Genomic DNA, 54275 nt, shown 5'->3' with positions numbered 1-54275 from the left:
TGCGCAGCTGCCCCATGGTGGCCGCGGCCGCCACGCCGTGCCCCTGCACGTCGCCGATCACCAGGGCCAGCTGCCCCTGCCCGGTCTCGATCACGTCGTACCAGTCGCCGCCCACGTCCATGCCCTGGGTGCCCGGCAGATAACGGCCCACCGTCTCCACCCCCTCCCGCACCGGCAGCCGGTGCGGGAGCAACGCGTCCTGCAGCCCCCGCGCGACCGCCGACTCGGTGTCGTACCGCTGCGCCCGCTCCAGGGCCTGCGCGATCAGCCCCGCGAGTGCCGTGAGGACGGTCCGTTCCTCCGGGCTGAAGCCGCGCGGCGAGTCGAAGCCGAGGATGCAGGAGCCCACCGGCCGGCCCGAGGCGATCAGGGGAAGGAAGGCCCGCGCGCCCGAGTGCGCGTCCATCGGGAGATCCGGATAGGCCCGCCCCAGCTGCTCCATGGACTCGAAGAAGAGCGGCCTGCCGGTCGTCAGGGTCTCCACCCCCGGCACGTGGGAGTCCAGGGCCACGCCGTCGAAGGGTTCGAGGAAACCGGGCGGGAAACCCGTCTCCCAGGCCAGATAGAGCCGCCGGTCGCTCAGCAGGTAGATCGCCAACTGCCGTCCGCCGAAGGCCGGCAGCAGCTCCTCCGTCACCACCGCCGACACCTGGCGCGCCGTCACCGCCTCGGAGAGCGCGATCGCCAGGGCCACCGGCCGGTACAGCGCCGCCGCCCGGTCGCCCGGAGCCGACAGGACGTCGTCCGTCCGGCGCCTGCCCGCCGCCGGCGGGAGGGGCGCCGGATCCTCCTCCGGGACCAGCACCATCGTCACCCCGTCCCGGCCCGGGTGGAGCGACACCGACAGCCACCGGCCCCGCTCCGGACGGGCCAGGAAACGCACCGGTTCACCGGAGAGCAGGGCGGCGCGCAACTGCTCCTCGTGGAAGGGGTGGCCGAACCAGGGCAGAGCCTCCCACAGCGGCCGTCCCGCCAGAACCCCGCGCGGCCGGCCCAGCAGGCGCTCCGTCTGCTCGTTGAGGTAGGTGACGCGGCCGAGCCGGTCGATGGCCAGGATGGCCCGCGGCAGCCGGTCCGTGGCGTCCGAGCCGACCAGCCCCGTACCGAGGTCCACGAGCGTCCCTTCGAGCCGACCGCCTGTGGCTTCCGCCCCCGGCGCGGCCCGCCGCGCACGCGCGGACACCTCGAGGAGGTGGAGTCCGCCGTCCGGCCCCCTCAGCCGGAGTCTGCGGACCGAGGGCCGTCCGTCCGTCCCCGTCGCATGCCGGGCCGCCGCCCACAGCGCGTACCCGTCCTCGGGGTCGAGGAGGGACGTCAGCACCTCGATCGAGCAGGGCGAGGAGACATCCGTTCCGAGGAGGGCGAGGAGCCCCTCGTCCAAGGTGACCGTGCCCGTGTCCAGGTCCCAGGAGAAGGAGCCGAACCGGACCGGCGGGCCCGAACCGGTGGGCAGCTGCACGCACACCGGATCCCCGGGCCACTCGACCTTCGTCCCCCGCCGGGCCAGATCGGCCAGGGCCTCACCGAGGCGGAGCGCGTCCCCGGTCATCCGGCTTCGGTCCCGCCCGTCCACCGGCTCCCCCGGGCTCGGCGGCCGCAGCGCCACGAGCACGCCGAAGCGCTCGCGGCCCGCGACCACCGGCGCGTACAGCGAGGCGAACGGGAACGGCAGGCTCGCCACCAGCTGAGGGAAGCGCCGCATGGCCTCCTCGACGTCGGCCAGGTGGACGGACTGGCCCGAGCGGTGCACCTCCGCGACGGGGAACGGCCGGTTCGCGTGCATGCGCCACCACGGCCGGAACAGCGGCCCCGGCAGTCCCGCCAGGACCGCGAGGCGCAGCAGCCCCGGGGTCCCCGAGCGCAGGTACACCCCGCCCGCGTAACCGCCGACTCCCTCCACCGCCGCGAGGACCGCCTCCGAGAGGGCCCATGTGAGCGCGCGGGAAGCAGGCCCGTTGTCGGCTCCGTTCCCGGACGGACTCCCGGTGCCGCCCGCCGGGCCGGGGCCGGACGCGCCGTGCGAGGTCACACAGCCAGGATCCCCCCGTTCCCGGACGGACGCGAAAGCACCCCGGTCCTGGTCATGGGGCGCGCCGGTGACCGGGCCCGGACCAGTCGAGGTGCCTGCGCTGCCCGGGACCGGGGGAGGCGCCTCCCGGTCCCGGATCCGTCGAGGCGCCTTCTGGTCCCGGCACCGGCGAGGTGCCTTCCTGCCCCTGTCCGGGCGAGGCCCCTCCCTGCCCCCGCCCGGGCGAGGCGCCTCCCGGTCCCGGAGCCCCGAGGTGTCTCCCCGCTCCCGATCCGGCACGCTCCCGCGCGCCCCGCCCGATGGTGTTGACCCCACGCGTCCGTGCCGTCACACTCGGTCGTCGACCGCCGCCGTCGGCGCGCGGCGCACGACCTCGCGAGCAGGGGGCACGATGACGGGGCAGGTTCTTCCGTACGACGTACACGGCGAGGGCCCCGGGAGGGCCCTCGTGCTGCACAACTGGTTCGGCGACCGCACCAGCTTCGCCCCGCTGCGGGCCCATCTGGACGGCGGCCTCGGCACGTACGCCTTCGTCGACTGCCGGGGCTACGGCGACGCCCTCGACCACGCGGGCGCGTACACCATGGAGGAGGTGGCGGCCGACGCCCTCGCCGTCGCCGACGACCTCGGCTGGGACTCCTTCTCCGTCATCGGCCACTCGATGGGCGGCAAGGCGGCCCAGCTGATGCTGCTCGACGCCCCCGACCGGATCAGCTCGATCATCGGTGTCTCTCCGGTCTCCGCCGCCGGCTTCCCGCTCGACGGGGAGACCTGGGAGCTCTTCGCCGGAGCCGCCGACGAGCCGGCCAACCGGCGCGCGATCATCGACAACACCACCGGCGGACGCTACGACGACGCGTGGCTGGGCGCGCTCGTCGACCGTTCCGTCACGCGGTCCTCCGCGACGGCCTTCCGCGCCTATCTGGACTCCTGGTCCCGCACCGACTTCCACGAGCGGGTCCGCGACAACCCCACGCCGGTCCTGCTCGTCGTCGGCGCCCACGACCCCGCGCTCGGGTCCGAGGCGATGGAGGCCACCTGGCTGCGCTGGTACCCCAACGCCCGCCTCGAAGTCCTCAAGGACGCCGGTCACTACGCCCCCGAGGAGACACCGCAGGCCCTCGCCGAGGCCATCGAGGCCTTCCTCGGCGCCTGAGGTCCTCGACCTCGGCTTCCGGTCCCGGTTTCCGGTCTCGTCCTCCGCCTCATCCGAAGGTCGACGGAGTCGACGACTTTCGAGGACAGCGGCGAGGCCCCTCGGCAACGGATCATCGTGCTCACGACCTCAGGGGGCGGTCTTCCAGGGACCGTCCACGACCGGCAGGAGCACGACCGATGGGCCTCGCACAGTCGCAGCACCGCTTCCTCGTACGGCAGAAGGTGACGCCCATGGCCAACCGCTACCTGGTGCACACCGTCGGACCGGACGGCGAGGAGGGCGAACTCGTCGCCTTCGCCCACCAGAAGAGGATGGCGCTCAAGGAGCACGTCACCTTCTACACCGACGAGTCCCAGCGCCAGGTCCTCTTCACCTTCAAGGCCCGTCAGGTCATCGACCTCGGCGCGACGTACGACGTGGTCGGTGCCTCCGGCACCCGACTGGGCGGTTTCCGGAAGGACTTCGGCGCGTCCTTGCTGCGGAGCACCTGGCACCTGAGCCGGGACGGCGAGGTGGGGGAGGCCACCGGACAGGAGCGGAACCAGACGGTGGCGCTGCTGCGGCGGGCCTGGGATTTCCTGCCCCTCGTGGACTTCGTCCCGTTCGTCGTGCCCTACCACTTCGACTTCGCCGAGGACGGGCGGCCCGTCATGTCGGTCGACAAGCTCTTCGGCATCCGGGACCGGTACGTGCTCGACATAGCCGACCCGGAGCTCGACCGACGGCTCGCCATAGCCCAGACCGTGGCCCTCGACGCCCTGCAGTCCCGCTGACCGCGCCGGGGCCCCGCCGGTCACCGGTCCGCCGAGCCGGCACCGGTCCGCTCGCCGGGTGGGCCCGCTCGCCGGGTGGCGATCGCCGTCCGCGCGGGGCCGCCGTCCGGGGTGCCCCGTCGACGGGGGTGACGCGTCTACCCTGGAGGGACGGGCAGGGGACGGGGCATTCCGTTCCTCCCCGCGCCCGAGCCGCGCACCAGCGGAAGGGCGGCGGACCATGTTCTTCAGCGATCGCACCGACGCCGGGCGGCAGCTCGCCGCCCGGCTCGACCACCTCAAGGGCCATGACGTCGTGGTCCTCGGGCTTCCGCGGGGCGGTGTGCCGGTGGCGGCTGAGGTCGCCGACGCCCTCGACGCGCCGCTCGACATCTGTCTCGTACGGAAGCTCGGTGTGCCGCACCAGCCGGAGCTCGCGATGGGGGCGATCGGGGAGGGAGGCGTGCGGGTGCTCAACGAGCGGGTGCTCCGCGAGACCCGTGTGGGCGACCACGACCTCGCCGCGGTGGAGGAGCGTGAGCACGCCGAGCTCGACCAGCGCGCCCGCCGCTACCGGGGCGGCCGGTCCTCCCTGCCCCTCGAAGGGCGGACGGTCGTCGTGGTCGACGACGGGCTGGCGACGGGGGCCACGGCGCTGGCGGCCTGCCGGGTGGTGCGGGCCCGGGGCGCCGCCCGGATCGTCCTCGCCGTCCCGGTGGCGCCACGGGGCTGGACGACCCGCGTCGGCGACGATGCCGACGAGGCCGTCAGCGTGCACACGCCGGACCTCTTCTTCGCGATCGGGCAGTTCTACCAGGACTTCTCGCAGACCCCGGACGCCGAGGTCATCGCCTGTCTGGACCGGAGCGGAGCCGGGCGGGACCCCGTCGCGCAGGGCACGGACGTGCGGATCCCGGTCTCCGGCGTCACCCTCGACGGACGGCTCGTGGTCCCCGAGGGCGCCGGCGGCATCGTCCTGTTCGCCCACGGCAGCGGCAGCAGCCGCCACAGCCCCAGGAACCGGGCGGTCGCCGGGGGGCTCAACCGGGCGGGCCTCGGGACCCTCCTCTTCGACCTGCTGACCGAGGAGGAGGCGGGGGACCGGGAGCGTGTCTTCGACACCCCGCTCCTCGCCGGGCGGCTCGCCGGGGCCACGGAGTGGCTGGCCGGGAGGCCCGAGAGCACGGGACTCCCGCTCGGGTACTTCGGCGCGAGCACGGGCGCGGCCGCCGCGCTGTGGGCGGCCGCCGACCCCGCGTCACCCGTGAGCGCCGTCGTCTCGCGGGGCGGCCGGCCGGACCTCGCGGCCGAGCACCTGGCCCGGGTGCGCGCTCCGACGCTCCTGGTGGTGGGCGGCGCGGACGCGATGGTCCTGGACCTCAACAGGCGGGCCCTGGCACTGCTGCGCTGCGAGAACCGGCTCGCCGTGGTGGGGGGCGCCGGCCACCTCTTCGAGGAGCCGGGCGCCCTGGAGGAGGTGGCGGACCTCGCCACCTCCTGGTTCGCCGAGCACTTCCGGCGTCAGGGGATCAGTACGCCGAGTTGACGTTGTCGATGGAGCCGTAGCGGTCGGCCGCGTAGTTGCAGGCGGCGGTGATGTTGGCGACCGGGTCGAACAGGTCCATGGAGGTGCCGGGCACGTGATAGGCGAGGAAGGTCGGCTCGATGACCTGGAGCAGGCCCTTGGAGGGGGTGCCGGCGACCGCGTTGGAGTCCCAGAGGTTGATGGCCCGGGGGTTCCCGGACGACTCGCGCATGACGTTGCGGTAGATCCCGTCGTAGGAGCCGGGGATGCCGTGCTGGCCCATGATGGCCAGGGACTCCCGGATCCAGCCGTCGAGGTTGTCGGCGTAGTTCGTGGCGGCCACGGGGGCGGCCTGGCCGGCGGCGGGGGCGGGGGCGACGGCCGGGACGGCCTGCGCGGCGGAGGCGCCCGTACCGGTGGCGACGGCGGGAGCGGCCGGCCGGCGCTCGGAGCGGCTCGCCCGTTCGGTCGTGGCGGACTTCTTCGCCTTCGCCTGCGGGGGAGTGGCCTTGGCGGAATCCCGACGGATCGTCAGTTCGAGACCGGGGTGAATGAGTGACGGGTCGTCACCCACGACGCTCTTATTGGCACGGTAAAGGCTCTTCCAGCCCCCCTGAATTCCCTTCTTGTGGGCGATCAGGGAAAGCGAGTCACCACTCACGACGGTGTACGTGCGCGCGGCGGCAGGGGCGGCGGGAGCCTTGGCGGCGGCCTGCGCGGCGGGAGCGGCGAGGGACTGGGCGGCGGTCTCCGGGGCACCGGACACGGGCGCGGCGTCGGCGACGGCCGGGGCGACGAGCGGCAGGGCGAGTGCGGCGCCACCCGTGCCGACCAGGGCGAGGCCGCGGGAGACGGGGCCGCGGCGGGGGCGGCGGTGCTTACCGTGAGCAGGCATGACGGTTTCCTCTCCGGCGCCTGCGGGGTGAGCTGTCGGGTTCGGACGGGAGATGTCCGGCCGCGCGCACGCGGCTTCACCCCGAGCCGTTCCGGATTCCGGACCGGCGTATTCGTGGGTCCCCCGCTCCTGCCGTCGGGTGAAAAGGGAGGTTTACCGAGCGGCGGCAGGATTGGGCGTTCCGCTCGAATGGAGGTGACCGTAGGCCAGTAATGCGACGGATAACAAGGGGAGGGGACCCCGTGTATCCGGAAATGGATCACGAAATTCGGGCAATTCAAGATCGATGCCGTCCGGGAGGCCTCGAACTTCCTTGTCCGGTACGGGCTGGGGGAGGGCGTCGCCGGGTGGTCGGACCGCGCGAGTGAGTCGTGTCACTCAAAGCGCAATGTCCGATTTAGTATGTAATTCCATTCATGGGTAAATGAGGTGGTAATTCACTCGATGGGGTGTTCGTGAAGAGGGGGGTGGGGTGGTGTGAGGTGGGCAACTCTCTTGGGGGTGTAAAAGTCGCAAAACAGACATTCCATCTTGAAAGATGGAGGGAGTCGACTCAGGAGACACCCCTATGCCGCCCTCCGCTTCCCTGCTCAGCCCCGACGCCCTCGACCGCGAGGCGGCCGCCCTCTTCGAGAGCGTCACCTGGCAGCGGATCGTCACGGACTGGAACGCCCCCCAGGAGCCGCCGTCGGCGGAGGAGGGCTGGCGGGCGCTGCTCAGCGTGCCGGTGGACCGGCTCGTGGCCGACGCCCTGGCCGCCCTGCCCCCGGCGCTCCCCGCCGAGCGCCGTCTCCCGGGGCGGCTCGGAGCCGTGCTGCCGGACCGGCTGCACACCTGGCGCCGCATCGGCCAGGCCGAGCTCCGGCCCTCGGTCCACCTCGGCTACGCGCGCCTGGTGCTGACGGAGTGGGGCTGGCAGAACGCCCCGTACAAGCTGCGTGACGTGCGGGGCGCCCGGTGCGTCTGTGGGGCTCTCCTCGCCGCCCACCGGCTCGGCTACGGCAGCGCCGACACCATGAACGAGGCGGCCGCCTGGATCATGACCGAACTGCGGTCGCGCGGCTGGCAGGGTCTGATCGGGCCGTGGAACCGGGCCCCCGGCCGCACCGGGGCCGACGCCGTGGCGCTCCTCGACGCCACGGCCCGGCGCGCCGCGCACGCCGGCCGCTGACGCCACGCCGCCCCGGTGCCGGGCGGCGACCGGGAGGCCGCCGCCCGGCACGCGGGGAGGGGGATCAGCCGCTGACGCTCGGGGCCCCGGTCTCGATGTGGCCGGTGTACCGGCGCGACCAGCTTCCGTCGATGTCGGCGAGGATCGTGAAGTCGTACCAGCCGCCGTTGTACGCCACCGCGTTGAAGAAGTCCTCGCGGCTGGAGTTCGCCGGCACCGTGTAGGTCCACGGCCCGTCCGAGCGGTAGGCGTTCGAGCGGATCGTGAAGGTGACGGGACCGGCCGAGGTGTTCGTCATCCTGAACCACAGGGCCGTCCTGCCCGTCCCCGCCTCGGGCGCGAACCGGGCCGCCACCTCGACGGCCTTGCCCGCCTTGGAGGCGTCCCCGACGAAGCGGCGCAGGAAACGGTTCGGGCCCATCATCGAGATGTCGTACTTCCCCGAGCCCGAGCCGAGGCCGATGTTGAAGTAGTCGGTGGCCGTGCCGCCGGGGTCGACGGTGTACTGCCAGGCGGCGGTGTCCCGGTACTGGTGCGGATGGATCGAGAAGTGCGCCGAGCGCTTGGCCTCCGCGCCCTGGTTGGTCATGGAGAACCAGGCGAGGATCTTGCCCGCGGCGCCGAACTCGAAGCGGTCGAGGTTGCCGTTCACCTGGTAGGGCAGGGCGCGCGCCGGCCGGGTACCGGACTCCTGGACGGGCAGCGCGTTGTTCTGCGGTGCCGGGTTCGGCAGCGGGCCGCAGGTGGCCTGCCCGATCACCTTCGCCGTGGACGGAAGGCCGGCGGGCACTCCGTACACCGGGTTGGCGAAGTCGAAGACCCCGGTCAGGTCGCCGGTGACCTTGCGTCGCCAGGCGCTGATGTGGGGGCAGGCGGCCGGGGTGCCGAGGGCCGTCGTCCAGCTCTCCATGAAGCGCAGGACCGACGTGTGGTCGAAGACCTCGGAGCTCACCCAACCGCCCCGGGTCCACGGGGACATGACGATCATCGGGACGCGGAAGCCCAGGCCGATCGGCACGCCGTCGAGGTACTCGCCCGCGGTGCCCGGAGGGGCGACCGGCGGCGGCACGTGGTCGAAGAAGCCGTCGTTCTCGTCGTAGTTGAGGAAGAGCACCGTGGAGTCGAACACCTCGGGGTTCGCGGCGAGCGCCCGGTAGACGAGGTCGACGAAGTGGGCGCCGTCGCCCGGAGGGGCGTAGGGGTGCTCGGAGAAGGCCTCGTTCGCGACCACCCACGAGACCTGCGGCAGGGTCCCCGCGACGACGTCGGCGCGGATCGCCGCGGCGATGTCGTCCGGCGTCGAGCCGGTCACCTTCGGGACCGAGCCCATGCCCCGGTCGTACAGGGGGTCCCCGGGCCGTGCGTCGGTGAACTTCTTGAAGTACGCGAGGCCGTTGTCGCCGTAGTTGTCCTGGGCGTTCTGGTAGACCTTCCAGCTCACGCCGGCGCGCTGGAGCGCCTCGGCGTACGTCTCCCAGGTGAGGCCCGACTCGTCGCCGCCGTCCTTGCTGGAGCCGTCGATCTTCCCGCTCCACAGGAACGTGCGGTTGGGGCCCGTGGCGCTCAGCGTCGAGCAGAAGTACGCGTCGCAGATCGTGTAGTGGTCGGCGAGCGCGTAGTGGAACGGGATGTCCCCGCGGTCGAGGTGACCGAGCGTCCGGGTGTTGCCCACGCCCGTGACCCAGTTGTCGAGGCGTCCCTTGTTCCAGGCGGCGTGCTGCGAGGTCCAGCTGTGCGGCAGGTCGCCGTTGCACTGGGCGAGGGTCTCGCCGTCGACACCGCCGGCCGGCGGTGTGGCGCTGAGCTTCCAGGGGTACTGGCGGCCGCCCCAGTTGGGCTGGTTGAACATGCCCCAGCCGCCGGGCAGGTTGCCGGCGGCGCGGTCGCCGAAGCCCCGTACGCCCTTCAGGGTGCCGAAGTAGTGGTCGAAACTGCGGTTCTCCTGCATGAGGACCACCACGTGCCGGACGTCGGCGAGGGTGCCGGTCGCGGTGCTCGCGGCGGCGGACGCCCGGACCGGCGGGAGCGCGGCCCCCGCCATGAGCCCCGCGCCGATCCCGACGAACCCCCTGCGGCTGATGGGAATCATGCCTCGCCCCTCCTGTCACGGTGTGCCCCAGCGGCACGTCGGAGACATGATGGGGGAGGAGAGCTTAAAGGTATACAGCCGTGCGGTAATTACTCGATGAATACCAGCGAGACCTGAGAGACCGCGTCACAGATTGGTTCTACCTCAGACCAATGGGATGGGTGTCGGGCCAATGGCCGGAGGTGGCCTCGGGTCGGGCCTCCGCCGACGCGGCGGCTCCCGGGGGCGTGGCGGGGCCGCTCGCGCACCGCGCTGCGAGCGCCCGCGCGACCTCTGTCGTCGTCGTGCCCCCATGAGGCCCGATTCTCGTCGTCGACGGGCGTGGGGCCTGGAAAGCAGATGCACCTTTCTGCTTGAATGACGTCATCTTCAAACATCTTCCACCAACATCGCGCACTCTTCTTACAAGGAGATCGGCATGACGACCACCCGCACCGCCGTGGAGATCGCCTCCCAGCCGGCGACCTGGCGCCAGGCGGCCCGCACCCTGCCCCAGCACGTCGCGGCCCTGCCCCGACGCGGCGAGCGGGTCGCGGTGATCGGCTGCGGCACCTCCTGGTTCATGGCCCTCGCCTACGCGGAGCTGCGCGAGTCCGGCGGCCACGGCGAGACCGACGCCTTCGCCGCCTCCGAATTCCCCTACGGCCGCCGTTACGACCGGGTCGTGGCCATCACCCGCTCCGGCACCACCAGCGAGGTCCTCGCCGTCCTGTCCCGGCTGCGCGGCACCGTCCCCACCGGGGCGATCACGGCCGACCCCACGACCCCGGTGATGGACCTCGCCGACGAGGTGGCCGTCCTCGACTTCGCCGACGAGGAGTCCGTCGTCCAGACCCGCTTCGCGACCACCGTGCTCGCCCTGTTCCGCGCGCACCTGGAGGCCGAGGACACCCTGCCGGAGGGACTCGCCGGCGTCGAGGACGCCGCCCGCGACGCCGAGCAGGCCCTCGCCTCCCCGCTCGACGAGAGCGTGCGCACGGCGGAGCAGTTCACCTTCCTCGGCACCGGCTGGACGTACGGACTCGCCCTGGAGGCGGCCCTGAAGATGCGCGAGGCGGCCGGCGCCTGGACGGAGGCGTACCCGGCCATGGAGTACCGCCACGGCCCGATCAGCATCACCGGCCCCGGCCGGGTGACCTGGGGCTTCGGCGCCCTGCCCGCGGGGCTCGCGGACGAGGTGCGCAAGGTCGGCGGCACCCTCGCCGGGAGCGGCCTCGACCCGCTCGCCGAGCTCGTCCGCGCCCAGCGGCTCGCCGTCGCCGTCGCCGAGGCCCATGGGCTCAACCCGGACACCCCCCGGAACCTGACCCGTTCCGTCGTCCTCACCGACGTCCATGCCTGACCGCCGCCCCGCCCCCGCCCACCGTCCGGGAGAGACGCCATGCCGCTGACGCCCACCGACGAGATCGTCCGCCGCGCCCGCACCACGGGCACCGGGGTGGGGGCGTTCAACGTCCTCCAGCTCGAACACGCCCAGGCCATCGTGGCCGGCGCCGAGGTCGCCGACCGCCCTGTCGTCCTCCAGATCAGCGAGAACACCGTTCGCTACCACGGAGCCCTGGAACCGGTCGCGCTCGCCTCCCTGGCCGTCGCCCGCGCCGCCAAGACCCCCGTCGCCGTCCATCTCGACCACGCCGAGAACCCCGACCTCGTCCGCGAGGCCGTCGCCCTCGGCCTGGGCTCGGTCATGTTCGACGCCTCCAGGCTCCCGTACGCGGAGAACGTCGCCGCGACCCGCGAGGTCGTGGAGTACTGCCACCGCCACGGCGTCTGGGTCGAGGCCGAACTCGGCGAGGTCGGCGGCAAGGGCGGCGCCCACACCCCGGGCGTACGCACGGACCCCGAGGAGGCGCGTGCCTTCGTCGCCGCCACCGGCGTCGACGCCCTCGCGGTCGCGGTCGGCAGCGTCCACCAGATGGTGACCCGGGACGCCGTCCTCGACCTCGACCTGATCGCCCGCTTGCGTGCGGCCGTCGACACCCCGCTCGTCCTGCACGGCTCCTCGGGCGTCTCGGACCCGCACCTCACCGCGGCGATCGCGGCGGGCATGACCAAGGTGAACGTCTCCACCCATCTGAACAAGGCCTTCACCGAGGCCGTCCGCGCGCACCTCGCCGAACACCCCACGACGGTCGACCCCCGCACGTACCTGGCGCCAGCCCGCGCGGCCGTCGCCCGCGAGGTCTCCCACCTCCTGGCGGTCCTCTCGCCGTGACGGCCCCTACGACGTGACCCCGCCCACCCGGACCTCCTGAAGCGCCGTCAGGAGGTCCCGCACGGCGGGCAGCGCCAGAGAGGACTCCCGTACCGCCGCGTGGATCGAGCGGACCGGCTCGGGGCCGCGGACCTTGCGGACCACCACGCTCGGACGGCGGCTGCCGAGGCCCATCAGGGGGATCAGACTGATGCCGAGACCGGCCGCGACGAAACCCTGCGCGGCCGCGTACTCCTCGCACTCCACCGCGATGTCCGGGCTGAACCCGGCGGCCGCGCACGCGTCGAGGACCGCGTCGAGGCAGGGACCCGGCCGCTCACTGCCGACCCACGGTTCGGCGGCCAGGTCCGCCAGGTCGACGGTGCCGCGGCGGCCGGCCAGCCGGTGTCCTCTGGGCAGGACCGCGCGGTACGGGTCGTCCGCCAGGGGGACGAGCCGGAGGCCGTCGCCGGACGCCTCCGGCCCGGCGCCCCGGGGCCGCACGAGGAGGGTGAGGTCCGCCTCCTCGTCGGGCGCGCCGTCGGAGATCCTCAGCTCCACCCGTACGCCCGGGTGTTCCGCGCGGAAGCGGGCCAGGGCGGGGGCGACCAGGTCGGCGCCCGCCGTGGCGAAGTAGCGGACGACGATCCGCCCCGTGCGGCCCGCCCGGAGATCGGCGAGCGCCGTCTCCGCCTCGGCGACCTGACGTCCGATGACGGCGGCGTGCTCGGTGAGCAGCCGGCCGGCGGCGGTCGGCCGCACGCCCCGGCCGAAACGTTCGAGCAGCGCGATGCCGGCCTCCTTCTCCAGGACGGCGATCTGCTGGCTCACGGCGGAGGGGGTGTAGCCGAGGTGTCCGGCGGCGGCCGTGATCGAACCGCTGGCGACCACGGCCCCGAGCACCTGCATGCGTCTCACATCGAGCATGCAGGAGAGCTTAACGGTGACTACACGATCCTTCGCTTGTCCTGTAGGCCGACGGCCGGGACCGTGGAAGGCATGACTTCGGCGATGCGCATGGGCGTCCTGGCCCTGCTCTGGGGCTCCGGCTTCCTCTGGATCAAGATCTCCCTCGACGAGGGACTCACCCCGGGATGGATCACCTTCGTGCGGTGCCTCCTCGGCGCGGCGGTCCTCCTGGCGCTCGCGTACGGTGCCGGACAGCGGCTGCCGAGAGACCGCGGCACCTGGGGGCGCCTCGTGGTCGCCGCCCTCCTCTGCAACGCGCTGCCGTTCCTCCTCTTCTCCGTCGGCGAGCAGACCGTCGACAGCGGAGTGGCCGGCGTCCTGAACGCCACCACCCCGCTGTGGTCCCTCCTCATCGGCCTCGGCCTCGGCACCGAACGCCCCCTGCACCCCGCCCGGCTCTGCGGACTCGCCCTCGGCTTCGCCGGGGTCCTGCTGATCTTCGCGCCCTGGAGCACGGGCTCCGGCCTGATGACCCGGGGAGCGCTCGCACTGCTCGGCGCCTCCATGAGCTACGCGGCGGCCTTCGCGTACATGGCCCGCCGACTCGCCGACCGGGGCACCGCGCCCCTGGCCCTCTCCGCGGCGCAGCTCCTCACGGCCACCGCCCTCAGCACACCAGCCCTGGCGACCGGCGGCCGGGCGACCGTGACCGTGACGGGACTGCTCGCGGTCCTCGTCCTCGGCGTCCTCGCCACCGGACTCACCTTCCACCTCAACTACCGCATGATCGCCGAGGAGGGACCCACCAGCGCCGCCACCGTCGGCTACCTGCTGCCGGTCGTGTCCGTCACCCTGGGCGCGCTGGTGCTCGGCGAGCCGTTGACCGCCCGGATCCTGACGGGCATGACGGTCGTCCTCGTCGGCGTGGGGCTGACCCGCACGCGGAAGGGGCCCGCCCCGGACCCTGCGACGGCCGCGGAGACCGGGCCGACGGAGGCTACACGTCCTGGACGACCGGCTCCGCGATGAAGAGGGGGATCTCCCGGTCGGTCCTGCGCTGGTAGTCGGCGTAGTCGGGGAACGCGGCGACGGCCCGATCCCACCACGCCTGCCGCTCCTCGCCGGTGACCAGGCGCGTCTTCATGTCCCACACGTGCGTGCCGTCGCGCAGTTCGACCAGGGGCGTGGCCACCAGGTTGTGGTACCAGACGGGGTGCTTGACCGCCCCGCCGTTGGAGGCGACGAGCGCGTACGCGCCCTCGTGCTCGACCCTCATGAGCGGGGTCTTGCGGAGCTTGCCGCTCCGGGCGCCGAGGTTCGTGACCAGGACGACGGGCAGGCCGCGCATCGTCGTGCCCTCGGTGCCGCCGGACGATTCGTACAGCTCGACCTGGTCGCGCACCCACTTCGTCGTGCTGGGCTCGTACTCGCCTTCGAGGGGCATGGTGTGTGTCCTTTCGGATGGCGTCCGGCGGTGCCGGTCCGGTTGCCCCGACGCTATCCGACACCTCGTGACTCCCGGCGGAGGAGCGGGCACACGGGGCATGCCCCAGAGGGGTGCCCCCGCCGTGACCGCGTGCACGAGCGACAGCGGCCCCCGTTCCGCCCCCCTCCCGACCCTTCGGCCTTCCCGCGCGCACCGGGCGCTGAGAAGATCGTCGGCACGACCGTCCGGATCCGCCCCACCTCTTCCGACACCACGTCAGAACGGAACCCTCATGACGACAGCCGGCGACCACGCCCTCCTCCGCCGCGCCATCGCCCTCGCCGTCGAGGCGAGGGAAGGCGGCGATCCCCCGTTCGGGTCGCTCCTCGCGGCCCCGGACGGCACGGTCCTGGCCGAGGAGCGCAACACCACCCTCACGGACCGGGACATCACCGCGCACCCCGAACTGAAGCTCGCCCGGTGGGCGGCCCGGGAGCTGGACCCGGCCACGGCGGCCAAGACCACCATGTACACCAGCTGCCAGCCGTGCGGCATGTGCGAGGCGGTCATCCGGCAGGCGGGCCTCCGCCGCGTCGTGTACGCCCTCTCCAACGAGCAGCTCCTCGACATCCGCCCGGCCGGCGGCCGCCCGCCCGTACCGCAGGACGGCCCCGCCCTGCTCGACGAGGTACGGGCCGTGGTCGAGGGCTACTACCGCTGACCCGGAGCCGGTCCGAGGGCGCCCCCGCGGTCCTGGAGTCCGCCCTCCAGGACCGCGGTCCCGACCGGGTCGCCGCCCTCGTCCACGCCGGCGACCGGGCCTCCGCGAACGTCATGCGCAAGCTCGGCACGGCGCCGGAGCGGGAGGCGGGCCACCCGGTCCTCGGCGTCCCGCCGCGGACCTACGCCATCGACCTCACCGGGTGCCAGGCGTGATCACCGGCGCCTCGCCGGAGGGCCGTCAGTGGCGCTCCGGCAGGTCCCGCTCCGCCGGCAGCGACGAGAAGTCGCGGGCGGCCGGCGAGGAGGCGGCCCGCGAGGACGGCGCCACCGTCGGCTTCTTTCCGCAGAAGGCCGCCTCCAGCGTTCCGCCGAGGGCCGTGTTGGCGGCACCGTGGTTCGAGGTGTTCGCCACGGCCGACAGGCTGCGCCGCCCGTCGCCGGTCGAGAAGGCGTACGTGTAGAAGCCCTGCACGGTGCCCGTGTGGCCGAACACCTGGGTGCCGCAGGACAGGTCGTAACGGCGCAGGCCGAGACCGTAGAACCGGGTGTTGGTGGCGTCCGTCGGCGTGACCGTCGTCATCTCCCTCAGCATCGCCGGGGACAGCAGCCTGCCGCGCATGAGCGCGCTGGTGAAGGTGTTCAGGTCGGCGGGGCTGGAGATGACGGCCCCGGCGGACTGCGCCCAGGACACGGTCTGTTCCGTGGAGTCCACGAGCGGGTCGCCGGCCGCGTCCGGGTGCAGGTAACCCCGCACGTGCAGGCCCTTGATGCGCGTGTCGGGGTGGACGTACGAGGTCCCGCGCAGCTTCAGCGGCTTGAAGATGCGGCGCTCGTACGCGTCGGACACCGGCCGGCCCGTGAGCTTCTCGATGAGCATGCCGACGACCACGAAGTTCGCGTTGGAGTACTTGTACGCCACGCCGGGCTCGGTGGTGCGGGGCTCGCTGAGGGAGAGGTCCACGAGCTCCTGGTAGCTGAACACCCGGTTCCGCACGGCCTCGAAGCCGGGCACGGTGTCGGCGAACATCGCGTTGGTGTAGTCGGCGAGCCCGCTGCGGTGGGTGAGGAGGTGCCGGACCGTGATGCGGTCGTCGGGGAGCAGCCCGGGCAGGTACCGGTTGACGGGCGCGTCGAGTTCCAGCCGGCCCTCCTCCACCAACTGCAGGAGCACGACCGTGGAGAACGTCTTGCTGACGCTTCCGATCCGGAAGCGCGCGTGGATGTCCATCGGCGCCCCCGACGTCCGGTCCTGGACGCCGACGGTCCGGCTCTCGACCCCGTGCGGGCCGGTGAAGCGGGCCATCGCCCCCGGCGCGCCGTTGGCCATGGCCGACTGGAGGGCGGCGGTCACGCCCTCCATGTCCGGGGCGGGAACCGCGGGCGTGGCCGCCGCGGTGGGGGAGGGGGGAGCGGCGAACGCGCTCGTGGCGGGGACGACACCCGCCGCGAGGGCGGCGACCAGGGTGATGCTCACGGCCAGACGGCGATGTGACGAAAGGGGCACGCTGATTCCTCGACTTCTTCCGGAACGTTCGACGCGGCACTGGGCGGGGGTGGGCCGCAGGGGCGGGGGCCGCGTCGCTGTCGCACGCGACCCCCGTGCCCAACGATCATGAGTGCCGTCGCGCGCGGGCGGTTCCCGACACGGGCGACGAGTTCCGGACGGCACAGTTCCGTCCCGGCCGCGGCCCGACCGGGACCACGACGCCGGTCTCCGGATCCAGGACTCCGGATCCAGGTCTCCGGCTCCAGGGTTCCGGTTCCCGGGCGCCGCGATCCGGCGGTCGGGGGCGTCCGCGGTCGCCGCTGACCAGCGAGGACACCCGTACGCGTACCCTCGTGGACGTGTCTGCCTCACGTCTCCACCGCGTCGCCGTCCTCGTGCTCGAAGGCGCGAAACCCCTCGACGTCGGAATCCCCGCGCAGGTGTTCACGACCCGGGCGAGCATGCCGTACGAGGTACGGGTCTGCGGCGCGGAGCCCGGCGTCGTGGCCGGTGGCGACGGGCTGGCGTACCAGGTCGCCCACGGTCTGGAAGCGCTCGCGTGGGCCGACATCGTCTTCGTCCCCGGCTACCGCCACCCGGACCGCGAGGACCCGCCGCAGGCCGTCGTCGACGCGCTGATCGCCGCCCACGCGCGCGGGGCGCGGCTCGCCGCCATCTCGACGGGCGCCTTCGCCCTCGCCGCCACCGGCCTCCTCGACGGCAAACGGGCCACGACGCACTGGCACTACGCGCGGGCGCTCGCGACCAAGCGGCCACTGATCCACGTCGACGAGAACGTCCTCTTCGTCGACGAGGGCAGCATGCTCACCTCCGCCGGCGCGGCCTCCGGCATCGACCTGTGCCTCCACATCCTGCGCGGGGACCTCGGCGTGGGCGCCTCGAACCACGCCGCCCGGCGGCTCGTGGCCGCCCCGTACCGCAGCGGCGGCCAGGCGCAGTACGTGCCGCGCAGCGTGCCGGAGCCGCTCGGCGAGCGGTTCGCCGCCACCCGCGAATGGGCGCTGCACCGGCTCGGCGAGCCCCTCACCCTGGAGATACTCGCCCGGAACGCGGCGGTGTCGCCGCGCACGTTCTCCCGCCGCTTCGTCGAGGACACCGGCTACACGCCGATGCAGTGGGTCATGCGCGCCCGCATCGACATGGCCCGTGAACTGCTCGAACGGTCCGAGCGGGGCGTCGAGCAGATCGCCGCCGACGTCGGCCTGGGCACCGGCGCCAACCTCCGCCTGCACTTCCAGCGCATCCTGGGCACCACCCCGACCGAGTACCGGCGCACCTTCGCGCAGGGGGAGTAGCCCGCCCGTCGACCCCTTGGCGCGATACTTGCGGACCGTGGCGATCACGCCGCTGGTCGGAACGATCATTCCGCGCGAACCTGGGTGGTGAATCGGAAGGGACACCGCTCATGACTCGTATCGCCATCAATGGTTTCGGCCGCATCGGACGCAACGTGCTGCGCGCGCTCCTCGAGCGCGAGAGCGACCTCGAGGTCGTCGCCATCAACGACCTCACGGAGCCCACGGCCCTTGCGCGGCTCCTCGCCTTCGACTCGACCTCGGGCCGCCTGGGCCGCCCGGTCACCGTCGACGGGGACACCCTCGTCGTCGACGGCCGCCGCATCAAGGTGCTCGCCGAGCGCGAGCCGGCGCAGCTGCCGTGGGCCGAACTCGGCGTCGACATCGTCCTGGAGTCCACCGGCCGCTTCACCTCGGCCAAGGCCGCCCGCGCGCACCTCGACGCCGGCGCCAAGAAGGTGCTCGTCAGCGCGCCCGCGGACGGCGCCGACGTCACCCTCGCCTACGGCGTGAACACCGACGCGTACGACGCCGATCTGCACACGATCGTCTCGAACGCCTCCTGCACGACGAACGCCCTCGCGCCCCTCGCGAAGGTCCTCGACGACCTCGCCGGCATCGAGCACGGCTTCATGACGACGGTTCACGCCTACACGCAGGAGCAGAACCTGCAGGACGGCCCGCACCGCGACCCGCGCCGCGCCCGCGCCGCCGGCGTCAACATCGTGCCGACCTCGACGGGCGCCGCGAAGGCCATCGGCCTCGTGCTGCCGAACCTGGACGGCAAGCTGTCCGGCGACTCGATCCGCGTGCCGGTCCCGGTGGGCTCCATCGTCGAGCTCAACACGACCGTCGCCCGCGACGTGACCCGCGAGGAGGTCCTGGAGGCCTACCGCGCCGCCGCCGAGGGCCCGCTGGCCGGTGTCCTCGAGTACTCGGACGACCCGCTGGTCTCCGCCGACATCGTGGGCAACCCGCACTCGTCGATCTTCGACTCGGCCCTCACCCGCGTCGAGGGACGTCACGTCAAGGTCGTCGCCTGGTACGACAACGAGTGGGGCTTCTCGAACCGCGTGATCGACAGCCTGCAGCTCCTCGCCACGCGCTGACGACGAGCCGAACCACCGGCCCCGCCGCACGCGGTGGGGCCAGGCACGGTCACACGCCGGCCCCGACCGCACGGGGGCCGGCGTGTGACGCGTTCCCATGCCGCGGGCGGTCGTCGACGGGCCGGGCCTCGGACCGGCACCGAAGAGTCCGGCCCGCTCGACGTCCACGCCCGTCTCGGGCCGACGCGCACGGCCGCCACTCAGCCGACCGCGTCGAACAACGGCTTCGCGGCCACCGCCGCCCCGTCCGGACGGATCGTGCCCGCCACCGCCGTGGCGCGGGCGAGGGTCTCGGGAGCGAGGGCCGTCTCCAGCGCCGCCGACAGGGACTCCACGGACGGGCTCGCGCCGTCGTGCGCGACCCCGACGCCCAGGTGGGACACACGGCCCGCCCAGTACGGCTGATCGGCGCCCAGTGGGCGCCGGCCAGGTGCCGGGCGGCGCACGGGAGCGTTGTCAGACCCCTGCGACAGGATGACGGGCATGACGACAACGCCCGCCGTTGAGGCGCACTTCAGCCTGTCCAGCCGTGCCGCGTACGAGGCCGCCATCGAGCGTCTGCGCGACGCGTCCCGCACGTACTTCGGCGCGGGCTACAGCGTCATGGACGACGCCACGTACGACCGGCTGCGGCTCGACGTGAAGGCCTGGGAGGCGGAGCACCCCGAGGACGTCGCTCCGGACTCGCCCGCGGACCAGGTCGCCGACGGCGCCGCCCCGGCCGGCGACGTCGCGCACACCACACGGCTGCTCAGCCTCGACAACGTCTTCGCGCCCGAGGGGCTCGTCGCCTGGGGCGCCTCGCTCCGGCGCAGGCTCGGGCACGAGCCGGCGGGAGGATTCACCGTCGAGCCGAAGATGGACGGCGCGGCCGTCGCCGCCCGGTACCGTGACGGACGACTGGTGCAGATCATCACCCGCGGCGACGGCACGCAGGGCGAGGACGTCAGCCACGTCATCGGGACGATCGTGGGCCTCCCCGAGCAGCTGCCCGTCCCCGCCACCTTCGAGGCGCGCGGCGAAGTCCTCTTCACGCAGGAGCAGTTCGAGGCCGCGAACGAGATACGGATCGCCCACGGCGGAGACGTCTTCGCCAATCCGCGCAACGGCGCCGCCGGCACGCTGCGGGCGAAGGACCGGCCCTACCGTCTGGCCATGACGTTCTGGGCGTACGGCGCCGTCGACCTCGACGGCCGGGCGTTCCTGCCCGCCGGGGCCGGTCACGCCGAGACCCTGGCCGCGGTGGCGGAAGCCGGGGTGCGGACGACGGCGGCGACCCCCGCCGGACTGCACGTGGTCGCCACCCTCGCCGAGGCCCAGCGGAGGGTCGACGCGATCGCCGCGATGCGCGCGAGCCTGCCGTTCGGCATCGACGGCGTCGTCATCAAGGCCGACAGCGCCGCGGAGCAGGCGGCGGCGGGCTTCGGCAGCCGTTTCCCCTACTGGGCGATCGCCTACAAGCTCGCGGCCGTCGAGCGTCAGACCGTCCTTCAGGACGTGTTCTGGGAAGTGGGCCGTACGGGTGTGCTCGCCCCGACCGCCGTGCTCGCCGCCGTGGAGCTCGACGGCTCCACCGTCACCCGCGCCACCCTGCACAACCCCGCCGACATCCTGCGGCGGGACCTCCACATCGGGGACACCGTGACCGTCCACAAGGCCGGCGACATCATCCCGCGCGTCCGGGCCGCCGTCGTCGAGCTCCGTCCCGAGGGCGCCGTCCCGGTGCCGCTGCCCGAGGCGTGCCCCCACTGCGGCGGGGAGATCGACAAGAGCCAGGAGCGGTGGCGCTGTGCGAAGGGCACGGCCTGTGCGCTCGCGCCGCTGATCGAGTACGTCGCCGGGCGCGACATCCTCGACATCGACGGCCTCGGCCGGAAGTACGTCGACGCGCTGATCGCCGCCGGTGTCGTCGGTGACGTCGCCGACCTGTTCACCCTCACCGAGGAGCAGCTCGCCGCCGCCTCCGGCAGCGCCAAGCGGGGCGCGAAGCTGGCGGAGCAGATCCGGCTCGCCAGGTCCCGCCCCCTCAGCCGCGTCTTCTGCGCGCTCGGCGTGCCGGGCACCGGCCGCAGCATGTCCCGGCGCATCGCCGCGTACTTCGGCACGATGGAGGCCATCCGGGCGGCCGACGCCGCCGCCCTGCAGGAGGTCGAGGGCATAGGCCCGGAGAAGGCGCCGGTCATCGTGGAGCAGGTCGCCGCGCTCGCCCCGGTGATCGACAAGCTGATCGCGGCGGGCGTCGGCATGACCGAGCCGGGACCGGAGAAGGCCGAGGACACGGTCGACGGACCGCTGAGCGGGAAGACCGTCGTCGTGACGGGGAAGATGACCGGTCCCCTGCACGGCTGGGGGCGCTCCGAGACGGTCGCGCTCATCGAGAAGGCCGGCGGGCGCGCGGGCAGCGGCGTGAACTCCAGGACCACGTACCTGGTCGCGGCGCCGTCGGCGAACGGCAAGCCGAGCTCGAAGGCCGTCAAGGCCGCGGAACTGGGCGTCGAGGTCCTCACCCCGGAGGACTTCGCCACGCTGGTGGCCGCGTACCTGGACTGAACCGCCCCGCACGCCTGCCGGGCACCGCCCTCTGCGGCCCGGTGGGGTCAGACGTCGAGCTCGACGTCCGTGAGCGGGTAGGCCACGCAGGAGTGGGTGTAGCCGGCCGGCGGGTCCGACAGGCGCAGCCGGGCCTCCTCGGCGTTGTGGACGGAGCCCTTGACGACCCGGAGGCGGCAGAGGCCGCACTCGCCCGACCGGCACGCCGCCTCGGGGCGGATGCCGGCGTCCTCCAGGGCGTCGAGCAGGGGGCGGCCGCGGCGGGTGCGGAAGGTGGCGCCACGGGCGGTGACCGAGACCTCCTCGGCGGCGTCCGTGCCGGCAGGCCAGTGGGCCTGCCGCGTGGGGTCGGCGGGTGCGCCGTTGGCCTCGAAGCGGATGCGGCGGCGCGGGTGGCCGAGGCCGGTGAGCTAGTCCAGGGCGTACGGGTAGAGGGCTTGCGGCCCGCACACGTACACCATGCGTCCGTCGAGCGGCCCGGCGAGAGCGTGGATCAGTCCTGCGGTGAGGAGACCCGTGGGGCCGGCCCATGCGGTGTCCGGGTCCTGGACGACGTGGTCGACCCGGATGCGGGGGTCGTCGGCGGCGAGCGCGTCGAGCTCCTCGCGGAACGGGATGTCGCCGAGGTCGCGAGAGCCGTAGAGGAGGTGGAAGCGGCGCGCCAGAGCACGGTCGACGATCTCGCGCATCATGCTCATGGCCGGGACGACACCGGAGCCGCCGGCCAGGAAGACGAGGTCGTCGCCGTGGAAGAGGGGGTTGTGGTGGAAGGTGCCGAGGGACCCGCTGGTGGTCAGCGGGTCGCCCGGGGCGAGGCTGTCGACGAGGTGGTTGCTGATCCGCCCGCCGGGGACCCGGCGCACCGTCAGGTCGTAGTGGTCGAGCCGCGCGGGGCTGGAGGAGATCGCGTACGGGCGGCTGGTTCCGTCGGCGTGCACCGCCACGTACTGCCCGGCGAGGAACGGCGGCAGGTCGCCGCCGTCGGGGCGGCGCAGCCGGAAGGTACGGGTGCTCGACGTCTCCTCGACCACCTCGGAGACCACCAGGGCGAGCCGCTCGGGGTGGTGCGCGTCGGTCGTGCGGCGCGTCCGGAGGACGGGGTCGGCGGTACGGGGGCCGTGCGCCGGGCCGCCGTGTGACGCGATCTCCTGCGACGAGGTGTCGTGTGCGGCGGCCTTCCGGGAGGCGATCTCGCCCTCGATCCGTTCGGCGCCGTCGAAGAGGGCGGCGAGGGGGTGCTTCACGGTGCTCTCCGTGTTCTCCGCGGGGTGCGGTCGGCGGTGGGGATCAGGCGGCCAGGGCCCGGACGAGACGGCGGGCCACGCGCGCGCCCGCTTCGAGAGCCGGCTGGAAGCCGCCCATGGAGGACCACGAGCCCGCCAGATGGAGGCCGGGCACGTGGCTGCGGCGCTCGCTGTCGCGGAACTGCCAGCTGTCGGTGGCGTCCTGGTCGTAGCCGTAGATCGCGCCGCCGGGGTGGCCGAGGTAGCGGGCCAGGGTCAGCGGCGTGGCGACGTCGACCTCCTCGATCGCGTCCCGGATGCCGGGGGCGATGTGCTCGACGAGGTCGAGGAGCGTCTGTGCGTAGTCGTACTTCACGCGCGCGTACGCCTCGGCGGGGACCGCGTCCCACGCGTCGGCGTACTGCAGCGTCATCAGACTGACGTGCGTGGCACCGGCGGGGGCGAAGCCGATGGGCGCCACGTCGTACGAGCTGACGCAGACGCCCCGGACCGGCTCCAGGGAGCGCATCGAGGCGTAGGTCCGGTCGTGGTCGGTGTCGACGCTGACGAAACTGGTGCTGGTGGTGAAGCCGAGCTCGGCCGGAGTCGCGTCGAGGCCCATGTGCAGCACGAAGCCCGACACCCCGAGGCGGCGGCTCGCCAGGTCGGCGCGGACGGCGCCGGGGAGGTCGGTCCCTTCGAGCATGCCGTAGGTGACCGGCAGGGAGGCGTTGGAGACGACGTCGGCGGCGCCGATCTCCTCGCCGTCGTCGAGGCGCACGCCGACGACCCGACCGCCGCGGGTCAGCACGGCCTCGACGGCGGTGTGGAAACGCACCTCGCCGCCCGCCCGGAGGAAGGCGCCCAGGATGGCGGTGGACATCGCCTGCGAACCGCCGCGCACGTGCCAGGGCTTGAACTCGAAGTAGGCGAACAGCACCGTCGCCAGGTCCTGGAAGGCCATCCGGGAGGGGGGCTGGCCGACGTACGTCCAGTAGACGGAGAGCACGGCCTTGAGGTCCTCGTCCGTGAAGTGCTCGTCGAGCACGTCCTGGGCCGGGCGCAGGGCCTGCCGGAAGAGCACCGGGTCGAGCTGCTCGGCCGGGGTGCCGCGCACCGCGGCGACCTGCCAGAAGGCGACGTTCCGCACGAGTTCGAAGAACCTCTCGACGCGGGCGCGGTTTCCCGGGAAGGCCTCCTCCAGGGCGTCGGCGGCGGCACCCCACTCCGCCGGCAGGGTCACGTCGAACCGGCCGGGCACCACCGCCCGGTACAGATCGTGCTCCCGTACGAAGTCCAGCTCGCCGGCGATGCCGAGCCGCTCGAACAGCCCGCGCAGCGAGAACGCCTGGCCCTCCGCCCCGATGCCGGAGAGCTGGTGCAGCGCCACCTCGAACTCGTACCGCCCCCGCCGGAAGGAGGTGGCGCAGCCGCCCGGCACGTTGTGCCGCTCGACCAGGAGGGTCCGTACCCCCGCCTGCTGGAGGGTGGCGGCCGCGGTCAGGCCGGCGTTTCCGGCGCCGATGACGACGGCGTCGTAGTCACCGCTCACGCCGGGTCCGCCTCGGCGGCCCCGGCGGAGGGTGAGGTGCCGAGGGCCTCGGCGGCGATGCGGTCGAACTGCGCCCCCATCGCCTCGGCCAGCGCCTGTGCGGCGGACAGCGGCCGGACCATGACCATGAAGTCGTCGATGAGGCCCTGCTCGTTCAGGTGGAGGAAGTCGCAGCCGGTGATGGCGCGGTCGCCGACGCGCGCCTCGAAGACGAGGGCGTGGTCGCGGCCGTCCTCGCCGGTGACCTCCCGGACGTAGCGGAAATCGGTGAGGACGCGGGACACCCCGCGCAGGACGGCCGCGGTGATGGCCTTGCCCGGGTAGGGCTTGAAGGCCACGGGGCTGGTGAAGACGACGTCCTCGGCGAGGAGTGCCTCGATCGCCGCGTGGTCGTTCGCCTCGACGGCCTGACGGAAAGACTTCATGGACATCCCCACTACTAGTCAACTAATTGATTAAGTGGGGAGGAGGGTAGTGAGGCGAGGCACCCCTGTCCAGGCCCGCGCGCGCCCGGTCGTGCGGGCGCGCGGCGAGCCGGGGTCTTGCCCGTGGGGGGTCAGCCCAGCTTCTTGAGCAGCTCGGCGGCGAGCGGGGCGGAGGAGGACGGGTTCTGGCCGGTGACCAGGTTGCCGTCGACCACCACGTGCGGCGCCCAGGGCTCGCCGACCTGGACGTCCACGCCGGCCTCGACGAGCCGGGTCTCCAGCAGCCACTTCGCCTTGTCGGCGAGCCCCGCCTGGGTCTCCTCGGCGTTGGTGAAGGCGGCGACCTTGCGTCCGGCGAAGGCGTTCGAGCCGTCGGCGTCGGTGGCCGCGAGAAGCGCGGCGGGCCCGTGGCACACGACGCCCAGGGGCTTGCCCGAGCGCAGGGTGTCGACCAGCAGTCCGCCGGAGGCGGCGTTCACGGCGAGGTCCTCCATGGGGCCGTGGCCCCCGGGGTAGAAGACGGCGTCGTAATCGGCCGGACGGGCGTCCTCCAGCCTGATGGGGTGCTGGATCTCGCCGATGGAGGCGAGCGCCGCGGCGACCTTGTCCGCGCCTTCCCGGCCCCCGTTGACCTCGGGGGCGAGGCTGCCCGCGTCGACGGTCGGAACGACACCGCCGGGCGTGGCGACGACGACCTCGTGACCGGCGGCCGCGAAGGCCTCGTACGGCGCGACGACCTCCTCGGCCCAGAACCCGGTCGGGTGCTTGGTGCCGTCGGCCAGCGTCCAGTGGTCGACACCGGTCATCACGAAAAGGATCTTCGACATGAAGGAGCTCCAGGGAATGGGGGGCCCGGCCGGGGCCCGGAGACGGGGGTGCGCACACTGACACTCTGACCCGAGTGGCGTTCTCCGGCGAGGTCGTCGGTGCGGCGACGCCCTCGACAGTAGGTCGGAGACTCATGGGTATCCAATGGGGAAACCAATGTCTCCGATAGGGATCCCGATGGCTCGACAAGGAATACGAACAGGTCGGGACCACGCGGTCCGACCCTCCGGGCGCGGAGGTCGGTCCGCGCCGGGACCCCGCTCCGGCATGGTCGGGTGCCGTGTCGGCCCGCGTTCGCTCCGCGTGTACGGTCAGGGCGTGGATGTCGGCCTCCGACCGACGCTCGACGAGATCGAGGAGTGCCTCGCCGCGCCCGTCGAGGGCCGTCCGACCCGGGACGAAGCCGACCGCCGGGCCGCGCGGTGGATGGCCGGCGACGGGCCCGACCGGGACGACGCGTCCTGGTGGGCGCTGGGCCTCCTCCACGGAATCGACCTTCCGGGGGACGGGAGTGGTGCCTGTCTGCACGACGGCGGGCAACTGCGCGCCCGGCTCACCGAGCTGAGCAGACGCCGGGCGATGTGACGCGTCCGGAGCCGCCGTCCCGGCGTCGACCGCGTGTCCGCCCCCTCGTGTACGGGATCGACCGCCCCAAGTGCCACCGGTCCGTGGCCGCTCGCCACGACGGGCCCGCGGCCGGCGACGAGGCCACCGCGCTCGTCGCGACCCGCACACGCTGCTACAGCTCGTAGTCCTGGGCCAGTTCCTCCCAGCGAACGCCGCGAAGCGCGGGATCCGCGTCCTCGCCCGCCGGCACCTCCGGGAGGGGCTGGAACCAGGCGACGGCGAGGGTGGAACCGTCCATCGCGGGGTCGAGCGCCGTGGAGTGGAAGACACCGACGCAGAACACGGGAGGCAACACCTCGACGGGACCGAAGGCGCCGGCGGGCTCGTCCGGATGCTCGCGGGAGGGCGGAACGAGATGAACCGGGGTGGAGGAGAAGGCGCGTTCGGCCTGCCGCTGAAGCCAATCGACCTTCAGGTCGTTGATGCGCTTGCACGGGTAGCCCTCCAGCATCCCGCCGTAGGTCGAAGACATCCGCAGCTCGGTGAGCCGGATCGAACGACCGGACGAGAGAACGACGTGACCCAGTGACATGCCGCCACCCTATGCGCCGGGTTCGCTTCCGGTGCGGGGTCTGTCGTCGACGACGGCGTCCTCGGTCGAGGGCGCGCGGGGTTCGCGGCCGAGAGCGCGTGCTCCAGGGCGTGCCGGGTCGCGTGCTCCGTCTCGACGGGGGCTCGCGACCGACACGCGCGGCTCGCTCCGGAAGGAGCCGGCACCGTCGGCCCGTGACGGTGCCGCCTCCTCATCGCCCTGGTCGGCCGCTGTCACGCATACGGCTCGTCGGCGAGGTCGTGGAGGGTGATCGCCTGCACCGGGCAGGCGCGTGCCGCCTCGCGGACCAGTGTCCCGGTGCCGTCCTCCCGGCCCGGGACGACCGTCCCGAATCCGTCGTCGTCCTGGGTGAAGACCTCCGGGGAGGTCAGGGCGCACTGCCCCGCGCCGATGCAGACGTCCGCGTCGATCGACACGCGCACGGGCACCGCTTCCTTCGTCATGTTCCGCCTCGCTCCTTTCACCACGTGACGGGGAGTTCGAGCATCCCCTGGATCGTGTCGCCCGGCTTGAACGGGATCTCCTCGGCCGGGACGGCCAGCCGGAGCCCCGGCAGCCGGCGCAGGAGCGTCCCGAGCGCGATCTCCAGCTCCGCGCGGGCGAGGTTCTGCCCGAGGCACTGGTGGATGCCGAAGCCGAACGCCACGTGATGGCGGGCGGACCGGGCCCAGTCGAGGGTGTCCGGATCGCTGTACGCGGAGGCGTCCCTGTTGATGACCGAGGTGGAGAAGACCACGCCCTCGCCCGCCCGGATCACCGTCCCGGCGACATCGATGTCCTCCCGCGCCACCCGCAGCAGTCCGTCGGCGATCGACAGGAACCGCAGCAGCTCCTCGACGGCGGTCGGTACGAGCCCGGGGTCCGCCCGCAGCTCCGCCAGCCGCTCCGGGTGGCGCAGCAGGGTGTACGTGCCCAGGGAGATCATGTTCGCCGTGGTCTCGTGCCCGGCCACCAGCAGGATCGTGGCGAGCTGCACCAGTTCCCCGCGCTCGGGGCCGCCGTCGGACCCGCGTGCCACCAGGTCGTCGAGGACGCCGTCGCCGGGCTTCCGGCGCTTGCGGTCGATCAGGTCGCCGAGGTAGTCCTCCAGCCGGGCCAGCGCGTCCTCGGTGTCCGCGGCCGTCGGGCCGCGCAGCAGCCGCCGCGACTGCTCCTCGAAGAAGTCGTGGTCCGCGTACGGCACGCCGAGCAGGCCGCAGATGACGATCGACGGCACGGGCAGGGCGAACGAGCTCACCAGCTCCGCCGGCGGCCCCTGCGCCTCCATCGCGTCGAGGAGCCGGTCCACGGTCTCCTGGATGCGGGGCCGCAGGGTCTCGGCGCGCTTGAGGGTGAAGCTGGGGATCAACAGCCGCCGCTGGGCGTTGTGCTCGGGGTCGTCCCAGCCGAGCAGCGCCGCGCGCCGGCGCCTGCGCACGGCCGTGGCGCGCTCCGTCGGCAGCGGGAAGTCGTCACGGGTCGAGTCGGTGGACAGCCGCTGGTCCGCGAGGAGCGAGCGGGCGGCCGCGTGTCCGGTGACGAGCCACACCGGCCTTCCGTCCCACAGGGTGACCCGCGTCAGCGGGCGCTCCTCCTCGGTCCGGGGATAGGCGGTGGGCGGGTGATAGGGGCAGGTCCGGTCCTGGGGGAACGCCACGGCTTTCGTCACGGGGGCCTCGCTGGGGGCGCATCGATGGCAGGGACTGTGTTGCCGCCTCCACTACATGCCTCAGGCACCTATCTGGTCTACGCACAGTTCGGCCATTCCACCGGAACGGGCGCGGCCCATACGGCGGGTGGTCTCATGAGGGGGTTCAGCCCGGCGCGTCGCGGCCGGAGGGACTTCTCCCGGTTCCGGTACGCCTCCGTCGAGGCCGTGCCCGCGCACCGGCGGGCGGCCTGACGGGTGGCCGTAAACTCACCGTCGTGGAAGAGATCTTCAGGCTCGGTGAGATCAACTGCCCCTCGGGGGTCCTGGTCGTCGTCGACGGCGGCCATCTGGGGCTGTGGAGCGGGGAGCGGTCGCCGGCGGAGACCGACCCCGCCGTGCTGGGCATCGACGATCCGGCGACGGCCGCCGACGTACGCGACTCGGTCGACTTCGCCGTCGTGGGCCCCGACGCCCCGGCGGCGGCCCGCGGCTTCGACCGGCAGCCGGGTGCCATGCTGTACGACATCCCGGCCTCCCGGGTGGCGGAGCTGGAGGCCCTGTTCGCGGAGCACTGCCGGACCGCGGGCCTCGATGCCCGCCTGGAGGCGGTGCCCGGGCGCGAACCGCATGCCCACCGGGCGCGGCGCACGGCCGCCGGAGGCGGTGGCGGTTTCCTGATGTTCGGGCTGCCCGTCGTCGCGGTGGGAGGAGTGCCCCGCGATCGTCGTCTGCCGGTGCAGGCTTCGCGCGTCGACTTCGGCGACGGCATCGGTCCTCGCTGGTCCGAGATGCGCGTCCGGATGAGCGACGCCCGCCCGGTGACCACCGTGCGCCTGGGGGACATCGGCGTCGACCGGGCCCGCGTCCTCTTCGGCGATGCCGCGGCCCTGAACGACTGGCGGCACGACGAGCCGGTGGACGGCCTGGCCGATGTCGCCTTCTGGGGGGCGGCCGCGGAGGAGGCCGCCGCCGTGTTCGGAGCGCCGGAACTGGGCGAGCCCGGCGAGGACGGCGTCAGGGGATGGGTCGGACTGACCGTCCCGGAGGCGATCGAGAAGGCCCGCGCCCTGCAGAGCTGGAAGGAGGAGAAGGGGCTGCGCATGATGGTGGACTTCCGGCCCCACTCCCATCACTGGCAGGTCATGCGCCAGGTCCGTGCCTCCGACGTGGAGTCCGGGACCGTGGACGTCGGCGACGCCCGCCTGCTCTGCGCCATGACGAGCTGGGGCGACGGCTGGTTTCCGGTGTCGGCCGACCTGGACGCCACGGGAGCCCTGGTCGCGGTGCGGGTGAGCTTCTCCGGGGCGGGCGAGTAGTCGCCGCGCCCGTCGGGCGCCGCGCCGTCGGGCCGCGCCCGGTCGAGAAGGTGGCGACAGAGCCGCGCCCGGTCGAGAAGGTGCGACAGAGTCGCGCCCGGTCAGGACGGCGGCGACAGAGGGGCTACGGCCGTCAGGACGGTGGCGACAGGGGGATCACGGCCGTCAGGACCGTCCCCTCGCCCGGTGTCGATTCGACCATGAGCTCGCCGCCGAGCTGCCGGACACGCGCGTGCATGGCGGGCAGCCCGTGGCCGCGTACGCCCCCGGGCCTCTCGACGGGGTCGAAGCCGCGGCCGTCGTCGGCGATGTCCAGGACCACCCGGTCGTCCAGGTGACTGAGGGTCAGCGCCGCCGTGCCGGCGTCGGCGTGTTCGCGGATGTTGGCCAGCGCGCCCTGGGCGATCCGCAGCAGGGCCGCCTGTACGCGGTCGGGAAGGGCGGCGGGCGTGCCGTCCTGATGGAAGCGGATCCGGAGGGTCTCGGAGGACTCCCGCTCCGCGAGGGCGCGCAGGGCCTCTTCGAGGCCGCCGCCTCCGGCGAGGTCGGCCGGGCGAGATCGTGCACGAAGCGGCGGGCCTCGGCGAGGTTGTGCTCGGCGACGGACTCGGCCGTACGGATGTGGCGGCGGGCGGCGGCCGGGTCGGTGTCCCAGAGGCGGTCGGCGGCCTGGAGCAGCATCTGCTGGCTGGACAGGCCCTGGGCGAGGGTGTCGTGGATCTCCATGGACAGCCGCTGGCGCTCCGCGAGGGTGCCCTCGCGGCGCTCGGTCGCGGCGAGCTCCCGACGGGTCCGTACGAGGTCGATGATGACCGCCCGCAGCCGGTCGGCCTGCCGCTGGGAATGAACAAAGACGGCGGTGGCGACGGCGGCCCCGGCGAACGGGGCGAACATCAGGTTCGGGTCGAAGCCGAAACGGAGCCGTAGTTTCAGCTGGGCGCCCACGACGCACAGGGTGATCAGCGCGACCAGGACGATCGCGGACCGGGTGCGCAGGGAGCGCAGGCTGGTGTAGAGCAGCGGTACGACGCACCATCCGAAGCTGGGCGCGAGGACCACGAGGGCGAACCACACTCCGATGACGGCCGCCAGCCAGACCCTGGAGGCGGTGCCGGCGGGAGCCTGGCGTCCGTCGGCCTGCTGCGGGCCGAGGACCGGACCGAGGACGTACAGCAGGGCCAGCGCGAGGGCGAGGACGATCACCCAGGGGGTCGTGGGGGCGCCGGGGTGGACGATCAGGTAGCGGGTCAGCGACGAACAGAGCAGGACGAAGAACGCCACGTGCATCACGGTCGCGAGCCAGCCGGCGTCCGGGTCGGCCGCCTCCGCGTCGATCGGCGACCGCCTGTCCATCCGCACCGTTCCTCCTCGCAGCCGACCGTCGTCCCGAGCCCAGGCTATCCGGATGATTCCATTCCGCATCGACCGATCGGTCGACCCCCGTGTCGTCCGCCGGATGCGCCCACCGGAGCCCGTAGGCCGCCCGGAGAGGGCCGTGACCGCCACCAGGAAGGAGGTCGGAGCGGGAACGCGGAGCTTCCCGAACCCCCGAGGGGGTTGATGCCCGAGGAGCCGGTGATCGTGAAGAAGACGACCCTGCGCACCCGTGTCCTGACCGGTACCGTCGCCGCCGGCGCGCTCGCCGCGGGCCTGTTCGGCACCGTCTCCGCGAACGCCGCCGCCCCGACCTCCGTCCTCGCGGGCCGCCTCGCCGACCCCGAAGGGCATCCCCGGCGCCCTCTTCCTCGCCGGCTCGCGGCCCTGCTCGGGACGGCCGTCCGACGGGCGGGTCCCGGCCGGTCTCCCGGATCACGCGAGGCCCTGTCACGGCAGGGGTGCTCGGCGGGAAGCTGCGGGCCCGTACACGCCACGGGGGAGTGGTAGGGGCACCGTCACGAGCTTCGATCCCGGCACCGGGCACGAGAGGGCCCGCGTGGCTCGCCCCCGACCGGGCCGGCCCGTCGCCACGCCCTGAGCGGGTCGGTAACCTGCGTCGACATGACGCGTGTGTGGATGTTGCCGGTGTTGTTCCTGCTCTGCGGTGCGCTCGCCGCGGCGGGGTCGACAGCCGACGGGAGACCCGTGCGAGCCGCGGTGTTCCTGGTGTTGTTCGTGGTGCTCGCCGCCGCCCACTCGCCTCTGGTCTTCCCGAGGACGACAGAGGCGTCGGAGGCGCAGCGTCTCAGTGCGGCCGACGGCCGCCCGATCGTCTACTGGCGGCCCGGCTGCAGGTACTGCCTGCGGCTGCGCCTCCGACTGGGCCGCCGCGCGCGCCGGTTGTACTGGGTCGACATCTGGCGGGACCCGGCCGGCGCGGCGGTGGTGCGGGCGGCGAACGGTGGCGACGAGACCGTGCCGACGGTCGTCGTCGCGGGCCGGCCGTTCGTCAACCCCGATCCCGCATGGGTGCGCGAGCAGCTGTCTCCCACCGCGTGAGAGGGATCCGCCCACCGGCGGTACGGATCGACGCGGAGCGGGGATCTCCCGCGTTCCCCCTGCCGGAGCGAAGCGGGGAACGCGGCAGGTCGGCGACTCGGTGAAGGAGTCAACTCCCTGCGCCGTCCGTCCACGCCCGGAGCTTCTCCGGGTTCCGGACCACCCAGATGCGGCTGATGCGGCCGTCGGCCAAGTCGAACGCCGCCACGGTCACGGGGACGCCCGAGTGCCGGGCCACCAGGCCCGGCACGCCGTTCACCGTACGCTCGAGGAGCTCCAGCCCCGGGGCCTTGTCGGCGAAGTGGACGATGTACCGGGCGATGAGCGCGCCGCCCTCGACGGGACGCAGCGCGGCGCCGACCAGACCGCCGCCGTCGGCCGTCATCGTGGCGTCGGGGGCGAGGAGGCCCACGAGGGCCTTGATGTCCTTGGCCTCCCACGCCTCCTTGAAGTCCCGTACCAGGGCCGCCTGTCCGGCCGGCGGCCCGGCGGGCCTCCCGTCGGCGCGGATCCGGCGACGGGCCGAGGACGCCAACTGCCTGCAGGCGGCGGGCGACCGGCCGACGATCTCGGCGACCTCGGCGAAGGGGTACGTGAAGACGTCGTGCAGGATGAACGCCACGCGCTCGGCCGGCGTCATCGACTCCAGCACGACGAGGAACGCCATGTTCACCGACTCGTCCAGGGTGACCCGGTCGGCGGGGTCGGCCGGCCCGGACCGCCCGTCGTCCGCCCGCCCGTCGGCCCACTCCGTGCGGTCGGGCAGCGGCTCCGGTATCCACGCGCCGACGTAGCGCTCGCGGCGGACCCGCGCCGAGCCGAGCATGTCCAGACAGACACGGCCGGCCACCGTCGTCAGCCATGCTTCCGGCGACTCGACGGCCTCCCGCTGCCGAGGCGACATCGCGTACCAGCGGGCGTACGTCTCCTGCACGGCGTCCTCGGCCTCCGCCAGCGAACCGAGCAGCCGGTAGCCGAGGTTGATCAGCCGGCGCCGCTCGCCGACGACCACGCCGAGGTCCGGCTCGGCCCCGTCGCGCACCGGCTCGTCGGAGGTGCTCATGATCGCGGCTGCTCCCTGCTTCCCCGGTGTGACGTGGATCTCGTTCCTTCGACGCCCCCGGCGCCTCACATTTCACAGGCCTGCGTCGTCGGACTGTTCGAGAGACTACCGAGCCACCGCCGCGAGGCAGAAGAAGAGGACCGAGTCATGGCCACCACCGCGCAGACCACGGCAGTACGGGGCAGCAGCCGCACGTTCCAGCAGGTCTCGATCGCCCTCCAGACCCTGACCCTCTTCTTCCAGGCCACCACCGCCGGACTGCTCCTGACGTCACCTCAGAACGAGGTGCTGCACGGTGTCGGAGCGCGTGTGACGTACGGAGCCACGATGCTGTACGTGCTGGCGGCGGTCCTCGCCTGGAAGCCGGGCGGCGGCTCGCCCCGACCCGTCCTGTACTCGACCGGCTTCCTGATCCTTTCCTCGGTGCAGGTGGTGCTGGGCATCGCGCACAAGCCGGCCCTCCACGTCCCCCTGGGCGTCCTGATGTTCGGCCTGAGCGTGCTGGACCTGGGCCGGGTCCTCTCCGCCCGGCGGCGGGAAAGGCCCCGCACCCGGGAGTCGTAGTCACGGCCGGTTCCCGGCCAGCAGCGAGTGGCCCAGGGGCGTGAGGCTGTGCAGCACCGCCGTCCCGGTGCGGACGGTGTCGATCAGCCCCGCACCCCGCAGGACCCCCGCGTGCCGGCTGGCCGCGGCGAGCGAGACGGAGGCGCGTTCGGCGAGGGCCGTCGTGGTGGCGGGGGAGCGGAGGAGGGCGAGGACCTGGGCCCGGGTGCGGCCGAGCAGCGCCGCGAGGGCCTCCGGCCGGTCGTCGCCGACGGGGACCCCGTCGGAGCCGTCGTACATGGGGTAGACGAGGACCGTCGCCGCCTCGGGGCGGTACATCAGCAGGGGGCCCGCCGCGAACCACGAGGGAACGAGCAGCAGTCCGCGCCCGCACAGCGGGACGTCGTGCGTCGCCGCCGAGGGCAGGTGGAGGGTCGGCGCCTGCCAGCGCCAGGTCGTGCCGAGCGTGGTCAGCAGGGCGTCGACACCGCCGCGGAGCAGCATCTCCGAGCGCAGCGCGCGGTCGGTGAGGGCGTCACGGTGGATCCGCGGCCAGAGCGGCTCCACGGACGTCTCGAAGTGGCGACGGGTGTCGTCGAGCAGCGCGCGGACCGCGGCCGGGGACCCCTCGGCCAGCTCGCGGACCCACCGGCCGGGCCGCGTCAGACCGCCGTTCCAGCCGGAGGCCTCCGGGATCCCGAGATCCAGCGCCAGCCGCTCCGGGGGCGTCGACGCCACGGCCTCCAGGCCGCCGGCGAAGCCGTGCGCCGACGGCTGCAGCAGGAAGTCCGGTACGAAACCGTCCTCGGCGACCAACGCGGCGAGCACACCGGCCCGGACGCCCCCGCCTCCCCGCGGGGAGCGGTGCCACTGCCGGGCGGCGGGCCGGGGACGGTGCGGCCGCCCGGCACCCCGGCCGTGACCCTCGCGCGCCCGCCCCGGCGGCAGGCTCAGGCGCGCGCTCAGGGCGGCTTCCGACAGGGCGTCGGCCGCCGGGGCGAGAGTGATCCGGCACAGATCGGCGGCGGTGAAGTGAAGTCGGATCATGCCGACCGATTATCCGCCCGGCGGACCCTTTTACCCAGGGATCAAAGGCAGTGCGTTCCCCGGGGGGACGCGGCACGCTCCCGTTGTCCCCCTCGCCGACACCCGCCGGAGGTCGCGCCGATGCGCCGTGTCCCCGTCCGAACAGCCTGCCTGACCGCCGTGGTCCTGCTCACGGCCCTCGCCGGTACGCCCGGCCCCGCCACGGCGCGGGACCTGCCCGACACGTACGTCGTCTCCCGGGAGCCCGGCGTGCTGCCCGAAGGGATCACCGTCACCCCGGACGGCACCCTGTACGTCTCATCGGACGGCCACGGCACCCTGTACCGGGGCCGCGTCGGCGAGCCGGACCTGACGCCGTTCCCCGCGCGCGGTCTGGAGGACCGCCCCAGCACCCTGGGCGTGCACACCGACCGGCGCGGCCGCGTCCTGTCCGTGGGCGGAGCGAGCCTGACCGTCCACGACCGTCACGGACGGCTCCTCGCCACCCGCACGGCACGCGGCGGACCGCTCGGCGCGCCCCACCTCAACGACCTGGTCGTGACGCGGGACGCGGTGTACGTGACCGACTGGGCCAACCCCGTCGTCCACCGGGCGGAGATCAGGGGCTCCACCCTCGGCCCCCTCGAACCCTGGCTCGACGTCCGGTCCGCGTTCCCGCGGTTCCCCGCGCAGTACTGGCTGCTGAACGGCATCGTGGCCGACGACTCCGGCAGAACCCTCCTGGTGGCGTCGAACGGCACCGAGGCCGTCTGGCGGGTCGACACCGTCACCGAGGAGGTCAGCCGCCTCGACCTCGGCGACCGGTCCTTCGGCCCCGACGGCATGGTGCTGCACGGCCGGACGCTGTACGCCGTGCTCAACTACGGCGCCCCGCACGGCGTGTACATCGCCCGGCTCGACGAGGAGCTGCGGACGGGCACGGTGACCCACCGCCTCACGGACGGGCCCTTCGACCTGCCGACCACCCTGGCGAGGCACGGCTGCCGCCTCTACGTGGTCAACAGCCAGCTCGACGAGCCGCCGGGCCGGCCCCCGTACACCGTGAGCGCGGTCGACGACCCGACGTGCGGCGGCGCCCCCTGATCCCCGCGGACCGGCGCGGCTCCGCCGCCGGCCGGGCACGCGGGTGAGGCGCACGCGGCGCGCCGGCCGCCACGGGGGTGTGGCCGGCGCGCCGCGTGCGGCGGCCCGGGCCCGGGGACCCACCCTCCCGGTGCGTCCCCGCGGACCGGCGTCCGCCGTCCGCCGCGCCGGGCCTCCACCTCAGGCCCCGGCCGTCGCCGTCCTCGCGATGCGTTCGAGCGTGGTGCGCATCCCGGCCCGGTTGAGGGCGATCCTGCGGGCGGGGTTCGTCCCGGCGAAGACCGTTCCGAGGAGGTCGGCGGCCCGGGCCCGGTAGCCGTCGGTCCGCAGGTCCTGCCAGAACTCGGTGACCCGCGTCCCCGGGCCCTCCGCTTCGAACCGGTAGCCCCAGCGGGCGATCGGGAGCCCGAAGACGCTGACGTCGAAGACGAATTCGCCGTCCGGCACCATCCGGGTCACCCGACCGAGGGTCGGCCAGAGGAACGGCCCGCGCCGGTTGAACCCGACGAACCGGGAGCCGGTACGCGCCGGGGGGCGCAGCACCCACACGGACCGGCACTCGGGGCTCCACCGGCCCATGTTCCGCAGGTCCGACACCAAGCGGTAGACGACCGCCGGCGGCGCGTCGACGACCGTGCTCTCCTCAAGGCTCCACTGCCGGTCCATGGTCCGCTCCCCTCGCACCCCGTGGGACTGCACCCACTGCTACTCGCCGGTACGTTAGCGGGCGCGGGAGCCTTCTGTCCCCGGATCCCCGCGCTGTGATCCACCGGACGCGCCCCAGCCGCTCGGACGCCGGACCGTTCGCCGGCCGGGACGCGCGGGGCCGATGGTGCCGCCTCAGTCCTCGACGTCCTGCGGGTACCAGCGCAGTTCGACCGTGTTGCCGTCGGGGTCCTTCACGTAGACCGACTGGGCGGAGCCGCGCGCGCCCCAGCGCGGGACCGGGCCCTCCAGGACGTCGAACGTGCCGGAGTCGATGACCTCCTGCCAGTCCAGCGGGTCGACGACCAGACAGATGTGGTCGACGTTGGACTCGCCGCGCGGACGGGAGAAGAGGTCGATGACGGTGTGCTCGTCTATGCGTACGGACGGGAACGACACCTTGCCGGCCCGCCACTCCTCGACGCGCTCGGGGGCGAGGCCCAGGGCGCCGGTGTAGAACTCCAGGGCCTTGTCGACGTCGGTCACGTTGAGCACCAGGTGGTCGAAGGCTTTGACTCGCATGATGGGCTCAGAACCTTTCTGGGGTTTGCGTCTCGTCTCGATGATCATGGTGACTGCGGAGGCCCTGATCAAGGGCCGCGGACGACCACGATCCGGACCGGCCGGCTCCGGACCGTACGGCTCCGGGCCGCGCCTCCCGGGCTGCCCCTGCCCACCGGACGGGGCCCGTCACCGCGTCAGATGTGGAGCTCGGGAGGGAATCCGGTCCAGCGCAGCTCCTCGGGGAGGTGCCCCGTGTCGTTGAAGCAGAGGACGGCCGGAGCCCGGCCGGGGGCGTAGCGGATGACGGTCAGTGCGGCGTTGGCCTGGTTGATGCCCATCCAGCGGCCCTCGGGGGCGTCGAGGGCCTCCCGTACGAGCCAGCCGATGAGGAAGTTGTGCGTGACGACGAGTTCGTGGCGCGGCTGGTCGCCCTCGACGGGGCCGGTGAACCGCGCGACGGCCTCCGCGGCCAGCCCGGGCCCCTGCTCACGCTCCTCCGCGGGGAACTGGGCCAGGAAGCCGAGCATGGCGTCGGCCGACTCCGACGGGAGCTCCTCGCGCCGCGGGACGTACGGGATGTAGTCGCCGGCGGGCGGGGACGTCCGCAGGGGCACCCCGTCGAGCTGCTCGCCGACCAGCCGGGCCGTCTGCTCCGCCCGGGCCAGCGGGCCGTGGTGGATCGCCGTGAGCGGGGCCTTCCGGAGCCGCTCTCCGAGCAGGACGGCCTGGCGGCGGCCCTTGTCCGTCAACGCGCTCTCGTCCGCGCACGCCTCACCGTGTCGTGCCAGGTACAGGTAGCGGGCGGCTGTTTCCGTCATGCTCGTTCTCTCCGGCCAGGTTGATGATCTTGTGGACGGGGGGAGGGACGTGCTCCGACGCCGTGTGGTTCCGCCGCCGGGGGAGTCGCCGCGCTCCGTCCGGCCCTCACCGGAGCGGGACCGTGCCGGTGCGGGATCATGACGGGATGACGGATCGCCACTTCCCCGCGCCCCCGACCGCGGTGCGGCTCGCGGAGTACACGAGGGCCGAACAGATCGAGATACTCGGCGACGGCCCCGATCCCTTCGGCGTCGCGGACGCCGGGCTGACCTGGCTGCCCAAGGAGGACCACTTCGGCATCAGACGGAACGGCCGCCTCGTCGCCCACGCCGGTCTGCTGCGGCTGCCCCTGTCGATCGACGGCGTCGAGACCCCGGTGGTGGGCCTCGGCGGGGTGGCCGTCGCCCCCGACCTGCGGGGCCACGGGCTGGCACGGGCGGTCGTGTCGGCGGCCCTGGACCACGCGCGGACGCTGGGACCCCGGCGCGGGCTCCTCTTCTGCCGTCCCCCGCTCGTCCCGCTCTACGAGCGCCTCGGCTGGCGGGCCCTCGAGCGGGACGTCCGCGTCGAGCAGCCCGGGGGAACCGTGATCATGCCGCTGCGGACCATGTGGACGCCTCTGCGCGACGGCGTGACCTGGCCCCCGGGGGAGGTCCGCCTGCTCTCCTTCCCCATGTGAGGGCGGCCGCGGCCGGCGGTCGCCCGCGGCGGTCCGGAGGCCTCACCGGTCTCCCACCCGCACCGGCCGCCGCAGCAGGTACAGCGCGGCCGATGTGACCAGCACCAGCATGCAGCCGGTGAACACCAGGCCCGCCTCCTCCAGGCCCAGGGGGTCGGTCAGGAGGCCCACCCCGATGACCGGGATCGAGATTCCCGTGTAGGCGACCAGGAACAGGGCCGAGATCACCGCCGCACGCCGCTCCACCGGGGCGGCCGCGGCGACGGCTGACAGCGCCGCGCGGAAGGAGAGCCCCTGGCCGATCCCGCCGACGACGGCGGCGAGGACCACGAGCACCAGCAGTTCCGCGGAGAGCGCCCCGGCCAGGAAGGCCAGCCCCACGAAGAGCACGGCGCAGCCCAGCGGCAGGGACCGGGACACCCCGAAGCGGCCGACGGCGAGCTGCCCGGCGGTGGAGGAGAAGAAGGCCAGCGCGACGACCAGTCCGCTCACCGCGTGGTTGTCCACGTGCAGGAAGCGGCCGAGGAAGGCCGGGCTGACCGAGGTGAACACCCCGAACAGGGCGAAGCCCGCGAAGGAGGCGATGGCCGCCGGCACGAACACCGGGCGCACCTGCGCGGGCAGGGCCGGCCGCTGCGGCCGTACGGTGGACAGCGGCCGAGGATCCCGTACGGTCTCCGGCAGCCGCAGGACCACGACCGCCGACACGGCGACCAGGGCGAGGTGCACGGCGAACGGGAGCAGCAGCGGCTCCGGCGCGTACTCCGCGAGCAGCCCGGCGAGCAGGGGACCGCAGCCCAGTCCGCCCATGTTCGCGGCCGTCGCCACGAGCGTCGCCCGGGACTGGCCGCCGGGCGGGGCGAGGTCCATGACGTACGCGGTCGCGGCCCCGGTGAACAGGCCGGCCGACAGGCCCGACAGCAGCCGGCCCGCGTACAGCCGGCCCAGCCCGTCGGCGGACAGGAAGCAGACGGCGCTCACCGCCGCGAACCCGAGCCCCCAGAGCAGCGCCGGCCGTCTGCCGACGGTGTCCGAGGCGTTGCCCGCGAGCAGCAGCACGCCGATGACGCCGAAGGCGTACACGGCGTACACGACGGTCACCGTCAGCTCGGAGAAACCGAACTTCTCCTGGTAGAGGGGGTAGAGCGGCGTCGGCAGCGTGGTGCCGGTCATCCCCACGACGAACACGGCCCCGGCGAGCAGACACCGGAGCCACCCTTGACGATCACCAACCATGCCGCCGACCGTAACCCCGTCGTCCGCCCCCGCCCGGCGACGCGACGCTCACGACCGGGCCGACGACCGTGGTGGCCCAAGGGGACCGGCGGGGATCCCCACCCGGGGGGACCGGCGGGGAGGGCCGGGGGCAGACTGGGCGCATGGACGGATGGACGCGGTCGGGCAGTGAACCCGGCCCCGCGCTGTACGGACGCCTGCGCGTCGAGAACGAGGACCTCGGGCCGGCGCGCTGGCTCACCGAGCGCCACCCCGGGCACGGCGACTTCGGCACGGTCGCCGGCGTCGCCGCGCCCGGCTTCCCGGCGTACGCCCGGGTGCTGCACCCCGCGGAGCTCGACGAGCGCCCGGTCCGCTGGGACGCCGTGGCCGCCGCGTACGGACGGAAGGTCGAGCCGCTGACGAACTGGCACGAGGTGATCGGCGCGGAGCCGTTCCACCAGAACCGCGAGGACCTCGGCCTGCCCGGAGTGTGGGACGAGCACCCCGCCGAAGGCCCCGTGCCCGTCGGCGTGGCGCGTGCCCTGATCCCCGTCCTCGCGCGCCACACCGGCACCCCGGAGCGCTGCCGGTACGGCCTGTGGGACGGGTACGGCCGCTGGGACTGGGACGGGACCCCCACGTTCCCGACTCCGGAGAGGGACGAGATCCTGCTGTCCGGAACGCTGGCCGATGCCGTGTCCCCCGAACTCCTGGACGTGTTCGCCGAACTCCCCGACCTGTGGTGGCCGCAGGACCGCGCCTGGTGCGTGGGCGGTGACGTCGACCTGGTCAGCACGTACGTCTGCGGTTCCGAGGAACTGGTCGCCGACCTGCTCGCCACGCCCGGCCTGGAGGTCCACCGGGTCGAGGCGACCGACAGGGTCGGCTGACGACGGTCCGCCTCCGGAGGGCCCGGGGGTGGGGCTGTCCACCCCCACGGGACTCCGGCCTGCCCCGCTGACAGGGCGGCGCCGGTGCGCGACGCTGGGCGGCATGACGGCAGTATCACAGCGAACGGACGGCGCGTCGGGAGCGGCGCCCCTCCACGGCCGGGCGCTCGCGGTGCTCGGCACCGCCGCGTCGGCCCTGGAGGCGGCCTTCGTCCTCGTGCCGGACACGCTTGCGGCGAGCGGGCCGGGAGAGGGTTTCGGCCGGGAGGACGAGCTCGCCGAAGCCCTTCGCGCTGCGTTCGTCGCGTACTGGAGCTCCGGTGAACGGGACTTCTCGCCGGACCTGGACGGACTCGTCGGGTACTGGTTCCGCTATCACGTCGCCAAGGCCGTGATCGCCGCGCTGCTGCTGGTCGTGCTGGTCGCGCTCGGCACGCTTCTCCGGAAGGCACTCCTGAAGGCCGACGGCCTCGGGGCGGGGAAGAGGTTCGCGCTCGCGGCGGCCGGCGTGCTCGCCACGATGCTCGCGCTGCTCTCGCTCGCGGCGGTGATGGCCAACGTCCAGGGCGCGGCGGCACCTTTCGCCTCCCTTCTCCCGATGCTGCCCACCGGCGCGACCGGCGGCGGACCCGGCGCCGTGCTCGCCCAGGTCAGAGAGCGCCTGGCCGCCGCCCCGGGCGCGGGCGACCACGCCCCGGGCGCCCTCGACGTGATGATCGGCGACTTCGCCCGCTACCACGAGGCGATGGCCGCGATCGCCGCCACGGTGGCGGTCGTCCTCCTCGTGATGAGCGTGCTGTCGTGGAAGCGCTTCAGGGGGACGGAACCGGCCGAGCGGCGAACGAGGCGCGTGCTCGGATCGTTCGGCGCCCTCACGGCGCTCTCGGCGCTGTTCGTGATCGTCGTCGCGGTGGCGAACGCGACCACGGCGGCCGCCCCGCGACCGGCGCTCCTGGCCTTCTTCGAAGGCGGATGGTGACGCTCGCCCAAGGACCGTTCCCCCTGGCCCGGGCCGCCGGCGCGGGGGCCGTGTACGGCGCGGCCTCCACCGAGGCGAAGGCCGCGTACGCCCCCAAGCACGGCTACGACGAAGTCTTCCGCCCCGACACCTTGGCCGAGCACGTCCGGCGGGCCACCGGCGACAGGGGGGACCTCGTCCCCGACCCGGTCGGCGGAGAGACGCTCCGCCGCGGGCTGGGCACCCCGGCCGCCTTGGGACGCCTGGTCTCCTTCGGCAACGCCGGCGGCGGCGCCCCGTGGCAGGTCGGCCGGCCCGAACTGCACGGCCAGGGGCACTCCGTGGCGGGCTTCTCCGTGCTGACGCCCGCCCAGACGGCCCCCGCCGCGCGCGCCCTGACCGACCGCGCCCTGCGCGCGGTCTCCGGGGGGACGGTGACCCTTCCCGTCACCGCCGAACTCCCCCTCGCCGACGCGGCCGAGCCCCATCGGCTCCTGGGCGGACGCGGCTCCACGGGCAAGCTCCTGCTGCGGGTGGAGGGGTGACCGGAGCCGTCCGCCGGAGCGGGACCCCGTCCCCACCGCGCGGGGCGGGCCGCCGCTCCTACCACTCCGTCAGGTAGCCCTGGTGGCGGACGCATCCTCCGTCGGCGGTGAGGGTCGGCTCGCCGCCGTACCGGTCGGGGCGCAGGGACAGCTCGACGCCGCGGTCGTCCGTCGCCCGGACCCCCGGCAGGCCGGCCCCCGGCTCGCCCGCCGCCGGGGCGGGGACGTCCTCCACCGTCAGGTCCTGGGCGGACCACTCCTTCCGGAGGGCGTCGACCGCCGCCGTGTACGCGGCGTCGCTCGCGAAACCGGGTGTCCAGGTGACGGTCGGCCGGTCGCGGGTGACACCCTCCGAGTCCATGCCCAGGTCGTCCACGCAGGAGGCGTTGGCCATTTCCTGCCGCTTGATCACGGAGTCCGGGTCGACGCCCAGGCGCCGCACCGCGTCCTCGCCCGCCTCCCGGGTGTGCCGCAGATGCTCGCGGTACGCCGTCTCCGACAGGACCGCACCGCCCGCCGGCCACGCGCAGCCCTGGGCGAGCGCCGCGAGGAGGAGCACCCACACCGCCCCGCCCGCGACCGGTGCCACGACACGGCCGCGACGGCGCGGGGCGGGGGAGTGCGGGGCGGGAGCGGGCGTCGTCGTCACGGGCACATTCCAGCAGCTGGCCCGGAGGGGGCGGCACCGCTTCCGTACTCAGGGACGAGGTGAGTACGTCCCCCGCGCTCAGCCCTGCCGGCGGAAGTCCAGCATGCAGAAGACCTTGTCGTAGCGGCGTTCACCGACGGCCACGAAGTCGGGCAGGCGGCCGTACTCGGTGAAGCCCAGCGACCGGTAGAGCTGCAGGGCACCGGCGTTGTCGCCCCGGGCGTCCAGGGTGAGGACCTCGATCCCGGCCTCCCGGGCGTCGGCGATCAGGGAGCCGGTCAGCGCCCGGCCGATGCCGAGGCCCTGGGCGGCGGCGTCCACCGCGACCTTCTCGAGGTCGGCGTGCGGCCGATGGGTCGGCCGGGCGTAGCGGAGCCAGTATCCCAACCCGACCAGCCGGTGGCCGGCGTACGCGAGCCGCAGCGCGGCGTCCCCCGCCCGTACGGCGGAGAGGACGTGGTCCAGGAGCTCCGCCACCTCGTCCCGCGACGGCGGTTCGACCCAGCCCAGGGCCGCACCTCCCGCGACCAGGTCCGACAGGATCCGGTGGGCCGAGTCCGCGAGCCCCTCCCGCAGAGCCGGATCGGACACCGCCCCCACGGCGTCGAGGACGGTGGGGCGGAGGGTCGTGTCACGGGGCATCGCCGGTTTCATGATCGTCAGCCTAGGGCCTGTCCTCGGACCGGGCCCCGCGAGCCCGGCCCGGTCCGAAAGGCAGGCCCCGGCCGTCGCGAGGGCCGGCCCGGGCCCCGGGCTCCGGCCGCCGTGTCGTCACCGGCGACCGGGCGGGCGGTCAGCCCTGCCGCCGGCGCTTTCGGTTCGGCCGGTGCGGGCGCACCAGGGTGTCGAGGCCGCCCACGGCCGCACGGACGTGCGCGGGCTCGCGCGGGACGGTCCCGCCCGCGCACCACCAGGACAGCCGTCCGTCCGCCTCGCGCGGATGCATGCCGAGGTCGTGCTCCGCGCAGAGCGGCCATGCCCGCCAGAGCCGCTCGGTGACCGTCTCCTGCGCGGCGTCGGTGACGGCCGCCAGGGCGAGCACGGGGTCGTCCGCCGAGTCCGGGTCCAGGAAGTTGCCGTGCCACTGCCCGTCGGCCAGGGCCACGCAGACGTTCTCGGTCCCGTCCTCGTGGTCCGGGGGAAGGCCCACCAGCCGCAGAAGCGCCTGGCCCGGCAGGGTCACCGCGAGATCCCGGTTGACGAGGGCGAGGGCCTCGTCCCAGAACGGGTGGGCGCCGCGCGGGATCTGTCGGGGCCTCGGCGGATCGAAGAAAGCGCTCATGGAGGCCATCCTCCAGGACCCGCCCCCGCGGCCGGCGCCGCGGGGGCGGTCCGCTCACGCCCCCGGGGCGCCGGTGCCCCGGTCGGAGGCGATCCCCCGGCGCCGTGTCCCGGCCGGTCGGGTCACTCGCCCGAGTCGATGGTCGGCCGGCGCAGCTGCACCTCGGCGCCCGTCTGCTTGAAGGATTCCGCGGACACCGGCACGAGCACCGCGTCGCGGTGGAAGTCCCGCAGGTTCGTCGACCCGCAGCTGATCATCGTCGAGATGAGCTTCGCCCGGGTCCGCTCCACGTTGTCGTACAGGCTGCCCGCGTAGGGCACGTAGCCGTCGACGCCCTCCTCGAAGACCATCTGGCCGCGCTGGCCGTAGCGGGCCGCGTTCTGCGCGCGCCGCGAGCCCTCGCCCCAGTACTCCTTGTACCACTGGCCGCCGATCTGCAGCTTCCGCGACGGGCTCTCGTCGAGGCGGGCGAAGTAGCGGCCGAGCATGATGAAGTCCGCCCCCATGGCCAGCGCCATCGCCATGTGCGAGTCGTTGAGCAGGCCGCCGTCGCAGCACAGCGGCACGTACACCCCGGTCTCCTCGGCGTACGCGTCGCGCGCCTCGACCACGTCGAGCAGCGCGGAGGCCTGCCCGCGGCCGATGCCCTTCTGCGCCCGGGTGGTGCAGATGGCGCCGCCGCCGATCCCGACCTTCACGAACGCCGCGCCCGCGTCGGCCAGATAGCGGAAGGCCCGCCCGTCGACGACGTTCCCGGCACCGACGAAGACGTCGTCCCCGTAGGTCTCCCGGGCGAATTCGACGGTCCTCGCCTGGTAGACGGAGTAGCCGTCGGAGGAGTCCAGGCACAGCACGTCCGCACCGGCCTCCACCAGGGCGGGAACACGGTCCTTGAAGTCCCGGGAATTGATGCCGGCGCCCACCCGCAGGCGCTTCTCGCCGTCCACCGTGGCCCGGTGGTACGTCTTGTGGGCCTGGTAGTCCCGCTTGAGGACCAGGGAGACGACCCGGTCGTCCTCCAGCACCGGCAGCACGTCCAGGTGGTGGTGCCAGATCAGCTCGTTCGCCTCGGACAGGGAGACCGTGGCCGGCGCGGTGACCAGGCCGTCGCGGCCCCGCATCCGGCTGCCGGCGGTCTCGGAGGCCCCGTGCCGCTCCAGGTGGAAGTCGTCGAGGCTGATGATCCCGAGGAACTCGCCGTCCGTCTCACCGCTCCGCGTGACGACGGCGACGCCCTGCTCGGTGTCCGCCAGCCGCCGGGCGACCTCGCCGAGCGGTGTCGTCGGCGCCACGGTGACCTCGCTGGTCCGGAAGCCGGCCTTGTGCCGCTTCACCGCCCGCACCTCCGCGGCCTGGTCCTCGATCCGCTGGTTCTGATGGATGAACGACAGCCCGCCGACCTGCGCGAGCGCCACCGCGAGCGTCGGCGACGACACGGCCTGCATGATGGCGCTCACCATGGGGGTGGCGACCCGGATCCCCGGCTCCTCGCCGACCCGGTGACGGACCAGCGGCGCACCGAGATCCACCTTGTCCGGTGTGCAGTCTTCCGTGGTCAGGCCGGGGATGAGGAGGTACTCGCTCAGCGTACGAGAGATCTCGGGAAGGATTTTCACATCGTCTCCAGCAAGGAGCCTGTACGCCGGTCCACGACGGGACGGCGAGGCTCGTACGGGCAGTGCGGATCGATGCCGGCAGGGAGCGCGCTGTCGGAAGTGGGCGCTCTGGACATCCGGAGAGCGGGCGCGCCCGGCGGGGCAGTGCGCACGCGCGGCCGAACCGACGGCGAGGGCGCGCCGGACCAGAACTCCACGGTGCTGCACAGGCGTTGACTTCCACGACGCCATGCGTGATCTTAACGCAGCCCCCGCGGCGCGCCGTACGCGGCCCAGGGCCTGACCGCAGCCCTCCGTGCGGGCGGGGCCCTGGCGCTCGGCGGGAAGATCAGGAAGGCTCGTGCGCATGGTCTCGGTATTGCAGAACGTGGCGATCGACTGTGCGGACGCCTATGAACTGGCCCGCTTCTGGAGCGGGGTGACGGGCCGTCCGCTGCACCCGGAGGACGGACCGGGGTCGCGGGAGACCCGGGTCCTGCTCGCGGAGGGCCCGGTGCTGTACTTCAACCAGGTGCCCGAGGCCAAGGCGGGGAAGAACCGGCTCCACCTGTGCCTGCGCCCCGAGACCTCGCGGGACGAGGAGGTGGAGCGGCTGCTGGGCCTCGGTGCCGCCTTCGTCGCCGACCACCGGAATCCCGACGGTTCGGGATGGGCGGTCCTCGCCGACCCCGAAGGGAACGAATTCTGCGTCCTGCGCAGCGCGTCCGACCGGGAGGCCGACGGCTCCTGACGCTCCCGCGCCGCGTCCGGCCCGGTGCGGGCCGGACGGGCGGGGTGCGGGACGCGCGGGTCAGTGACCGCGCCTCCTGTCGGGGTCCTCGGACATGTCGGTGACGTCGTCGGTGTCGACCTCGACGTCGATGCGTTCCTTGCGCACCTGGCCGGTGACCGTCTCCTCCTCGGTGACCTCGTCCGTGCGGAGTCCGACCCGCTCGACGGGGACGGTCCGGGTCTCGACCACGGGGCGCTCCTCGTGGAGGGTCACCTCGTGCTCGGCCTCGGAGATCTCGGGCCCGGACAGGGCCTGTCCGCGGTTGGCCTCCGTGATCGGCTCGCGCTCCACGCGCACTTCCTCGTGGCGGACCGGCACGGTCTGCTGGACCTCTTCGGTGACGACGTACTTCCGCAGCCGGACGTGGCCGGTCTCGACCCGCTCGGTGCCCACGTGCATCCGTTCCTCGGACCGGGTCATGGCGTCGTCGCCGACCGAAGCGTCGCTGCGGGCCGTCCCCGCGTCCCTGTCCCCGAGGCCGTCTCCGCCCCGGCCGCGCATGCCGGCGGTGCCCGTCATGCCGGCCGTGCCGGCGGCACCCGCTGTTCCGGCCGTGCCCGCGGTGCCGTGTGCCCAGCCCGCCTCGCCGGGCTGGTTCGCCCGCTGCCAGGCCTCGTCCCAGGCGATGCCGTAGTACTCGTAGAGGCGCTGCTCCTCGCTCGCGTCGAGATGGCCTCCGCCGTCGACGTCCACGTGCGGGGCGTCCTTCACCCGGTCCTTGGGGTAGGGGACCTCCAAATGGTCGTCGACCATGGAGGCGTCCTTGATCGGGACGAAGGATTCGCTGGTGCCGAACAGTCCGGTCTTGACGGTGACCCACGCGGGGTGGCCGGTGGCGTCGTCGACGAACACGTGCTTGGCGTCGCCGATCTTCTTGCCCTCGGTGTCGTACACGGGGTGGTCCAGTACGGTGGCGATCTGTTCGTGGGCGATCATGTTCACCCTCCTGGTGTTGTCGTGGTCATACGGCGACTAGCCAGGAGAAACCGGATGTAACCGTGCAAATGGCCCTTGATTTGGTTGACTTGTTTCCAGTTGATCGTTGAAGTGAAAGGGCCCGGCGTCCGGCCGACCGGACGCCGGCCTGCCTCAGCCGGTGTGGAGGACGCGGAAGCGCCCCGGATCCGCCGGGTCCCGGTCGACGACCTGGACGGGCGCCCAGGTCCATTGCCACACGCCGGTGCCCGGCGTGCGGGAGAACCGGATCGGCCCCCGCGTGCCCTCGACCGCCACGCGCGGCCACGCCCCGGCGACGGCCGCCCGGTCCGTGCCGTGCGAACGGAGCGCCGCGGCGAGGACGGTGACGGCGTCCCAGCCCTCGAACGCGACGAACGACGGTGCCTCGCCCAGCCGCTCGCGGAGCTCCTTCCCGACGCGGTCGCCGAGCGGTCCGAGCTCCTCGGGCAGGTAGCGCAGGAACGGGATCCCGGCGCCGTCCGCGCCGAGCTCCGCGGCCCACCCGGCGAACTCCGGCTGTCCGGCGGGGGCGCCGAGCAGCAGGTCCGCGAGCCTTCCGTCGGCGCGGACGGCCCTGACGATCGGCACCGCCGGCTCCGGACTGCCGACCAGCAGCAGGAGCGCCGTGACCCCGTGGTCGGCGAGCGCGTCGCACAGGGCCTCGGGGCCGAGCGCGGTGGCGTCGAGTTCGAGGACGGTGCCGCCCCGGGAGGCGAGGTGTTCCCGCAGGACGCGGGTGCCGGTCGCCCAGTAGACGCTCGGCTGGGTCACCACCGCGATCCGGTGCCGGCCCGTGGCGAGGAGGAAGTCCGCGTAGCTCCGCCAGCCGCGGGACTGGACGGGGGGCAGGCGCGCGACCCACTCCGTCGGCTCCTCGGTCAGGGCGTCGAGCACGGCGGACGAGCAGAGGAACGGCACGCCGAGGGCGTCGGCCCGGGTGGCGGCGGCGCGGGCGACGACGCTGTGGTACTCGCCCACGACCGCCGCCACGCCCAGGTCCGCCAGTTCGGCCACGGCCGCGGAGGCGCGCTCGGGATCGGCCGCGGTGTCCCGGACCAGCAGCTCCAGTGGTCTGCCGTCGATCCCGCCCGCGTCGTCGACCTCGCGCGCGGCCAGGTCGAGTCCCGCGAGGAGGTGGCGGCCCGCCTCGACCCAGCCGGGCCGCGTCAGCGGGACGAGGGCGCCCAGACGGACGGGCGGCCCGCCCGTGGGCCGGGCTCCGGACGGCGATGGCGGCGTGTTCATCGGGGTGACGTCTCCCTCGGGCGGTGTGGTCGTGGTCCGCCCGGGCCGCGCCGGCCGGGGCGGCGCTCCGCGGCGGGCACACCCGGGTGATCATGCGGGTCATTGGAACCACGGCCGACGTCCGAGGGCAACCGGTTATTCGTCCGATGAGACACCGGGTTCCGATGCGCCACCGGGTGTCGTCGTCCTCGCCGCCGACGCGGACGGCAGCGTCGGCGAGGCGGTGAAGAGGGCGTGCACGGAGGCCCGCACCTGGGTGGCGACCGTCCCGGCGGACGAGGCGTCGAGCTTGCCGTCGAGGTGCAGGAACGCCAGGCCGTGGACGGGCGCCCACACGGTGGTCGGGAGGGGGCCCGTCTCGTCCGCGCCGGGGAACGTGTCGCGGACGATGCCGCGCACGTACGCCGTGAGGACGCCGGTCGCGGCGACCCGTTCCTCGTGGGTCGGGTCGCAGGGCTCCGCGGACATCGCCCGGAAGAGGGCGGGGCGGTCGAGAGCGAACCGTACGCGGGCGACGGCGACGGAGGCCGGGTCGTCGGGGGTCGAGGGCGCGGGACGGGCGGCTGCCAGGTGCTGGGCGAGCTCGCGGTAGCCCTCCGCGGCCACGGCGGCATGGAACAGGGAGCCGGAACGACCAGCGAGCTGTTCTCGCCACTGCCCCTGCGCTCCGGACGGGCACTGGGCAACCGCATCGCGAAGGCCGCCATGGAGGAGAACATGGCCGGCGCCGGCCTGCTTCCTGGACCTCGCCAAGGACCTCGTCAAGACCAGCCCCCTGCCCCTCATGCTCACCGGCGGCATCACCCGGCGCGCCACCGCCGAGCGGGTCCTCGACAGCGGCGTGGCGGTCGTCGGGAGGGGCACCGCCCTCGCCGTCACCCCGGACCTCCCCGACCGCTGGAGGACCGGCCGGGAGGCCGACCGGCAGGCGGAGCCCGTGACCTGGTCGGACAAGACCCTCGCCTCGGCCGCCTCCATGGCGAAGGTCCGTCCCCGGATGCGCCGTCTCGCCCGCGGGGGCGACCCCGGGCCCGGCACGCATCCGGCGATCGCCCTCGTCTCCGAGCGCCGGAGGCAGCGGGTGGCCCTGCGCGGCCACCGCTCCTGGCCGGCCGCGTCGCGGACCGGCGACGGCGGGGGCGTCACCGCCCGGGGATGAGGGCCGCGCACGGCGCGGGGGCCGCTCACGGGACCGGCGAGGACGAGGGCCGCGTGGAAAGGCGGGGAAGGGGGAACTTCCCGATCCTTCCGCACGTTCCGGAGGGCGGACCTGATCTTTTGACGTGTGACACGACGGCGGTGTGCCGTCGTCGGGGGAAGCGAGCAAGCCATGGCCATGGTGGGCCTGTTCTGGATCGCCGAGGGCGACGTGTACGTGGGCGCGAAGCCGTCCGGCGCGGCGCCCGGGGTGCGCCTGACCCCCGAGGGCGTGGTGGCCCTCGGCGAAGGGCAGGCCGGCCTCCACCTGTGGGAGGACGTACGCGCCCTGACGGTGGCGGACGTCCCCGTGAAGTCCCTGAAGCGGCAGGTCGGCGTGGTCACGGACGTGGCCCTGGACATGGTGATGAACCTGGCCATGACCGTGGGCACGGGCCTGGGCGAGGCCCCGCCGCTGATGACGACGGTCCTGGAGTCGCACGACGGCGAGCACGAGCTGAAGGCCTACGTGGCGGCGGCCGTCGGCTACTCGCCGACCGAGGTGGAGCTCTCCCTCGCCCTGCTGGACCGCCTCACGGAGGGCGCCGCGACGATGGCCACGACGTTGGCCGCGATGTCGGAGTGGGGCCGCTCGTGGGAGGGCGGGACGCCCCGCCCGGCGCAGCGGGAGAAGCTGCTGCGGGAATGGACCGGTTAGCGACCCCGGTCGCGCGCTCCCGGCGGCCGTGCGGGCCGTCGGGAACCGCGGCTCCGGCCGCGCACACCGGGTTGCGTTTGCCCGGGACGCGGGGACCATGGAAGGGAGAACAGGGATTCGACGCCCGCCGAAGGCGCCCCGCCCCGGGGACGCGCGGCCCGGACCCGTACGGGGTCGGCCGGACCCCGGAGCCGTACGTCCCGTACGCGACACGGCAGTCGCCTCCGGCCGGCCCACGACGACAGAACGGTCCGGGGCCGCCCCGTCATGACCCGCCGCGCGACCGGAACGGCCGGCATCGACCGCACTCCCCCCAGGAGGCGCCATGACCGAACCCGACGACCCGCTCGGCTCCTGGACGGGCCGGCTGCTCCGACTCGGCGTCGGCATCTCACCCGATGACGCCCGGAGATTCGTGCACGACCTGTACGCGCAGGCCCAGTCCGACCTCGACGACGAGCGGGCGAAGGCCGACTTCGAACGGGAGGAGTGAACCCAGGCCGAGCCGTCGTCCCGCCGAAGGAACGGAGTTCCCCATGAGCGAGGCGGAAGCGTGGGGCGATGACGTCTACCAGCCCGACGGAAGCGAGATCCGGGAGGACGTCGGTCTCCTGGACTACGAGGACACCCTCGAAGGGCCGCCCGGCGACCCGTTCGACGAGGGGTACTCGCCCCCGGAACGGCCCCTCGGGGTCCAGCACACGGGGGTGACCGCGGCCGAACGGCAGCGTGGCGAAACCCTGGACGAACGCCTGGCGGAGGAGGAACCCGACGTCCTTCCCCCGGACGGCGACGGCCTCGGCGACACGACGGACACCGACGGGGAGCTCCTGGACGACCAGGTCGGAGGCCGGCGCGCGGGGCGTCTGATGGCCGAGGACGAGGGCACGGGCCCCGTCGGCTCGGAACTGAACGCCCGGGACCTCGGCCTGGCGGGCGGTGCCGCGTCCGCGGAGGAGGCCGCGATGCACATCGTCGAGGAGGAGTGACCTCCCCGCGGCACGACTCAGCTCGTCCCCGGATTGCGGACCGCGAGCAGCGCCGCGCCGATGTCCGCCGCCGCCCGTGGATCGGAGAGGGAACGGCCCGTCAACTCCTCCACGCGCCGCAGGCGGTAGCGCACGGTGTTGGGGTGGACGAACAGGCTGCGCGCGGCGGCGGCGGCCGAGCCCGCGGCGGCGAACCAGTGCTCCAGGGTGCGCAGCAGCCGGGACCGCTCCGCGGCCGGAAGGTCGAGCACCGGCCGGAGCACCACCTCCATCAGGTGCGCGGCCTCGGCCGGGGCGGCGGCGACGACCATGGCCAGCGGATCGTCGTCGAAGCGGGCCACGCCGGGCCCGGTGCCTTCGAGACCGGCCAGGGCGAGACGGGCGAAGCGCAGGGCCTGGGGCGTGTCCCGCAGCGACCGGAAGCGCGGACTGAAGCCCACGCGGGCGCGGGTCCGGCGGAGGATGCGCAGGCACGTCGTCTCCGCCGCCTCCGTGGGCAGGGCGATCAGGGCCAGCTGCTCGTCCGGCAGAAGCCTCCACGCCGAGGGCAGGTTCGCCTGGCGCAGCGCCGCCTCCGCACCGGTGAGCGGTTCCTCGCCGGGAGCGCCCGCCTTCGCGGCGGCGACCGCGTAGGGCCCGTGCTCGGGCAGCTCCAGTTCGCGGGCGGCCTCCCACAGCGTGCGGTCGGTGACGATGCCGGTGAACACCGCCTCCACCAGGGCGGAACGCCGTGCCTGCCCCTGGGACGTGAGTTCCGCGGCCGCCTCCCGGTAGGCCACCGCCACCGCCTCCGCGTACAGGCCGGACAACGCCCAGAACTCGGTCGACTCCGACAGCAGGAGCTCGTCGGAGACCTCGGGGCGGGCGCGGGCCTCGGCGAGGATCTCCGTCCACAGGAGCTGCGAGCCGATCCGGTACGCGTGCAGCGTGTCCGCCAGCGGGACCCCCTGCTCCGCGCGGAGCCGTCCCGTCTCACGGGCCGAACTCGCGTCGGGGGTGCCGCCGAGGCGGAGGTGGGTGAGGATGAGGTCCGCGTTGGCGGTGCAGGAACCGCGCAGTGAGTCCAGGGAGATCAGCGACTCGTCCTTGTACGCCTCGACGTCCGCGCGGATCCGCAGTGCCATCCGCTCGCCCAGTTCCGGCAGCCCTGCCTGAAGCGTCGCCGCCACACCCGAAAGGATCATCTCCGCAGCTTAACGCCCTCGCATTGTGGTGGGGGACAATCCAGGGCGTCGTGCGTTGTCGCCCCGGCCATAGGCCGCGACCGCACACGGCTGCAAGATGTCGACGATGTAAACATTCGGCGATTCCGTGTAACGGAGGCGAGTCATGCCCAATCTGGCAGGGTTCCTCGTGGAGACGGCGGGGCGACAGCCCGAGCGCCCGGCGCTGCGCCTGGGGGAGCAGGTCATCACCTACGCGGAGCTGGACGAGAGCAGCGCCCGCGCCGCCGCCCTGCTCAGGTCCGAGGGGGTACGGCCGGGGGACCGCGTCGCCCTGATGCTGCCGAACGTCCCCGAGTTCGTCGTGCTGTACTACGGCGTCCTGCGCGCCGGAGCGGTCGTCGTGCCGATGAACCCGCTCCTGAAGACCCGGGAGACGGAGTTCCACCTCGCCGACTCCGGTGCCGTGCGGCTCTTCGAATGGCACCAGGCGCCGGGCGAGGGCGCGCAGGGAGCGGCCGCCGCGGGCGTGCGGCACACGGCCGTCGAGCCCGCGGCCTTCGCCGCGACGCTGGCCCGGCACGAGCCGCTGCCCGAGGTCGCCGACACGGACGACGAGGACATGGCCGTCCTGCTGTACACCTCCGGCACCACCGGCCGTCCCAAGGGCGCGGTGCTCTCCCATGCCGGGCTCCGGCACAACACCGAGGTCAACAGCGTCCACATCCAGCGGATGACGCCGGAGGACGTGGTGGTCGGCTGTCTGCCGCTGTTCCACATCTTCGGGCAGATCTGCACCATGAGCGCGGCCGTCCGCAGCGGCGCCTCCCTCGTCATGATCCCGCGCTTCGACCCGGGTGCCGTCCTGGACGCCGTCGCCCGCGAACGGGCCACCGTCTTCGAGGGCGTGCCGACCATGTACGCGGCGCTGCTCCAGCACCCGTCCGAGGCGGACGTGTCGACGCTGCGGATGTGCATCTCCGGCGGCGCCTCGCTGCCGGTGGAGATCCTGCACGGCTTCGAGCGGCGCTTCGGCTGTCCCGTCCTGGAGGGCTTCGGCATGTCCGAGACCAGCCCGGTGGTCACCTTCAACCACCCCGACCGGCCGCGCAAGGCCGGCTCCATCGGCACCCCCATCCGGGACGTCGAGGTGCGGCTGCTCGACGACAGGGGCCAGGACGTGGCCCCCGGGGAGATCGGCGAACTCGCCGTCCGGGGACCCAACGTGATGAAGGGGTACTGGAACCGCCCGGAGGAGACGGAGGCGGCGATCCCCGACGGCTGGCTGCGCAGCGGCGACCTCGCCCGCGCCGACGAGGACGGCTACCTGTACGTCGTCGACCGCAAGAAGGACATGATCATCCGCGGCGGTTACAACGTCTACCCGCGCGAGATCGAGGAGGTCCTCCACGAGCACCCGGCCGTCGCCCTCGCCGCCGTCGTCGGCGTCCCGCACGCCGAACTGGGCGAGGAGGTCGCGGCCGCGGTCGTGCTCCGCCCGGGCGCGCAGGTCCTCCCCGGCGAGCTGCGGGAGTACGTCAGGGAACGCGTGGCGGCCTACAAGTACCCGCGCCGGGTGTGGCTGACGGACGCGCTGCCGCTGGGACCGAGCGGCAAGATCCTCAAGCGGGAGATCACCGTGCCGGTGGGGTGAGGGCCGTGCGCCGGGGGGGGGCGGCGGCCCCCCCCCGCCCGCCCCCCCCCCCCCCCCGCCGCGCCGGGCCCCCCCCCCCGCGGCGCGCCGCCGCGGCCCCGGGGGGCCCGGCCCCC

Annotated in this window: 53 protein-coding genes, 4 pseudogenes and 1 riboswitch (1 of these 58 cut by a window edge); of the genes and pseudogenes, 27 read left to right on the top strand and 30 right to left on the bottom strand. The window is 73.7% G+C overall.

The window, feature by feature from the left end; all coding sequences use genetic code 11:
* A protein-coding gene (locus tag ACFYUZ_RS27275) for a SpoIIE family protein phosphatase (RefSeq protein ID WP_389313498.1) crosses the window boundary here: on the bottom strand, positions 1 to 2029 show its 5' portion. The gene continues 497 nt to the left of window position 1, outside the view; the window shows 2029 of its 2526 coding nt (coding positions 1-2029); it begins with the start codon at positions 2027 to 2029; the stop codon falls past the left edge of the window.
* A 391-nt stretch (positions 2030 to 2420) separates the two neighbouring features.
* On the opposite strand from ACFYUZ_RS27275, the gene ACFYUZ_RS27270 reads away from it, so the two are divergent.
* The 3 genes from ACFYUZ_RS27270 (at position 2421) to ACFYUZ_RS27260 (ending at position 5486) form a co-directional block, all read left to right on the top strand.
* Positions 2421 to 3185 (top strand): alpha/beta fold hydrolase, encoded by a 765-nt coding sequence (locus ACFYUZ_RS27270; protein ID WP_389313496.1) that lies wholly within the window; start codon positions 2421 to 2423, stop codon positions 3183 to 3185.
* A 179-nt stretch (positions 3186 to 3364) separates the two neighbouring features.
* On the top strand, positions 3365 to 3961 hold the full coding sequence (locus tag ACFYUZ_RS27265) for a hypothetical protein (RefSeq protein WP_389313494.1): 597 nt from the start codon (positions 3365 to 3367) through the stop codon (positions 3959 to 3961).
* Positions 3962 to 4181: 220 nt separating this feature from the next.
* Positions 4182 to 5486 (top strand): phosphoribosyltransferase family protein, encoded by a 1305-nt coding sequence (locus tag ACFYUZ_RS27260; protein ID WP_389313492.1) that lies wholly within the window; start codon positions 4182 to 4184, stop codon positions 5484 to 5486.
* Here ACFYUZ_RS27260 and ACFYUZ_RS27255 read toward each other — a convergent pair.
* Positions 5470 to 6360, bottom strand: coding sequence for a transglycosylase SLT domain-containing protein (locus ACFYUZ_RS27255; RefSeq protein ID WP_389313490.1), 891 nt, complete (start codon positions 6358 to 6360; stop codon positions 5470 to 5472). The two genes, ACFYUZ_RS27260 and ACFYUZ_RS27255, sit on opposite strands and share 17 nt — an antisense overlap.
* Positions 6361 to 6364: 4 nt before the next feature.
* Positions 6365 to 6549, bottom strand: a riboswitch (cyclic di-AMP (ydaO/yuaA leader).
* 379 nt (positions 6550 to 6928) lie between these two features.
* Between ACFYUZ_RS27255 and ACFYUZ_RS27250 the strand changes: the two genes are divergently transcribed.
* Positions 6929 to 7531, top strand: coding sequence for a hypothetical protein (locus ACFYUZ_RS27250; protein ID WP_389313488.1), 603 nt, complete (start codon positions 6929 to 6931; stop codon positions 7529 to 7531).
* Positions 7532 to 7595: 64 nt separating this feature from the next.
* Here ACFYUZ_RS27250 and ACFYUZ_RS27245 read toward each other — a convergent pair whose 3' ends face one another.
* Positions 7596 to 9620, bottom strand: a complete 2025-nt coding sequence (locus tag ACFYUZ_RS27245) for a phosphocholine-specific phospholipase C (RefSeq protein ID WP_389313486.1) — start codon at positions 9618 to 9620, stop codon at positions 7596 to 7598.
* 418 nt (positions 9621 to 10038) lie between these two features.
* Here ACFYUZ_RS27245 and ACFYUZ_RS27240 point away from each other — a divergent pair, with 418 nt between their 5' ends.
* Positions 10039 to 10962, top strand: coding sequence for an SIS domain-containing protein (locus ACFYUZ_RS27240; RefSeq protein WP_389313484.1), 924 nt, complete (start codon positions 10039 to 10041; stop codon positions 10960 to 10962).
* A 39-nt stretch (positions 10963 to 11001) separates the two neighbouring features.
* Entirely contained in the window at positions 11002 to 11835 is an 834-nt protein-coding gene (locus tag ACFYUZ_RS27235; protein WP_389313482.1) for a ketose-bisphosphate aldolase, read from the top strand.
* 6 nt (positions 11836 to 11841) lie between these two features.
* On the opposite strand, the gene ACFYUZ_RS27230 is transcribed toward ACFYUZ_RS27235, so the two are convergent.
* A complete protein-coding gene (locus ACFYUZ_RS27230) occupies positions 11842 to 12741 on the bottom strand; it encodes a LysR substrate-binding domain-containing protein (protein ID WP_389313481.1) in 900 nt (299 codons plus the stop codon).
* A gap of 72 nt (positions 12742 to 12813) precedes the next feature.
* Here ACFYUZ_RS27230 and ACFYUZ_RS27225 point away from each other — a divergent pair, with 72 nt between their 5' ends.
* Positions 12814 to 13752 (top strand): DMT family transporter, encoded by a 939-nt coding sequence (locus tag ACFYUZ_RS27225; protein ID WP_389313479.1) that lies wholly within the window; start codon positions 12814 to 12816, stop codon positions 13750 to 13752.
* Here the strand turns inward: ACFYUZ_RS27225 and ACFYUZ_RS27220 are convergent.
* Positions 13721 to 14167, bottom strand: a complete 447-nt coding sequence (locus ACFYUZ_RS27220; RefSeq protein WP_389313477.1) for a nitroreductase family deazaflavin-dependent oxidoreductase — start codon at positions 14165 to 14167, stop codon at positions 13721 to 13723. The two genes, ACFYUZ_RS27225 and ACFYUZ_RS27220, sit on opposite strands and share 32 nt — an antisense overlap.
* A 274-nt stretch (positions 14168 to 14441) precedes the next feature.
* On the opposite strand from ACFYUZ_RS27220, the gene ACFYUZ_RS27215 reads away from it, so the two are divergent.
* Complete coding sequence (locus ACFYUZ_RS27215; RefSeq protein ID WP_389313475.1) at positions 14442 to 14870, top strand: nucleoside deaminase; 429 nt, start codon at positions 14442 to 14444, stop codon at positions 14868 to 14870.
* A 240-nt stretch (positions 14871 to 15110) separates the two neighbouring features.
* Here ACFYUZ_RS27215 and ACFYUZ_RS27210 read toward each other — a convergent pair whose 3' ends face one another.
* Entirely contained in the window at positions 15111 to 16376 is a 1266-nt protein-coding gene (locus ACFYUZ_RS27210) for a serine hydrolase domain-containing protein (protein WP_389313473.1), read from the bottom strand.
* A 341-nt stretch (positions 16377 to 16717) separates the two neighbouring features.
* On the opposite strand from ACFYUZ_RS27210, the gene ACFYUZ_RS27205 reads away from it, so the two are divergent.
* On the top strand, positions 16718 to 17674 hold the full coding sequence (locus tag ACFYUZ_RS27205; RefSeq protein WP_389313472.1) for a GlxA family transcriptional regulator: 957 nt from the start codon (positions 16718 to 16720) through the stop codon (positions 17672 to 17674).
* Positions 17675 to 17784: 110 nt separating this feature from the next.
* On the top strand, positions 17785 to 18783 hold the full coding sequence (gene gap / locus ACFYUZ_RS27200; protein ID WP_389313470.1) for a type I glyceraldehyde-3-phosphate dehydrogenase: 999 nt from the start codon (positions 17785 to 17787) through the stop codon (positions 18781 to 18783).
* Between the two features lie 200 nt (positions 18784 to 18983).
* Here the strand turns inward: gap and ACFYUZ_RS27195 are convergent.
* Positions 18984 to 19202 (bottom strand): annotated as a pseudogene (locus ACFYUZ_RS27195) (glycosyltransferase); the annotation flags it as partial.
* Positions 19203 to 19266: 64 nt separating this feature from the next.
* Between ACFYUZ_RS27195 and ligA the strand changes: the two are divergent.
* Positions 19267 to 21333, top strand: a complete 2067-nt coding sequence (gene ligA / locus ACFYUZ_RS27190) for an NAD-dependent DNA ligase LigA (protein WP_389313469.1) — start codon at positions 19267 to 19269, stop codon at positions 21331 to 21333.
* A gap of 47 nt (positions 21334 to 21380) precedes the next feature.
* Here ligA and ACFYUZ_RS27185 read toward each other — a convergent pair whose 3' ends face one another.
* From ACFYUZ_RS27185 to ACFYUZ_RS27165, 5 genes are all read right to left on the bottom strand, one after another.
* Positions 21381 to 21713, bottom strand: a complete 333-nt coding sequence (locus ACFYUZ_RS27185; RefSeq protein ID WP_389313683.1) for a 2Fe-2S iron-sulfur cluster-binding protein — start codon at positions 21711 to 21713, stop codon at positions 21381 to 21383.
* Between the two features lie 30 nt (positions 21714 to 21743).
* Positions 21744 to 22577 carry a ferredoxin reductase gene (locus ACFYUZ_RS27180; protein ID WP_389313467.1) on the bottom strand — a complete coding sequence of 278 codons (834 nt, stop codon included), beginning with the start codon at positions 22575 to 22577 and terminating at the stop codon, positions 21744 to 21746.
* 43 nt (positions 22578 to 22620) lie between these two features.
* Entirely contained in the window at positions 22621 to 24108 is a 1488-nt protein-coding gene (locus ACFYUZ_RS27175) for a phytoene desaturase family protein (RefSeq protein ID WP_389313466.1), read from the bottom strand.
* A complete protein-coding gene (locus ACFYUZ_RS27170; RefSeq protein ID WP_389313464.1) occupies positions 24105 to 24533 on the bottom strand; it encodes a nuclear transport factor 2 family protein in 429 nt (142 codons plus the stop codon). The genes ACFYUZ_RS27175 and ACFYUZ_RS27170 overlap by 4 nt, the downstream gene beginning before the upstream one ends.
* A 131-nt stretch (positions 24534 to 24664) precedes the next feature.
* Positions 24665 to 25360: a type 1 glutamine amidotransferase domain-containing protein gene (locus tag ACFYUZ_RS27165; RefSeq protein WP_389313463.1), complete on the bottom strand. Its 696-nt coding sequence runs from the start codon at positions 25358 to 25360 to the stop codon at positions 24665 to 24667.
* A 319-nt stretch (positions 25361 to 25679) separates the two neighbouring features.
* On the opposite strand from ACFYUZ_RS27165, the gene ACFYUZ_RS27160 reads away from it, so the two are divergent.
* The gene (locus tag ACFYUZ_RS27160) at positions 25680 to 25946 is read left to right on the top strand and encodes a hypothetical protein (RefSeq protein ID WP_389313461.1); all 267 of its coding nucleotides are present in this window, start codon (positions 25680 to 25682) and stop codon (positions 25944 to 25946) included.
* Positions 25947 to 26100: 154 nt separating this feature from the next.
* Here the strand turns inward: ACFYUZ_RS27160 and ACFYUZ_RS27155 are convergent, their stop codons facing one another.
* The 3 genes from ACFYUZ_RS27155 to ACFYUZ_RS27145 form a co-directional block, all read right to left on the bottom strand.
* Positions 26101 to 26520, bottom strand: a complete 420-nt coding sequence (locus tag ACFYUZ_RS27155) for a hypothetical protein (protein ID WP_389313460.1) — start codon at positions 26518 to 26520, stop codon at positions 26101 to 26103.
* Between the two features lie 233 nt (positions 26521 to 26753).
* A complete protein-coding gene (locus ACFYUZ_RS27150) occupies positions 26754 to 26963 on the bottom strand; it encodes a ferredoxin (RefSeq protein ID WP_389313682.1) in 210 nt (69 codons plus the stop codon).
* Positions 26964 to 27001: 38 nt separating this feature from the next.
* On the bottom strand, positions 27002 to 28189 hold the full coding sequence (locus tag ACFYUZ_RS27145; RefSeq protein WP_389313458.1) for a cytochrome P450: 1188 nt from the start codon (positions 28187 to 28189) through the stop codon (positions 27002 to 27004).
* A gap of 257 nt (positions 28190 to 28446) precedes the next feature.
* Between ACFYUZ_RS27145 and ACFYUZ_RS27140 the strand changes: the two genes are divergently transcribed.
* Entirely contained in the window at positions 28447 to 29487 is a 1041-nt protein-coding gene (locus tag ACFYUZ_RS27140) for a hypothetical protein (RefSeq protein WP_389313456.1), read from the top strand.
* A gap of 133 nt (positions 29488 to 29620) precedes the next feature.
* Here ACFYUZ_RS27140 and ACFYUZ_RS27135 read toward each other — a convergent pair.
* Positions 29621 to 30840, bottom strand: a pseudogene (locus ACFYUZ_RS27135) (sensor histidine kinase).
* A 228-nt stretch (positions 30841 to 31068) separates the two neighbouring features.
* Between ACFYUZ_RS27135 and ACFYUZ_RS27130 the strand changes: the two are divergent.
* Positions 31069 to 31371, top strand: a complete 303-nt coding sequence (locus tag ACFYUZ_RS27130; protein ID WP_389313454.1) for a hypothetical protein — start codon at positions 31069 to 31071, stop codon at positions 31369 to 31371.
* A 114-nt stretch (positions 31372 to 31485) separates the two neighbouring features.
* The gene (locus ACFYUZ_RS27125; protein ID WP_389313453.1) at positions 31486 to 31923 is read left to right on the top strand and encodes a glutaredoxin domain-containing protein; all 438 of its coding nucleotides are present in this window, start codon (positions 31486 to 31488) and stop codon (positions 31921 to 31923) included.
* A gap of 109 nt (positions 31924 to 32032) precedes the next feature.
* On the opposite strand, the gene sigJ is transcribed toward ACFYUZ_RS27125, so the two are convergent.
* Positions 32033 to 32986, bottom strand: coding sequence for an RNA polymerase sigma factor SigJ (gene sigJ / locus ACFYUZ_RS27120; protein WP_389313451.1), 954 nt, complete (start codon positions 32984 to 32986; stop codon positions 32033 to 32035).
* A 147-nt stretch (positions 32987 to 33133) separates the two neighbouring features.
* On the opposite strand from sigJ, the gene ACFYUZ_RS27115 reads away from it, so the two are divergent.
* On the top strand, positions 33134 to 33550 hold the full coding sequence (locus ACFYUZ_RS27115; RefSeq protein ID WP_389313449.1) for a hypothetical protein: 417 nt from the start codon (positions 33134 to 33136) through the stop codon (positions 33548 to 33550).
* Here ACFYUZ_RS27115 and ACFYUZ_RS27110 read toward each other — a convergent pair whose 3' ends face one another.
* A complete protein-coding gene (locus tag ACFYUZ_RS27110; protein ID WP_389313447.1) occupies positions 33551 to 34576 on the bottom strand; it encodes a winged helix-turn-helix domain-containing protein in 1026 nt (341 codons plus the stop codon).
* Between the two features lie 120 nt (positions 34577 to 34696).
* Here ACFYUZ_RS27110 and ACFYUZ_RS27105 point away from each other — a divergent pair, with 120 nt between their 5' ends.
* The gene (locus tag ACFYUZ_RS27105) at positions 34697 to 35659 is read left to right on the top strand and encodes a hypothetical protein (RefSeq protein WP_389313445.1); all 963 of its coding nucleotides are present in this window, start codon (positions 34697 to 34699) and stop codon (positions 35657 to 35659) included.
* A 180-nt stretch (positions 35660 to 35839) separates the two neighbouring features.
* Here the strand turns inward: ACFYUZ_RS27105 and ACFYUZ_RS27100 are convergent, their stop codons facing one another.
* From ACFYUZ_RS27100 to ACFYUZ_RS27090, 3 genes are all read right to left on the bottom strand, one after another.
* Positions 35840 to 36325, bottom strand: coding sequence for an SRPBCC family protein (locus ACFYUZ_RS27100; protein ID WP_389313443.1), 486 nt, complete (start codon positions 36323 to 36325; stop codon positions 35840 to 35842).
* Between the two features lie 174 nt (positions 36326 to 36499).
* Complete coding sequence (locus ACFYUZ_RS27095; RefSeq protein WP_030689750.1) at positions 36500 to 36886, bottom strand: VOC family protein; 387 nt, start codon at positions 36884 to 36886, stop codon at positions 36500 to 36502.
* A 176-nt stretch (positions 36887 to 37062) separates the two neighbouring features.
* Positions 37063 to 37686 carry a histidine phosphatase family protein gene (locus ACFYUZ_RS27090; protein WP_389313441.1) on the bottom strand — a complete coding sequence of 208 codons (624 nt, stop codon included), beginning with the start codon at positions 37684 to 37686 and terminating at the stop codon, positions 37063 to 37065.
* Between the two features lie 146 nt (positions 37687 to 37832).
* Between ACFYUZ_RS27090 and ACFYUZ_RS27085 the strand changes: the two genes are divergently transcribed.
* Positions 37833 to 38366: a GNAT family N-acetyltransferase gene (locus ACFYUZ_RS27085; RefSeq protein WP_389313439.1), complete on the top strand. Its 534-nt coding sequence runs from the start codon at positions 37833 to 37835 to the stop codon at positions 38364 to 38366.
* Between the two features lie 42 nt (positions 38367 to 38408).
* Here ACFYUZ_RS27085 and ACFYUZ_RS27080 read toward each other — a convergent pair whose 3' ends face one another.
* Entirely contained in the window at positions 38409 to 39602 is a 1194-nt protein-coding gene (locus ACFYUZ_RS27080) for an MFS transporter (protein WP_389313437.1), read from the bottom strand.
* 143 nt (positions 39603 to 39745) lie between these two features.
* Between ACFYUZ_RS27080 and ACFYUZ_RS27075 the strand changes: the two genes are divergently transcribed.
* From ACFYUZ_RS27075 to ACFYUZ_RS27065, 3 genes and pseudogenes are all read left to right on the top strand, one after another.
* Entirely contained in the window at positions 39746 to 40474 is a 729-nt protein-coding gene (locus ACFYUZ_RS27075) for a hypothetical protein (RefSeq protein WP_389313435.1), read from the top strand.
* A 103-nt stretch (positions 40475 to 40577) separates the two neighbouring features.
* Positions 40578 to 41453 (top strand): hypothetical protein, encoded by an 876-nt coding sequence (locus ACFYUZ_RS27070; RefSeq protein WP_389313433.1) that lies wholly within the window; start codon positions 40578 to 40580, stop codon positions 41451 to 41453.
* A 23-nt stretch (positions 41454 to 41476) separates the two neighbouring features.
* Positions 41477 to 41977 (top strand): annotated as a pseudogene (locus tag ACFYUZ_RS27065) (zinc-binding dehydrogenase); the annotation flags it as partial.
* Positions 41978 to 42035: 58 nt separating this feature from the next.
* Here ACFYUZ_RS27065 and ACFYUZ_RS27060 read toward each other — a convergent pair.
* The 4 genes from ACFYUZ_RS27060 to ACFYUZ_RS27045 form a co-directional block, all read right to left on the bottom strand.
* The gene (locus ACFYUZ_RS27060) at positions 42036 to 42626 is read right to left on the bottom strand and encodes a hypothetical protein (protein WP_389313431.1); all 591 of its coding nucleotides are present in this window, start codon (positions 42624 to 42626) and stop codon (positions 42036 to 42038) included.
* A gap of 78 nt (positions 42627 to 42704) precedes the next feature.
* Positions 42705 to 43280 (bottom strand): GNAT family N-acetyltransferase, encoded by a 576-nt coding sequence (locus ACFYUZ_RS27055; RefSeq protein WP_389313429.1) that lies wholly within the window; start codon positions 43278 to 43280, stop codon positions 42705 to 42707.
* Positions 43281 to 43419: 139 nt separating this feature from the next.
* Positions 43420 to 43908 (bottom strand): hypothetical protein, encoded by a 489-nt coding sequence (locus ACFYUZ_RS27050; protein ID WP_389313427.1) that lies wholly within the window; start codon positions 43906 to 43908, stop codon positions 43420 to 43422.
* Between the two features lie 122 nt (positions 43909 to 44030).
* A complete protein-coding gene (locus ACFYUZ_RS27045) occupies positions 44031 to 45524 on the bottom strand; it encodes an IMP dehydrogenase (RefSeq protein WP_389313425.1) in 1494 nt (497 codons plus the stop codon).
* A 346-nt stretch (positions 45525 to 45870) separates the two neighbouring features.
* Between ACFYUZ_RS27045 and ACFYUZ_RS27040 the strand changes: the two genes are divergently transcribed.
* Entirely contained in the window at positions 45871 to 46254 is a 384-nt protein-coding gene (locus tag ACFYUZ_RS27040; RefSeq protein ID WP_389313423.1) for a VOC family protein, read from the top strand.
* A 60-nt stretch (positions 46255 to 46314) separates the two neighbouring features.
* On the opposite strand, the gene ACFYUZ_RS27035 is transcribed toward ACFYUZ_RS27040, so the two are convergent.
* The 3 genes and pseudogenes from ACFYUZ_RS27035 to ACFYUZ_RS27025 form a co-directional block, all read right to left on the bottom strand.
* A complete protein-coding gene (locus ACFYUZ_RS27035) occupies positions 46315 to 47232 on the bottom strand; it encodes a DUF2382 domain-containing protein (RefSeq protein WP_389313422.1) in 918 nt (305 codons plus the stop codon).
* Between the two features lie 153 nt (positions 47233 to 47385).
* Positions 47386 to 48498: an ABC transporter substrate-binding protein gene (locus ACFYUZ_RS27030; RefSeq protein WP_389313420.1), complete on the bottom strand. Its 1113-nt coding sequence runs from the start codon at positions 48496 to 48498 to the stop codon at positions 47386 to 47388.
* Between the two features lie 135 nt (positions 48499 to 48633).
* Positions 48634 to 49110 (bottom strand): annotated as a pseudogene (locus ACFYUZ_RS27025) (TetR-like C-terminal domain-containing protein); the annotation flags it as partial.
* Between the two features lie 172 nt (positions 49111 to 49282).
* Here ACFYUZ_RS27025 and ACFYUZ_RS27020 point away from each other — a divergent pair.
* The 4 genes from ACFYUZ_RS27020 to ACFYUZ_RS27005 all read left to right on the top strand — a co-directional run bounded on the left by ACFYUZ_RS27020 (position 49283) and on the right by ACFYUZ_RS27005 (position 51342).
* Complete coding sequence (locus ACFYUZ_RS27020; protein ID WP_389313419.1) at positions 49283 to 49657, top strand: hypothetical protein; 375 nt, start codon at positions 49283 to 49285, stop codon at positions 49655 to 49657.
* Between the two features lie 171 nt (positions 49658 to 49828).
* Positions 49829 to 50353 carry a hypothetical protein gene (locus ACFYUZ_RS27015; protein WP_389313417.1) on the top strand — a complete coding sequence of 175 codons (525 nt, stop codon included), beginning with the start codon at positions 49829 to 49831 and terminating at the stop codon, positions 50351 to 50353.
* A 325-nt stretch (positions 50354 to 50678) separates the two neighbouring features.
* Positions 50679 to 50846: a hypothetical protein gene (locus ACFYUZ_RS27010; RefSeq protein WP_177181865.1), complete on the top strand. Its 168-nt coding sequence runs from the start codon at positions 50679 to 50681 to the stop codon at positions 50844 to 50846.
* A gap of 43 nt (positions 50847 to 50889) precedes the next feature.
* The gene (locus ACFYUZ_RS27005; RefSeq protein ID WP_389313415.1) at positions 50890 to 51342 is read left to right on the top strand and encodes a DUF5709 domain-containing protein; all 453 of its coding nucleotides are present in this window, start codon (positions 50890 to 50892) and stop codon (positions 51340 to 51342) included.
* A 17-nt stretch (positions 51343 to 51359) separates the two neighbouring features.
* Here ACFYUZ_RS27005 and ACFYUZ_RS27000 read toward each other — a convergent pair whose 3' ends face one another.
* Positions 51360 to 52511 carry a PucR family transcriptional regulator gene (locus tag ACFYUZ_RS27000; protein WP_389313681.1) on the bottom strand — a complete coding sequence of 384 codons (1152 nt, stop codon included), beginning with the start codon at positions 52509 to 52511 and terminating at the stop codon, positions 51360 to 51362.
* A 160-nt stretch (positions 52512 to 52671) separates the two neighbouring features.
* Between ACFYUZ_RS27000 and ACFYUZ_RS26995 the strand changes: the two genes are divergently transcribed.
* Positions 52672 to 54159, top strand: coding sequence for a long-chain fatty acid--CoA ligase (locus ACFYUZ_RS26995; RefSeq protein ID WP_389313414.1), 1488 nt, complete (start codon positions 52672 to 52674; stop codon positions 54157 to 54159).
* Positions 54160 to 54275 lie beyond the last annotated feature (116 nt).

The organism is Streptomyces sp. NPDC004266 (assembly GCF_042874095.1).
GTDB lineage: Bacteria > Actinomycetota > Actinomycetes > Streptomycetales > Streptomycetaceae > Streptomyces.
This window is presented reverse-complemented; position numbering and strand designations above follow the sequence as displayed.

Coding starts and splice junctions, on each gene's coding strand:
- ACFYUZ_RS27070 (WP_389313433.1), top strand. CDS start 40,578: ATGACGGCAGTATCACAGCGAACGGACGGCGCGTCGGGAGCGGCGCCC.
- ACFYUZ_RS27110 (WP_389313447.1), bottom strand. CDS start 34,576: ATGATCCGACTTCACTTCACCGCCGCCGATCTGTGCCGGATCACTCTC.
- ACFYUZ_RS27215 (WP_389313475.1), top strand. CDS start 14,442: ATGACGACAGCCGGCGACCACGCCCTCCTCCGCCGCGCCATCGCCCTC.
- ACFYUZ_RS27075 (WP_389313435.1), top strand. CDS start 39,746: ATGGACGGATGGACGCGGTCGGGCAGTGAACCCGGCCCCGCGCTGTAC.
- ACFYUZ_RS27005 (WP_389313415.1), top strand. CDS start 50,890: ATGAGCGAGGCGGAAGCGTGGGGCGATGACGTCTACCAGCCCGACGGA.
- ACFYUZ_RS27235 (WP_389313482.1), top strand. CDS start 11,002: ATGCCGCTGACGCCCACCGACGAGATCGTCCGCCGCGCCCGCACCACG.
- ACFYUZ_RS27035 (WP_389313422.1), bottom strand. CDS start 47,232: ATGATCGCCCACGAACAGATCGCCACCGTACTGGACCACCCCGTGTAC.
- ACFYUZ_RS27260 (WP_389313492.1), top strand. CDS start 4,182: ATGTTCTTCAGCGATCGCACCGACGCCGGGCGGCAGCTCGCCGCCCGG.
- gap (WP_389313470.1), top strand. CDS start 17,785: ATGACTCGTATCGCCATCAATGGTTTCGGCCGCATCGGACGCAACGTG.
- ACFYUZ_RS27245 (WP_389313486.1), bottom strand. CDS start 9,620: ATGATTCCCATCAGCCGCAGGGGGTTCGTCGGGATCGGCGCGGGGCTC.
- ACFYUZ_RS27270 (WP_389313496.1), top strand. CDS start 2,421: ATGACGGGGCAGGTTCTTCCGTACGACGTACACGGCGAGGGCCCCGGG.
- ACFYUZ_RS27125 (WP_389313453.1), top strand. CDS start 31,486: ATGACGCGTGTGTGGATGTTGCCGGTGTTGTTCCTGCTCTGCGGTGCG.
- ACFYUZ_RS27090 (WP_389313441.1), bottom strand. CDS start 37,686: ATGACGGAAACAGCCGCCCGCTACCTGTACCTGGCACGACACGGTGAG.
- ACFYUZ_RS27055 (WP_389313429.1), bottom strand. CDS start 43,280: ATGAAACCGGCGATGCCCCGTGACACGACCCTCCGCCCCACCGTCCTC.
- ACFYUZ_RS27080 (WP_389313437.1), bottom strand. CDS start 39,602: ATGGTTGGTGATCGTCAAGGGTGGCTCCGGTGTCTGCTCGCCGGGGCC.
- ACFYUZ_RS27155 (WP_389313460.1), bottom strand. CDS start 26,520: ATGTCACTGGGTCACGTCGTTCTCTCGTCCGGTCGTTCGATCCGGCTC.
- ACFYUZ_RS27115 (WP_389313449.1), top strand. CDS start 33,134: ATGGCCACCACCGCGCAGACCACGGCAGTACGGGGCAGCAGCCGCACG.
- ACFYUZ_RS26995 (WP_389313414.1), top strand. CDS start 52,672: ATGCCCAATCTGGCAGGGTTCCTCGTGGAGACGGCGGGGCGACAGCCC.
- ACFYUZ_RS27265 (WP_389313494.1), top strand. CDS start 3,365: ATGGGCCTCGCACAGTCGCAGCACCGCTTCCTCGTACGGCAGAAGGTG.
- ACFYUZ_RS27220 (WP_389313477.1), bottom strand. CDS start 14,167: ATGCCCCTCGAAGGCGAGTACGAGCCCAGCACGACGAAGTGGGTGCGC.
- ACFYUZ_RS27040 (WP_389313423.1), top strand. CDS start 45,871: ATGGTCTCGGTATTGCAGAACGTGGCGATCGACTGTGCGGACGCCTAT.
- ACFYUZ_RS27020 (WP_389313419.1), top strand. CDS start 49,283: ATGCTCACCGGCGGCATCACCCGGCGCGCCACCGCCGAGCGGGTCCTC.
- ACFYUZ_RS27085 (WP_389313439.1), top strand. CDS start 37,833: ATGACGGATCGCCACTTCCCCGCGCCCCCGACCGCGGTGCGGCTCGCG.
- ACFYUZ_RS27230 (WP_389313481.1), bottom strand. CDS start 12,741: ATGCTCGATGTGAGACGCATGCAGGTGCTCGGGGCCGTGGTCGCCAGC.
- ligA (WP_389313469.1), top strand. CDS start 19,267: ATGACGACAACGCCCGCCGTTGAGGCGCACTTCAGCCTGTCCAGCCGT.
- ACFYUZ_RS27105 (WP_389313445.1), top strand. CDS start 34,697: ATGCGCCGTGTCCCCGTCCGAACAGCCTGCCTGACCGCCGTGGTCCTG.
- ACFYUZ_RS27010 (WP_177181865.1), top strand. CDS start 50,679: ATGACCGAACCCGACGACCCGCTCGGCTCCTGGACGGGCCGGCTGCTC.
- ACFYUZ_RS27095 (WP_030689750.1), bottom strand. CDS start 36,886: ATGCGAGTCAAAGCCTTCGACCACCTGGTGCTCAACGTGACCGACGTC.
- ACFYUZ_RS27250 (WP_389313488.1), top strand. CDS start 6,929: ATGCCGCCCTCCGCTTCCCTGCTCAGCCCCGACGCCCTCGACCGCGAG.
- ACFYUZ_RS27030 (WP_389313420.1), bottom strand. CDS start 48,498: ATGAACACGCCGCCATCGCCGTCCGGAGCCCGGCCCACGGGCGGGCCG.
- ACFYUZ_RS27225 (WP_389313479.1), top strand. CDS start 12,814: ATGACTTCGGCGATGCGCATGGGCGTCCTGGCCCTGCTCTGGGGCTCC.
- sigJ (WP_389313451.1), bottom strand. CDS start 32,986: ATGAGCACCTCCGACGAGCCGGTGCGCGACGGGGCCGAGCCGGACCTC.
- ACFYUZ_RS27015 (WP_389313417.1), top strand. CDS start 49,829: ATGGCCATGGTGGGCCTGTTCTGGATCGCCGAGGGCGACGTGTACGTG.
- ACFYUZ_RS27100 (WP_389313443.1), bottom strand. CDS start 36,325: ATGGACCGGCAGTGGAGCCTTGAGGAGAGCACGGTCGTCGACGCGCCG.
- ACFYUZ_RS27165 (WP_389313463.1), bottom strand. CDS start 25,360: ATGTCGAAGATCCTTTTCGTGATGACCGGTGTCGACCACTGGACGCTG.
- ACFYUZ_RS27240 (WP_389313484.1), top strand. CDS start 10,039: ATGACGACCACCCGCACCGCCGTGGAGATCGCCTCCCAGCCGGCGACC.
- ACFYUZ_RS27255 (WP_389313490.1), bottom strand. CDS start 6,360: ATGCCTGCTCACGGTAAGCACCGCCGCCCCCGCCGCGGCCCCGTCTCC.
- ACFYUZ_RS27050 (WP_389313427.1), bottom strand. CDS start 43,908: ATGAGCGCTTTCTTCGATCCGCCGAGGCCCCGACAGATCCCGCGCGGC.
- ACFYUZ_RS27170 (WP_389313464.1), bottom strand. CDS start 24,533: ATGAAGTCTTTCCGTCAGGCCGTCGAGGCGAACGACCACGCGGCGATC.